At 73.8% G+C, this 49005-nt stretch carries 41 protein-coding genes (1 of these 41 running past the window's edge); 25 read left to right on the plus strand and 16 right to left on the minus strand.

Going from position 1 to position 49005, the window contains the following annotated elements; translation table 11 throughout:
* The 8 genes from AB0C78_RS02035 to AB0C78_RS02070 form a co-directional block, all read left to right on the plus strand.
* Positions 1–618 carry the 3' end of an LCP family protein gene (locus tag AB0C78_RS02035; protein ID WP_360740678.1) on the plus strand. 804 nt of this gene lie to the left of the window's left edge, so 618 of the gene's 1422 nt are visible here — the last part of the coding sequence; its start codon lies beyond the left edge, outside the window; its stop codon occupies positions 616–618.
* 11 nt (positions 619–629) lie between these two features.
* Positions 630–1967, plus strand: a complete 1338-nt coding sequence (locus AB0C78_RS02040) for an acyltransferase family protein (RefSeq protein WP_360740680.1) — start codon at positions 630–632, stop codon at positions 1965–1967.
* 117 nt (positions 1968–2084) lie between these two features.
* On the plus strand, positions 2085–3212 hold the full coding sequence (locus AB0C78_RS02045) for an acyltransferase family protein (protein ID WP_360740682.1): 1128 nt from the start codon (positions 2085–2087) through the stop codon (positions 3210–3212).
* A gap of 59 nt (positions 3213–3271) precedes the next feature.
* The gene (locus AB0C78_RS02050; RefSeq protein WP_360740684.1) at positions 3272–5497 is read left to right on the plus strand and encodes a bifunctional glycosyltransferase family 2 protein/CDP-glycerol:glycerophosphate glycerophosphotransferase; all 2226 of its coding nucleotides are present in this window, start codon (positions 3272–3274) and stop codon (positions 5495–5497) included.
* Between the two features lie 92 nt (positions 5498–5589).
* Positions 5590–8997 carry a bifunctional glycosyltransferase family 2 protein/CDP-glycerol:glycerophosphate glycerophosphotransferase gene (locus AB0C78_RS02055; protein WP_360740686.1) on the plus strand — a complete coding sequence of 1136 codons (3408 nt, stop codon included), beginning with the start codon at positions 5590–5592 and terminating at the stop codon, positions 8995–8997.
* Between the two features lie 24 nt (positions 8998–9021).
* Positions 9022–11013 (plus strand): glycosyltransferase family 2 protein, encoded by a 1992-nt coding sequence (locus tag AB0C78_RS02060; protein WP_360740688.1) that lies wholly within the window; start codon positions 9022–9024, stop codon positions 11011–11013.
* 93 nt (positions 11014–11106) lie between these two features.
* Positions 11107–12006, plus strand: a complete 900-nt coding sequence (locus tag AB0C78_RS02065; protein ID WP_360740690.1) for a hypothetical protein — start codon at positions 11107–11109, stop codon at positions 12004–12006.
* Entirely contained in the window at positions 12003–13160 is a 1158-nt protein-coding gene (locus AB0C78_RS02070) for a glycosyltransferase family 4 protein (protein ID WP_360740692.1), read from the plus strand. Before AB0C78_RS02065 ends, AB0C78_RS02070 begins: the two co-directional genes overlap by 4 nt.
* Here AB0C78_RS02070 and AB0C78_RS02075 read toward each other — a convergent pair.
* Positions 13157–14728 (minus strand): hypothetical protein, encoded by a 1572-nt coding sequence (locus AB0C78_RS02075; protein WP_360740694.1) that lies wholly within the window; start codon positions 14726–14728, stop codon positions 13157–13159. The genes AB0C78_RS02070 and AB0C78_RS02075 overlap by 4 nt on opposite strands.
* A 169-nt stretch (positions 14729–14897) precedes the next feature.
* On the opposite strand from AB0C78_RS02075, the gene AB0C78_RS02080 reads away from it, so the two are divergent.
* Positions 14898–15947: a CDP-alcohol phosphatidyltransferase family protein gene (locus tag AB0C78_RS02080; RefSeq protein ID WP_360740696.1), complete on the plus strand. Its 1050-nt coding sequence runs from the start codon at positions 14898–14900 to the stop codon at positions 15945–15947.
* Between the two features lie 63 nt (positions 15948–16010).
* Here AB0C78_RS02080 and AB0C78_RS02085 read toward each other — a convergent pair whose 3' ends face one another.
* The gene (locus AB0C78_RS02085) at positions 16011–17069 is read right to left on the minus strand and encodes a hypothetical protein (RefSeq protein WP_360740698.1); all 1059 of its coding nucleotides are present in this window, start codon (positions 17067–17069) and stop codon (positions 16011–16013) included.
* A gap of 136 nt (positions 17070–17205) precedes the next feature.
* Here AB0C78_RS02085 and AB0C78_RS02090 point away from each other — a divergent pair, with 136 nt between their 5' ends.
* Entirely contained in the window at positions 17206–18102 is an 897-nt protein-coding gene (locus AB0C78_RS02090) for a hypothetical protein (RefSeq protein WP_360740700.1), read from the plus strand.
* A 41-nt stretch (positions 18103–18143) separates the two neighbouring features.
* Here the strand turns inward: AB0C78_RS02090 and AB0C78_RS02095 are convergent, their stop codons facing one another.
* From AB0C78_RS02095 to wecB, 3 genes are all read right to left on the minus strand, one after another.
* Positions 18144–20303: a glycosyltransferase gene (locus tag AB0C78_RS02095; RefSeq protein WP_360740748.1), complete on the minus strand. Its 2160-nt coding sequence runs from the start codon at positions 20301–20303 to the stop codon at positions 18144–18146.
* Between the two features lie 86 nt (positions 20304–20389).
* Positions 20390–21124 carry a hypothetical protein gene (locus AB0C78_RS02100; RefSeq protein WP_360740702.1) on the minus strand — a complete coding sequence of 245 codons (735 nt, stop codon included), beginning with the start codon at positions 21122–21124 and terminating at the stop codon, positions 20390–20392.
* Positions 21121–22206 (minus strand): UDP-N-acetylglucosamine 2-epimerase (non-hydrolyzing), encoded by a 1086-nt coding sequence (gene wecB, locus AB0C78_RS02105; RefSeq protein WP_360740750.1) that lies wholly within the window; start codon positions 22204–22206, stop codon positions 21121–21123. Before wecB ends, AB0C78_RS02100 begins: the two co-directional genes overlap by 4 nt.
* Positions 22207–22260: 54 nt before the next feature.
* On the opposite strand from wecB, the gene AB0C78_RS02110 reads away from it, so the two are divergent.
* The 3 genes from AB0C78_RS02110 (at position 22261) to AB0C78_RS02120 (ending at position 26418) form a co-directional block, all read left to right on the plus strand.
* Positions 22261–23721, plus strand: a complete 1461-nt coding sequence (locus tag AB0C78_RS02110) for a glycosyltransferase family 4 protein (protein ID WP_360740704.1) — start codon at positions 22261–22263, stop codon at positions 23719–23721.
* A gap of 94 nt (positions 23722–23815) precedes the next feature.
* On the plus strand, positions 23816–25078 hold the full coding sequence (locus AB0C78_RS02115) for a nucleotide sugar dehydrogenase (RefSeq protein ID WP_360740706.1): 1263 nt from the start codon (positions 23816–23818) through the stop codon (positions 25076–25078).
* Between the two features lie 140 nt (positions 25079–25218).
* Positions 25219–26418 carry a glycosyltransferase gene (locus AB0C78_RS02120; protein ID WP_360740708.1) on the plus strand — a complete coding sequence of 400 codons (1200 nt, stop codon included), beginning with the start codon at positions 25219–25221 and terminating at the stop codon, positions 26416–26418.
* A 32-nt stretch (positions 26419–26450) separates the two neighbouring features.
* Here AB0C78_RS02120 and AB0C78_RS02125 read toward each other — a convergent pair whose 3' ends face one another.
* Positions 26451–28430, minus strand: coding sequence for a PQQ-binding-like beta-propeller repeat protein (locus tag AB0C78_RS02125; RefSeq protein WP_360740710.1), 1980 nt, complete (start codon positions 28428–28430; stop codon positions 26451–26453).
* Between the two features lie 213 nt (positions 28431–28643).
* Between AB0C78_RS02125 and AB0C78_RS02130 the strand changes: the two genes are divergently transcribed.
* The 5 genes from AB0C78_RS02130 (at position 28644) to AB0C78_RS02150 (ending at position 33807) form a co-directional block, all read left to right on the plus strand.
* Entirely contained in the window at positions 28644–29246 is a 603-nt protein-coding gene (locus AB0C78_RS02130; protein WP_360740712.1) for an HD domain-containing protein, read from the plus strand.
* 43 nt (positions 29247–29289) lie between these two features.
* Positions 29290–29784 (plus strand): SRPBCC family protein, encoded by a 495-nt coding sequence (locus AB0C78_RS02135; protein WP_360740714.1) that lies wholly within the window; start codon positions 29290–29292, stop codon positions 29782–29784.
* A gap of 100 nt (positions 29785–29884) precedes the next feature.
* A complete protein-coding gene (locus tag AB0C78_RS02140; RefSeq protein ID WP_360740716.1) occupies positions 29885–30631 on the plus strand; it encodes an acetoacetate decarboxylase family protein in 747 nt (248 codons plus the stop codon).
* Positions 30628–31263, plus strand: a complete 636-nt coding sequence (locus AB0C78_RS02145; RefSeq protein ID WP_360740718.1) for an SDR family NAD(P)-dependent oxidoreductase — start codon at positions 30628–30630, stop codon at positions 31261–31263. The genes AB0C78_RS02140 and AB0C78_RS02145 overlap by 4 nt, the downstream gene beginning before the upstream one ends.
* Before the next feature lie 87 nt (positions 31264–31350).
* Positions 31351–33807: an AAA family ATPase gene (locus tag AB0C78_RS02150; RefSeq protein ID WP_360740720.1), complete on the plus strand. Its 2457-nt coding sequence runs from the start codon at positions 31351–31353 to the stop codon at positions 33805–33807.
* 67 nt (positions 33808–33874) lie between these two features.
* Here the strand turns inward: AB0C78_RS02150 and AB0C78_RS02155 are convergent, their stop codons facing one another.
* The gene (locus AB0C78_RS02155) at positions 33875–34360 is read right to left on the minus strand and encodes a carboxymuconolactone decarboxylase family protein (RefSeq protein WP_151546456.1); all 486 of its coding nucleotides are present in this window, start codon (positions 34358–34360) and stop codon (positions 33875–33877) included.
* A gap of 212 nt (positions 34361–34572) precedes the next feature.
* Between AB0C78_RS02155 and AB0C78_RS02160 the strand changes: the two genes are divergently transcribed.
* The gene (locus tag AB0C78_RS02160) at positions 34573–35532 is read left to right on the plus strand and encodes an RNA polymerase sigma-70 factor (RefSeq protein WP_360740722.1); all 960 of its coding nucleotides are present in this window, start codon (positions 34573–34575) and stop codon (positions 35530–35532) included.
* A 146-nt stretch (positions 35533–35678) separates the two neighbouring features.
* Positions 35679–36311, plus strand: a complete 633-nt coding sequence (locus AB0C78_RS02165) for a TetR/AcrR family transcriptional regulator (protein ID WP_151546454.1) — start codon at positions 35679–35681, stop codon at positions 36309–36311.
* Here AB0C78_RS02165 and AB0C78_RS02170 read toward each other — a convergent pair.
* The 6 genes from AB0C78_RS02170 to AB0C78_RS02195 form a co-directional block, all read right to left on the minus strand.
* Entirely contained in the window at positions 36304–37185 is an 882-nt protein-coding gene (locus tag AB0C78_RS02170) for a glycosyltransferase family 2 protein (RefSeq protein ID WP_360740725.1), read from the minus strand. The two genes, AB0C78_RS02165 and AB0C78_RS02170, sit on opposite strands and share 8 nt — an antisense overlap.
* The gene (locus AB0C78_RS02175; RefSeq protein ID WP_225992513.1) at positions 37182–38051 is read right to left on the minus strand and encodes a CDP-alcohol phosphatidyltransferase family protein; all 870 of its coding nucleotides are present in this window, start codon (positions 38049–38051) and stop codon (positions 37182–37184) included. Before AB0C78_RS02175 ends, AB0C78_RS02170 begins: the two co-directional genes overlap by 4 nt.
* A complete protein-coding gene (locus AB0C78_RS02180) occupies positions 38041–39120 on the minus strand; it encodes an iron-containing alcohol dehydrogenase family protein (protein ID WP_360740752.1) in 1080 nt (359 codons plus the stop codon). The genes AB0C78_RS02175 and AB0C78_RS02180 overlap by 11 nt, the downstream gene beginning before the upstream one ends.
* A gap of 62 nt (positions 39121–39182) precedes the next feature.
* On the minus strand, positions 39183–39914 hold the full coding sequence (locus AB0C78_RS02185) for a phosphocholine cytidylyltransferase family protein (RefSeq protein WP_360740727.1): 732 nt from the start codon (positions 39912–39914) through the stop codon (positions 39183–39185).
* The gene (locus AB0C78_RS02190) at positions 39911–40516 is read right to left on the minus strand and encodes a DUF5941 domain-containing protein (protein WP_360740729.1); all 606 of its coding nucleotides are present in this window, start codon (positions 40514–40516) and stop codon (positions 39911–39913) included. Before AB0C78_RS02190 ends, AB0C78_RS02185 begins: the two co-directional genes overlap by 4 nt.
* On the minus strand, positions 40513–41328 hold the full coding sequence (locus tag AB0C78_RS02195; protein ID WP_360740731.1) for a hypothetical protein: 816 nt from the start codon (positions 41326–41328) through the stop codon (positions 40513–40515). Before AB0C78_RS02195 ends, AB0C78_RS02190 begins: the two co-directional genes overlap by 4 nt.
* A 111-nt stretch (positions 41329–41439) precedes the next feature.
* Between AB0C78_RS02195 and ispD the strand changes: the two genes are divergently transcribed.
* Positions 41440–42141, plus strand: coding sequence for a 2-C-methyl-D-erythritol 4-phosphate cytidylyltransferase (gene ispD / locus AB0C78_RS02200; RefSeq protein WP_360740733.1), 702 nt, complete (start codon positions 41440–41442; stop codon positions 42139–42141).
* Entirely contained in the window at positions 42138–42890 is a 753-nt protein-coding gene (locus tag AB0C78_RS02205) for a glycerophosphodiester phosphodiesterase (RefSeq protein WP_360740735.1), read from the plus strand. Before ispD ends, AB0C78_RS02205 begins: the two co-directional genes overlap by 4 nt.
* A gap of 22 nt (positions 42891–42912) precedes the next feature.
* Here AB0C78_RS02205 and AB0C78_RS02210 read toward each other — a convergent pair whose 3' ends face one another.
* The 3 genes from AB0C78_RS02210 to AB0C78_RS02220 form a co-directional block, all read right to left on the minus strand.
* Positions 42913–43479 carry a Uma2 family endonuclease gene (locus AB0C78_RS02210; protein ID WP_151547282.1) on the minus strand — a complete coding sequence of 189 codons (567 nt, stop codon included), beginning with the start codon at positions 43477–43479 and terminating at the stop codon, positions 42913–42915.
* A 68-nt stretch (positions 43480–43547) separates the two neighbouring features.
* Entirely contained in the window at positions 43548–44369 is an 822-nt protein-coding gene (locus AB0C78_RS02215; RefSeq protein WP_360740738.1) for a hypothetical protein, read from the minus strand.
* A gap of 100 nt (positions 44370–44469) precedes the next feature.
* Complete coding sequence (locus tag AB0C78_RS02220; RefSeq protein WP_360740754.1) at positions 44470–45444, minus strand: glycosyltransferase family 2 protein; 975 nt, start codon at positions 45442–45444, stop codon at positions 44470–44472.
* Between the two features lie 345 nt (positions 45445–45789).
* On the opposite strand from AB0C78_RS02220, the gene AB0C78_RS02225 reads away from it, so the two are divergent.
* The 3 genes from AB0C78_RS02225 (at position 45790) to AB0C78_RS02235 (ending at position 48892) form a co-directional block, all read left to right on the plus strand.
* Positions 45790–47460 carry an LCP family protein gene (locus AB0C78_RS02225; protein ID WP_360740740.1) on the plus strand — a complete coding sequence of 557 codons (1671 nt, stop codon included), beginning with the start codon at positions 45790–45792 and terminating at the stop codon, positions 47458–47460.
* A gap of 42 nt (positions 47461–47502) precedes the next feature.
* A complete protein-coding gene (locus AB0C78_RS02230; protein WP_360740742.1) occupies positions 47503–48303 on the plus strand; it encodes a thioesterase family protein in 801 nt (266 codons plus the stop codon).
* A 103-nt stretch (positions 48304–48406) separates the two neighbouring features.
* Positions 48407–48892 carry a hypothetical protein gene (locus AB0C78_RS02235; protein WP_360740744.1) on the plus strand — a complete coding sequence of 162 codons (486 nt, stop codon included), beginning with the start codon at positions 48407–48409 and terminating at the stop codon, positions 48890–48892.
* Positions 48893–49005 lie beyond the last annotated feature (113 nt).

Here is a 49005-nt window from a genome sequence, read left to right on the forward strand (position 1 = left end):
CCGACCAAGCTGATCCCGCTGATGAACGCGGCGACCAAGTCGCTCACCACCGACAAGGAGCTGACCCCGCAGGTCATGCTGAAGATCGCCCAGGGCATGCAGGGCATGACCTCGGGCAAGCTGCGCTTCGTCACCGCGCCCAACGGCCCCGACCCGTCCGACCCGAACCGGGTCGTGCTCACCTCCGCCGCGCAGCCGTTCTTCTCCGCGGTCCGCAACGACAAGACGGTGCCGACCGAGACCAAGTCGGCCACTCCGAAGATCCAGCCGGAGCAGGTGCGGGTGCGGGTCTACAACGGCAGCGGCATCGCCGGCCAGGCCAGCCGCGTCGCCTCCGACCTGGAGGCGCAGGGCTTCCAGGTGTCGGTCGGCGGCAACGCCTCCCAGACGAGCACCACCAAGGTGCTGTACGGTGCCGGGGCGGACCAGCAGGCTCAGACGCTCACCGCGCTGATCCCGAGCAAGCCGACCCCGGCGGCCCGCACCACCGGCGCGAAGCCCGGCGTGGTCGACCTGGTCGTCGGCTCGAACTGGACGGCCCTGAAGAACGCCAAGGGGGGCATCCCCAAGCAGCAGGGCGAGATCCGCGCCAACGACGACATCTGCAAGGGGGCTTGAACCGGCCGGCCATGACGTACAGCAGCAGGCCCTCGGGGCCCGAGACGGGACCGCTTGCCGCCGCGCGGGCGGCCGACCAGCGAGCACCGGACGACCGGGGCGCACCGGCCGTTCCCGATCCCCGTCCCGACCCGGCGGCGCCCGCCGCCGCGGACGCGGGGCTCCCGGGCACCGCGGCGGCCACCGCGACAGCGGCCTCTGCCACCGCGGGCACGGCCACCGCGGGCACGGCCACCGCGGGCACGGCCACGGCCGCAGCGGGCACGGCCACCGTCGCGGCGCCGCCGGACGGCGAGCGCGCGGCCTCCGGGCCGGTGCGGATCTCCTCCCCGCCGAAGCCGCGCAAGGAGCGGGACCCCTTCTTCGACAACGCGAAGTACTTCGCGATCCTGCTGGTGGTGTCGGGCCACTCGATCGCCAACCTGCAGAACGTCCCGATGGCCAAGGGCCTGTACATCTTCATCTACATGTTCCACATGCCGCTGTTCATCGTGATCACCGGCTACTTCTCGCGGAACTGGACGTTCTCCCCGGGCAAGGCCCGCAAGCTCATCACCAACGTCGGCGTCCCGTACGTGGTGTTCGAGGTCGCGTACTCGCTGTACGACTGGCTGGCCGGCCGCCACGACCTGGAGATCAGCCTGCTGAGCCCGTACTACCTGACGTGGTTCCTGTGCGCGCTGTTCCTGTGGCGGCTGTCGACCCCGGTGTGGCAGCAGATCCGGTGGCCGCTGGCCGTCGCGATGGGCTTCGCCCTGCTGTCGTACATGAGCGATCTCGGCAGCACCTTCGACATCCACCGGGTGTTCGGGCTGCTGCCGTTCTACGTCCTCGGCCTGAAGCTCAGGCCCGAGCACTTCGAGCTGCTGAAGCGGCCGATCGCGCGGCCCATCGGCGCGGCCGTCCTCGCGGTCGGGCTGGCGTGCTCCTACCTGGTGATGAAGCACATGTCGGTGCGGTGGATCTTCTGGAAGGACCCGCACTTCATGCTCGGCGTCGGCGACTTCAAGGGCACCCTGATGCGGCTGGCGATGTTCGCGTGCGCCACCGTGCTCGTCGCCGCGTTCCTGACGCTGATCCCCCGCAAGCGGTACTGGTTCACCGCGCTGGGCGCGACGACGCTGTACTGCTACCTGCTGCACGGCTTCGTCACCCGGCTGCTGAACTTCACCGGCTGGTGGGGCGCGGACTGGATGCACACGCCGGGCGGCGTCGTCGCGGTGCTGTGCGGTGCCGTCGTCGTCGGAACGTTCCTGTGCTCGCCTCCGGTCCGCCGGGCGATGAGCTGGGCGCTGGAGCCCAAGATGACCTGGGTGTTCACGCCGCTGCGCCGGCCGAGCCGCGGCTAGCCCGCGGCACGGAACCGGAACAATCTCTCATCCGGCCCCAGGGCCGCCGATCGCGGACTAGAGTCGCCCTGCCCGCACGTGAACGGTTGTCACGGACGAAATGAATCCTTCGGAGACATGACGGAAACCCTCCCTCAGCCGCGTCCCCCGGAGCCGGGCCGGCCCCTCGACGGCGGGCCGGCGCCCGTCCCGCGCCCGGCACCGGAGCCCCCCGCTCCGCCGCGCCGGCGCGACGCCTACTTCGACAACGTCAAGTTCTTCCTCATCCTGCTGGTCGTCGTCGGGCACGTCTGGGAGGTCCTCCGGACGAACAGCCACGCGGTGGACGCCGCCTACACGGTCGTGTACGGCTTCCACATGCCGGTGTTCGTGTTCGTCTCCGGCTACTTCGCGCGCGGATTCATGCGGTCGACCGACAAATTCCGGGTTATTTTCCCCACCTTGGTCGTTCCGTACGTGATCTTCGCCGTGCTTTACCGGCTGCAGCTCGTGTTCATCCGGGGAAATGATTTCCGGCTGCACGAACTTTTCCGTCCCCAGTTCCTGATGTGGTTCCTCGTCGCGCTGGTGCTGTGGCGGCTGAGCGCCCCGCTGTGGGGGCACCTGCGGCACCCCGTCGCGGTGTCGGTCGCGCTGTCGCTGGTCGCCGGGAGCTGGAGCTTCAACACCGACTCGACGCTGTGCCGGGCAGCGGGGCTGCTGCCGTTCTTCGTCCTCGGCCTCACCATCAGGCCCGAGATCGCGCTGGCCCCGCGCGACCGCGGCTGGACGCGCTGGGCGGGGTTCGCGGTGCTGGTGGCCGCGCTGCCGGCGGCGTACGTGTGGGAGCGCGGGACCGTCGTCCCCAAGATCGCGCACGGGGTCCTGCTGTGGAACCGCGGCTACGAGCACATGCACTTCAGCGCCGTCGAGGGCATGGCGTACCGGCTGCTGGCGATGGTGCTCGCCGTCGTCCTCGGCACCGCGTTCCTCGCCGCCGTCCCGCGCGGGCGGGCCTGGTACACCGCGCTCGGGACCCGGACGATGTACGTCTACCTGCTGCACGGCCTGATCGTGAAGACGCTCGACTACGGCGGCGTCTTCGACGCGCACTTCTTCGACACCCCGGCGGGCGTGGTCGCGGCGACGCTGGGCGCGCTCGCCGCCGGCGTGCTGCTCGGCACCGCCCCGGTGCAGCGGCTCACCCATTGGGCGATCGAGCCCAAGGGACGATGGCTACTCAAGCCCTCTCATGGCAGGACATAAGATTTACCTGCCGGATGCGGGTATGATCCAGATTCATCGAGTAGTTGATTGGCGTTCGCGTGAGCAGTGAATACGACATCTCCCTGAGCATCATCGTGCCCGTGCACAAAGTGCAGGGGTACCTCCGGCAGTGCCTGGATTCGCTGCTGGTCCCCGACGTGCCCAACCTGGAGATCATCGCGATCGACGACGCCTCGCCGGACGCCTGCGGGGAGATCCTGGACGAGTACGCCGAGCGCGACTCGCGGCTGAAGGTGCGCCACCTGACCGACAACGTGGGGCTCGGCGAGGCCCGCAACGTCGGGCTGGACATGGCGACCGGCGACTACGTCTGGTTCTTCGACAGCGACGACTACGCGACCGAGGGCGCCGTCAAGGCGATCTGCGACCGGCTCGCCGAGACCAGGCCGGACGTGCTGATGTTCGACTACGCGCGGTCCTACTGGAACGGGCGGGTCAAGCGGAGCATCATCAACCACCTGTTCCGGGAGCCGCCCGCGCCCGAGGTGTTCACGCTCGCCGACCGGCCGAGCCTGCTGGAGATGTTCACCTCGATCTGGAACCGGGCGATCCGCCGCGAGTTCATGATCGAGCACGGGCTGCGCTTCAACAGCGGCTACTACGAGGACGTCAGCATCACCTACCCCGTCCTGATGGCCGCCGAGCGGGTCAGCTTCCTGGACCGGGTCTGCTACATCTACCGGCAGCGCCGCAGCGGCGCGATCACCAAGACGGCCAGCGCCAAGCACTTCGACGCCTTCGACCAGTACGACCGCATCTTCGCGTTCATGGACCACCTGGGCCCGAAGATGGACCGGTACCGGCCGCTGATGTTCGACCGGACGATCTGGCACCTGCTGGTCATCATCGAGCGCGCCGACCGCGTCTACCCCTCGGAGAAGCAGCGGTTCTTCGCCGAGATGACCAAGACCTACAACCGCTACAAGCCGCCGGGCCACGTCCCGCCGGACGACGAGCCGGGGCTGGCCGACAAGCACCGGGCGATCGAGCGGGGCGACTTCCGGGCCTGGGAGCGCCTCAACACCCCGACGCTCACCACGAAGGCGAAGAAGCGCGGCCGCAAGGTCCGCAAGCTGCAGAAGCGCAGCGTCGTCCGCTCCAAGGAGCTCGCCAAGGAGCGGTACTACGCGATGCGGCGGCACATGCCGATCGACGAGAACCTCGCGGTGTTCGCCGCCTACTGGTACCGCGGCTACTCCTGCAACCCGGCCGCGATCTACGAGAAGGTCCGGGAGCTGGCGCCGCACATCCGCTGCGTGTGGGTCGTGAAACCGGGCGCCCGCAAGACGATGCCGGACGGCGTCGAGTACGTGGTGGCCGGGTCGGCGGAGTACTACCGGACGATCGCCGCCGCGAAGTACTTCGTCAACAACGTCAACTTCCCCGACAACGTCGTCAAGCGGCCGGGGCAGGTGCACCTGGAGACCCAGCACGGCACCCCGCTGAAGAAGATGGGCCTCGACCAGATGGAGTACCCGGTCGGGGCCGGCGACATGGACTTCAAGGCGCTGATCGAGCGGTCCGACCGGTGGGACTTCCTGCTGTCGGCCAACCCGCTGATGAGCGAGGCGTGGGAGCGCGGCTTCCCGTGCAAGTACGAGCTGCTGGAGATCGGCTACCCGCGCAACGACCGGCTGGTGCGGGCGACGCCGCAGGAGCAGGCGCGGCTGCGCGACGAGCTCGGCATCCCCGAGGGCAAGACCGCGATCCTTTACGCGCCGACCCACCGCGACTACCAGCGCCGGTACGCGCCGATGTTCGACATCGGCCGGGTCATGGAGCAGCTCGGCGACGACCACGTCCTGCTGCTGCGCGCGCACTACTACTACAAGCTCAAGAACATGGCCGCCGACCTCGGCTGGAACGAGGACCAGGTCATCGACGTCTCCAAGCACCCGTCCGTCGAGGACCTGATGATCGCCTCGGACGCGCTGCTCACCGACTACTCGTCGGTCATGTTCGACTACGCCAACCTCGGCAAGCCGATCGTGATCTACGCCAACGACTGGGAGACCTACAAGCTCACCCGGGGCGTGAACTTCGACCTGACCGAGTTCCCGCCCGGGGTCGTCGCCTACGCCGAGTCCGAGCTGGTCGACGCGTTCGCGTCCAGGGCCGCGTGGGGGGACGCGGCGGCGAAGCACCTGGAGGCGTTCCGGGCGCGGTTCTGCCCGTGGGACGACGGGCACGCGGCCGAGCGGGCCGTGCGCCGGGTGTTCCTCGGCGAGGCGCTCCCGCCGGCGGTCGCCGCCGGCCCGGCCTAGCGGCGGCGCGGCGGGCCGCGCCGGCCACCATCCCCTTGACCGTCCGCGACCGGACGCCGCGTCCGGCTCGCACAGCCCCCGAAGGAGTGGGCATGACCGCCCCCAGGATCAGTGTCATCGTGCTCTCGCACGGCGCCGGGGAGGACCTCGGCGACGCCCTGGACTCGCTCGCGGCCCAGACGTTCCGGGACCTCGAGGTCCTGGTCGTGGACGACGGCACCGGCACGGCCGCGCGGGCGGAGCTGCCCGACGACCGGTTCCGGATCGTCCGCGACGGGGCGCCGAGCCGGGGCGCGGGCCGGAACCTTGGGGTGGCGGAGAGCCGCGGCGAGTTCCTGCTGTTCGCCGACGGCGGCGACCCGATGCCGCCGGAGGCGGTCGCGGCGCTGCTGACCGCGCTGGAGGCGTCCGGGTCGGAGCTCGCGACGGGCCCCGACGCGTCCCGCAAGTGGACGGGGCAGGTGTCGCAGTGGAAGGCGCGCGGCGACAACCCGGCCCCCGCCAAGGCCACCGACCTGCACCGCAGCCCGGACCTGCTGCTCAACCGCAAGATCACCGGGACGCTGCTGCGCCGCTCGTTCTTCGACGCGGCGGGCCTGGAGTTCCCCGACCTCGGCCGCTACGACGACCTGCCGGTCATGGTGCGGGCGCTGCACGCGGCGACGTCCGTCGACGTGGTGCCGGACATCGTGCTGCACCGCCGGTCGCGCCGGTACACCCCGACGACCGAGCCGCAGGAGATCGCCGACGGGTTCGGCGCGGCGAACCTCGCGACGGCCTGGGTCGCCGAGCGCGGCGACGTCAAGGAGCTGCGGCGGCTGCAGCTCGCGCTGGTCACGACGGAGCTGAAGACGTTCCTGGACGCGCTGCCGGACCTGTCCGGCGAGGAGCGGGAGCAGGTCGTCGCGCAGGCCGCGGCGTACGCCAAGGGCGTGTCGCCGAAGGTGTTCGCGGAGGCGCCCGCGCTGACCCGGCTGAAGTGGCACCTCGCCGAGGCGGGCCACACGATGGAGCTGGTGAAGGTCGTCCGGTACGAGCGCGGCAAGTCGTCGCCGTCGATCGTGCGCGACCCGCTGCGCCGCTACGTCGTCTACCCGTACTGGAAGGACGCGAAGGTCGACGTCCCGCGCGAGGTGTACCGGGCGCGCGACGAGGTCAAGATGCGGGGCCGGGTGCACGCGGTGCGCTGGGAGGACGACCGGCTGGTCGTCACCGGCGAGGCCTACATCAACTCGGTCAGCTCGCGCCGCCGCTGGACGTCGATCAAGACGGTGACGCTGCGCGACGGCCGCCGCAAGATCGTGATGAAGGCGCGGCAGACCCCGAAGCCGGGCAAGTCGTCCGGCGGGTGGACCGGGTTCGAGTTCGCGCTCGACGCGGCGAAGCTGAAGGAGCGCGGCGGCTGGCGGGAGGGCACCTGGGAGGTGCACGCGTCGGTGCTGAACGCGGGCGTGTTCCGGCAGGGCCCGGTCCGCGGCGGCGGGTCGGGGACGGGCGCGCACCCGCCCTACCGGTACGTCGCCGACGACGTCCGGATCGTGCCGAAGGTCGTGGACGGGCACTTCGTCGTGCAGGTGGAGCGCGTCCGTGAGCGGGCGACCGCGCTCGAATGGGACGAGGGCGGGCTGCTCGTCGAGGTGGAGTCGGCGGGCGCGCCGCCGGCGGAGCTGGTGCTGACGCTCGGCGACGCGCGCGTCCCGGTGCCGGTGGAGGCGCGGTCCGGCGGCTGGACGGCGCGCGTCGACCCCGACGCCCTCGACGTCGCCATCGACCCCGACTCGATCGACGACACCCGCGACTGGACGCTGTCGGCGGACGGCCGGCCGCTCGTCCTCGCCGAGGGCGTCGCGGAGGCGCGGCGCACGTTCGGCGCGCTGGAGGTGAGCGCGGGCCGCGGCCCCGGCGGGTACGTGCGGGTGCGGCGGGCGACGATCCGGCTGTCGGTGACGGAGGTCGCGTGGCGGCCCGACGGGACGCTGGCGCTGGCGGCGACGCATCCGGCGCACGCGTCCGGGCAGATCGTGGTGCGCAGCCGCGGCCGCCGCAAGGAGCACGCGTTCGACCTGGTCGCGGACGGTTCGGGCACGCTGCGGGCGGAGGTCCCGGCGGCGGCCGTGCCGAGCGTCGCGGGCGTGCTGCCGCTGCGTCCCGGCCGCTGGGACGTGCTGTTCCGGCCGCCCGGCGAGCGGGCGCTGACCGTCCGGCTGACGCCGGAGGCGCAGCGCGCCCTGCCGGGGCCGCTGGAGGTGGCGCGGCGCGGCTACGAGCCGGAGACGAAGGACGGCCGGCTCGTCGTCGCCGTCACCGGCGACGTGTCCGGCGAGGAGAAGAGCGCGGGCGCGAAGTACCGGGAGGAGGCGCGGCGCCGGGTGGCCCGCGACGGGCTGCGCGACGCGGTGCTGTTCTCCTGCTTCAACGGCCGGCAGTACTCCGACAGCCCGAAGGCGATCCACGAGGAGCTGCTGCGCCGCGGGACGGACCTGGAGCAGCTCTGGGTCGTCAACGACGCGCAGGCGGAGCTGCCGGACACGCTGCAGGGCGTGCGGCTGAACGGCAAGGAGTGGCAGGAGGCGGTGACGACGTCCCGCTACATCGTCACCAACCACCGGCTCGGCGACTGGTTCCAGCGGCACCCCGACCAGGTCGTGCTGCAGACCTGGCACGGCACGCCGCTGAAGAAGATCGGCCGGGACGTCAAGGAGGTCCACTTCGCGTACGCGCCGGGGATGAAGTCGGCGCTGCAGAGCAAGGAGAAGAAGCCGGAGGGCCCGGCCGTCCCCGAGTGGAGCCACCTGCTGTCGCCGAACCCGTTCAGCACGGAGATCTTCCGCCGCGCGTTCGCGTTCAAGGGCGAGATGCTGGAGGTCGGGTACCCGCGCAACGACCTGCTGTACAGCCCGGAGGCCGACACCGTCGCGAAGTCGGTGCGGGCGCGGCTCGGCATCCCCGAGGGCAAGCGGGTCGTGCTGTACGCGCCGACGTGGCGTGACGACCAGTACTACAGCCGCGGCCGCTACAAGCACGACATGCGCCTCGACCTGGACCGCGCGCGCGCCGCGCTGGGCGACGACCACGTCCTGCTGGTCCGGCTGCACTCCAACGTGGTGGACGGCATCACCGAGGACCCGCACGGCTTCGTCCGGGACGTGTCGCTGTACCCGGACATCACCGAGCTGTACCTGATCTCCGACATGATGATCAGCGACTACTCGTCGGTGATGTTCGACTACGCCAACACCGGCCGGCCGATGCTGTTCTTCACCTACGACCTCGCCGACTACCGGGACCGGCTGCGCGGCTTCTACTTCGACTTCGAGGCGGAGGCCCCGGGGCCGCTGGTGGAGACCTCCGACGACCTGATCGACGCGATCCGGGACGTCGAGGCCGCCACGGCGGGCCACCAGGACCGCTACAAGGAGTTCGTGGCCCGGTTCTGCCCGCTGGACGACGGGCACGCGGCGGCGCGTACCGTGGATCGCGTGTTCCCCCCGTCCCGTTGACGGTTTTCCCCTGAGGACCCACCAGTGACTACCCCCAAGGTCAGCGTCATCGTCCCGGTCTACAACTGCCGGACGTCGGTGGCGGGCACGCTGCGCTCGGTTTTCGAGCAGACGATCGCGCCGGAGCTTGTGGAGGTCGTGGCGGTGGACGACGGGTCCACCGACGGCAGCGGCGCGGAGCTGGACCGGCTCGCCGCCGCGGAGCCGCGGCTCACGGTCGTCCACCAGCCGAACTCGGGGGGTCCGGGCGGGCCGCGCAACACCGGGATCGAGCGGGCCCGCGGCGAGTACCTGTTCTTCCTGGACGCCGACGACCGGCTCGGCCCGGAGGCGCTGGAGCGGATGTGCGCGCTGGCGGACGAGCAGGGCACCGACATCGTGGTCGGCAACTACGTCGGCGTCGGGCGGGGCGCGGCGCGGTTCAAGGAGAACATCGCCAAGGTCTCGGTGGACGACCCGGAGATCGACGTCTTCACGCGGTCGCTGACGGCGCAGAAGCTGTTCCGCCGGGAGCTGGTCGAGGCCAACGGGATCCGGTTCCCGGAGGGGCTGCTGTCCGGCGAGGACAAGGTGTTCGCCGTGCACGCGTACCTGCACGCGTCGGGCGTCTCGGTCATCGCCGATTACGACTGCTACTACCTGGTGGAGCGCGACGACGGCACCAGCATCATGCAGACGGGCGGCGCGTCGTCGGAGGACTACTACGCGAAGGCGGCGCGGCCGCTGCTGGAGATGGTCGTCGCCCACCGCCGTCCGGGGCCGATCCGCGACCGGATGCTGCTGCGCCTGTTCACCCGGGACGTGCTGCACCGGATCAAGGCGCACCGGTACCTGGAGGACTCGGCGGAGTACCGGCGGCAGACCCGGGACGGGGTGCGCGGCCTGTGCGAGGACTTCCTCACCCCGGCGGTGCTGATGCGGATGCCGCCGCGGCTGCGGCTGATCGCGCACTGCGTGCGGAGCGGGCACGACGAGCTGCTGACCCGGATCGTCGAGGCGATCCTGGCGCCCGACCCGGTCCCGGTCGTGGTCGACAAGGACCGCGCGTACGAGGTGTACCCGGGGTTCCGGGAGCCGTCCGCGGCGATCCCGGACGCCTACTTCGACGCCACGGACCGGCTGCGGACGGAGCGGAGCCTCACCGGGCTGGACTGGGACGGCGGGAGCCTGCGGCTGGCCGGGACCGCCGTGATCGCCCGGGTCGATCCGGGCGCGCAGTCGCTCGCGCTGCTGCTGCGGCACCGGGGGTCCGGCGCCGAGCGGAGGCTGCCGGTCGAGGGGGACGTCGGCGGCTTCGCCGCCGGTATCGCGGCGTCCGGCGGATCGGACGGCGGTGCCTCAGAGGGGCCGCTGGAGGCGGGCATCTGGGACCTGTACGCCGAGATCACCACCGACCGGCTGGTCAAGGAGGGGCGGCTCGGCGCCGACCGCGCCGAGGGCGTCGCGCTGCCGCCGGAGCGGTTCGTCGCGTCCGCGCGGGGCGCCGCCGCGGTCGAGCCGTTCTTCACCCGCGAGTACGGCAACCTGAGCTTCACGGTGCGGCCCGGCGCGGCCGGGCTGGCCCGGCTGGTCGCCCTCGACGGGATCGGCTGGGACGGCGACGGGCGGCTCCTGGTGCGCGGGCGGGTGCCCGCCGCGCCCGGCGCGCACGCGCACGTCCGGGTGGGCGTCGCGCTCGACCGGCGCGGCGGCGGCGAGTCCCGCCGGGGCGAGGCCCGGGTCGGGGAGGACGGCGACGCCGTCGCGTTCACCGCCTCCGTCGACCCGCGCGGGCTGTCGTCCGGGCGGTGGGACGCCTGGCTGGAGCTCGCGGTGGGCGGCGACACGACCCGGATCCGGGTGCCGATGGCGGAGGCGGGGCGGTCCGCCGCGGTCGCCTGCGCGCCGTTCGGGATGCGCCGCGCCCGCTACTACCGGACGGGCGGCGGGAACCTCGCGGTCGAGGTCGTGCCGGGGAAGGTCCCGGCGATGGCGCGGTCGGCGCGGCGCCGGCTCGGCGGCCGGGGACGCCGCTGACGCGCGCGCGGACCGCCGCGGGACCGCTGCCGTTCACGAGCACCTGGTAAGGTCCCGCTTACGCAGTGAAATCGGGGGAAAGGTCGCTTTCACGTGGATGCTGCGGTTCGACGTGACACCGCGGTCCGCCACCGCGGCGGGCCGGACCGGGCCGCGGACACCGTCGCGCACCAGGTCAGGATCGACGCCGCGGACGTGCTGACGATCGGCTGGCTCGAGGCGCCGCCCGCGGGCGCCCGGCTCGTCCTGCGGCATACGGGGTCCGGCGGCGCGTCCGGCGCGCCGTCCCGCACCGAGCACACGGTGCCGCTGAACGGCCGCCCGTCCTGCTCGGTCGCGCTCGGCGCCCTCGGCCTCGCCCGCGGCACCTGGACCGTCCTGCTCGACACCCTCGGCCTCGCCCCCTCCGGCACGGCCGGTTCCGGCGCGGACGACCCGGCCCGCCCGCTGCTGACCGACGACCCCGGCTTCTCGCTCGACGGCCTGCGCGCGTACGCGGACGTCCGCCGCGAACGCGCCATCCGCGTCGTCCGCGCGCCCGGCGGGCAGGTGGCCCTCGACGTCCGGGAGGTCGCGCCGCACGCCGAGGTGACGGCGGTGCGCCCGGCCGGCGGCGAGATCCAGATCTCCGGCCGGCTCGCCTACACCGGCCCCCGCCCGGGCCGGGCCCGGCTCGCCGCGGTCGCCCGCAAGGGCGGCGGCGCCACCGCCCGGGACCTGCGGATCGACGGGACCGAGTTCGAGGCCTGCCTGCCCATCGACGCCCTCGCCGCCGGGCCGCCCGCGCTGTGGGACCTGTGGCTGGAGGCGGCCGGCGTGCGCGCCCGCCTCGCCACCCTGCTCGACGACGCGCCCGGCAAGCGGAACAAGCTGTCGTTCCCCCGGCAGATCGCGTCGGGCGCCGGCGGGACGATGAGCGTCCGGCCGTACTACACCGTCGAGGACGCGCTGTCGGTCGCCTGCCACCTGGTCGACGAGCGGGACGCGGCATGAAGATCACCTTCATGCTGCTGGACGCGTTCACCATCGACGGGACCGTTCGCAGCACCATCACCCTCGCCAACGAGCTGTCCCGCCGGCACCAGGTGGAGATCGTCAGCGTGCTGCGCGACAAGGACGCCCCGGTGTTCCCGCTCGCGGACCGGGTGGCGCTGAGCGCGCTGACCGACACCCGGCCCGGCGCGAAGGTCCGCTGGCCGCACGCCGGCCGCGCCCGGCGGCTGATGGACGAGCCGAGCCGGCTCGTCCACCCGGAGGAGCGCTGCTACGAGTACTTCTCCGCCTGGACGGACGCGCGGCTCACCGAGGTGCTGCGGCGGCCGCGCACCGACGTGCTCGTCACCACCCGCGCCGGGCTGAACATCGCGGCGGCGCGGTTCGCGCCGTCCGGCACCGTCACGATCGGGCAGGAGCACCTGCAGCTCGGCATGCACGAACCGGGCATCCTCGCGGAGATCACCGAGTGGTACCCGCGGCTCAGCGCGCTGACCACGCTGACGGTCGCCGACCGCGAGGACTACGAGCGGCTGCTGCCCCCGGGCACGCCGCCCGTCCACACGATCGGCAACGGGCTGCCCGAGCGGCTGTACCCGCGCTCCCGGCAGGAGAACCGGATCGTCGCCGCCGCGGGCCGGATGGTCTGGCTGAAGGGCTACGACCTGCTGATCGACGCGTGGGCGAAGGTCGTGGACAAGCACCCGGACTGGCGGCTGCGGATCTACGGGGAGGGCCCGCGGCGCGAGGAGTTCCGCCGCCGCGCCACCCGGCTCGGCCTCTACAACCACGTCCTGCTGATGGACGCCACCGACGACGTCGAGGGCGAGCTGGCGAAGGCGTCGATCCTGGCGCTGCCGTCGCGCGCCGAGGCGTTCGGCATGACGATCGTCGAGGCGTTCGCGTGCGGGGTGCCGGTCGTCGGCTTCGACTGCCCGCGCGGCCCCCGCGAGATCATCACCGCGGGGCGCGACGGGCTGCTCGTCCCGCCGGAGGACACCGGCGCGCTGGCGGGCGCGCTGACCCGGCTGATCGACGACGGCGAGCTGCGGCGCAAGCTCGCGGCGGGCGCGCTGGCCTCGTCCGAGCGGCACCGCGTCGGCACCGTCGCCGACCGGTGGGACCGCATGCTCGCCGGCCTGCGCGCCGGCTAGGACGCCTTCACGCGGTCCCGGGCGAGGGTGCCGGCGCGGCGGCTCAGCGCCACGATCCGCCGCCTGGTCCACCCGCCGTCGTCGCCGCCGTCCTCGGCCTCCGCGGGCTCCTCGCGGACGCGGCGCGGCTGCGGGACCAGCGCGAGGCCGAGCGCGATGCAGGCGAACGGCACGGCGGGCAGCACGTAGCGGTAGTCGAAGTCGGCGGTCGCCGCCGGGATGACCAGCAGCGCGAGGCCCATCCCCCACGGCATCAGCGGGCCCGTCCCCCAGTGCCGGACGGGGCCGAGGAACCGCCACCGGGTGCCGCGCCGCCCGACGTGCGGCAGCGCGAGCACCAGCCCGCCGAGCAGGACGAGCCCGAGCACCGTCCCGGGCATCGACATGCGGTGCTGGTAGCTCAGCATCGTCCCGGCCCAGGGCCGGACGACCTTCGTCTCCCCGCCGGACGGGTCGTACTTCACGGCCTCCAGCGCCTGCTCGTCGTCCCACGACTCGCCCTGCGGGAAGACGTACTCCAGCCACGTCCACGGGGTCGGGTACGGCTCGCGCTTCCAGTCGAAGGACCGCCACGTGTCGCGGAACACCACCCGCGCGTAGTCGCCTGGCTGCTTCTCGATCGCCTGCTTGGTGAACTCGCTCGAGAGCCGGTTCGCCTCGTCGCCGGTGATCCAGCCGGGGATCCGGTGGAACGGGGAGTCGTCGGTCCACAGCACCGCGAACGCGGGCGCGATCTGCGGGTTGGAGTCCTTCGGGCACATGATCCGCAGCTCGGGACTCGGCTTGATCTTGGCGCAGTCGGCGAACGCGGCGGTGCGGCCGTAGATCCAGATGGAGCCCGCCTTCGTCACCGCGAACTCGCCGTGGACCTGCTTGAACCAGTACATGTAGCCGCCGAGCGGCAGCACGAACGCGATCACCACGGCGACGAGCGCGCGCCACCCGGCGCGGCGCAGCAGCATCCCGACGAGGATCACCGCGACCAGCGGCAGCCCGGCCGACCGGGTCACCGCGGCGAACGCGGCGAACAGCCCGGCGAGGGCGCCGAGCCACCACGTCGACCGGCGCCGCCACAGCGCCGCGGTCACCGCAGCCACCAGCAGGAACGTGAAGAACGAGTCCGACATGAGCATGTGCTCGAGGGAGATCTGGTAGCTGTCCAGCAGCACCGGCACCGTCACGGCCGCCGCCAGCAGCCCGGGGACGAAGTCGCGCCATGCCCAGCGGCCCGCGCGCCGCTCTTCTCCGCCGAGCGGCCACCCCGCCCGCGCCGCGCGCCACACCAGCAGGTACACCAGGACCCCGGCGAGGACGCCGATGGCGTGCTGCACGGCGACCACCACGGTGAAGCTGTGGAACGGCTTCAGCGCCCACAGCAGGAACGAGTAGCCGCTCGGGCGGGTCTCGCCCGGCTGGAGCTTCAGCGCGGAATCGAGATATCCGGCGGAGTCGCCGCTCCACCTCGGCGCCGGATACCCGCGCACCGCCACGACCCTGATCCAGATCGCCACCGCCAGCACGCCGGCGAAGGGCAATTGGGCGAGAACCGCCGTAGGTCTGACGCGCACCGGCAAAGCCTACCCAGCCCCTCCGATGGAAACGATCGGGACGAGCCGGGCGCCGTCCCCCGGCGTCCCATACGTCCCATTAACGGAGTCACGACTCGGTGACAATGCCGGAGACCGCATCCGGACAGCCGATACCATCGAGCGGTCCCGGCACGAAAGGAATTCCTCCATGGCGAACTTCACGCTCGACGACGTTCGGCAACGGACGTACAAGGCGCGTGACGCGTGGTGGACGGTCCTGCTGGTCGACCCGCTCGCGTCCCGCCTGGTGCGGTTCACCGCGAACCGCACCCGGATCACGCCCAACCAGCTCACCGTGGGCGCGCTGATCCTCGGCCTCGGTGCGGGCGCCTGCTTCGCGGCGGCGTCCTGGCCGTGGCTGCTGGCCGGCGCGCTGCTGTACCACCTGTCGTTCACGCTCGACTGCATGGACGGCAAGATCGCGCGGCTCAAGGGCACCGGGTCGGTGTTCGGCGCGTGGCTGGACTACATCTTCGACCGCGTCCGGGTGCTGGCCTGCGCGGTCGCGCTGATGGCCGGGCAGTACGCGGCGACCGGCAACGTCGCCTATGTGTGGACGGCGCTCGGCGTCGTGTTCCTGGACATGCTCCGCTACATGGACGCCCTGGAGATCTACAAGGTGCGCGCGCAGATGCGCACCACGCTGACGGAGGCGCGCCGGGAGGCCGAGGCGCTGGAGGCGGCGGCGCGGGGCGGCGCGGCGGAGGGCGCGGTGCCGGACGCCGCGGCGGTCGACACGGACCTGCGGTCGGCGGAGGGTGCGCTCGGCGCGGACCCGGAGATCGAGGAGGACCGGGTCGTCGGCGACACCCGGCAGGGCGACGCCGACCGCGCGAACGCCGACCTGCAGGCCGGGTTCTACAAGCGGTTCCCGTGGTACATCCGGATCCGGAACGTGCTGCTGCGGGGCCGGATCCGCCCGCACCTGATCAGCGGCATCGAGTTCCAGATGGGCGTGTTCATCGTCGCCCCGGTGATCGCCGCGGCCGTGCCGGGCGCGATCATCCCGGTGGTGTGCGTGAGCGCGGCGGGCATGCTGGCCTTCGAGCTGTTCATCATCTACAAGTTCTGGCTGTCCAGCCGGGACTACAGCCGCAGCCTCGCCAAGCTGAACGCGAAGATCGACGAGTACCGGGAGCAGCTGCCCGCCGACGTCGTGGAGCGCCACGTCGGGGCGGGCGTCGGCAGCTCCGGCTGACGCCCGGGCTTCGCGGGACGGACCGACCGGGAGCGGGCTCGGCGGGGCGGGAGCTCGCGGCGGTCAGCGGGCCGCGAGCACGCCGTCGCGGCAGGTGTCCTTGCGGAGGCCGTTCCGGGGCACGGCGATCGAGACCGTCCCGTCCATGCCCAGGGTGCCGTACGTCGCGTCGGTGATCGTCTCGCAGGGGACGGTGAACGCGCGCCTCGGCCCGGCGCCGTCGACGAGCCCCGTGCCCTTCAACTCGACGGTGCCGCGCTCCCGGTCGACGATCTCCAGCCCGCTCCCCTCCGCGAGGACCGCGACCGCCGGGTACTTCAGCACCCGCCAGGTGAGCCTCCGGAACCCGGACACATCCCGGTCGCGGGTCTTGATCGCGACCGGATCGGACCCGAACGGGCAGCCCGGAGCCGGCAGGCCGCGGGCCTTCGCGCACCGGTCGATGAACGCGTTGTAGGCCTGCGACACGGCGCGTTCCCCGGCGGGCGTGACGGTGAACTCCGGCGAGACCGGCACCTGGCCGGACACGGTGCCGCCGTCCCCGGGGAACACCGGCGTCTGCCCCGCGGCGACCCGCACCACGCCCTGGCGGCCCTGGTAGAAGCGGTACAGGCCGGGAAGCAGCCGGTACTCCACGCTGCGGTCCTTGTTCGCGGGATCCACCCGCAAGGGGGCGCGGATCCCGCCGACCTCGACGTACCGCATCGCGGTCACCGCGAACCGCACGGTCGCCAGCGGCTCGGCGATCCGCAGCCCGGCGCGGCTCTTCAGCAGCCGCACGGTGGTCCTGTACCGCCTGTGGTGCTCCCCGACGAGTACGACGGTGACCTCCGCGTCGTCGGTGTAGCCGGAGTCGCTCGTCTCCGTGACGGCGCCGACCTTCCAGTCGCCGAGGGCGCCGGCCGCGAGGAACCGCGCCTCCTCCCCGTCCGGCCGGTCGATCTTCGCCGTCCTCAGCGCCCGGGCGACGTCGTGCTTCCCGATCGCCTCGAAGTAGCCGCGGACCAGCCTGACCGTGCCGGGCTCCCGGCCGGTGCCGTGGACGAGGGAGGCCAGGAGGACCCCGGCCAGGACGACGCCGCCGCCGAGCATCCACCGCCGCCGGTACCGGAACTCCCGCACGGCCGCCTCCCTGATCGTTTTCGCGAGTCAATGAGATGGCATCGGCGCTTTCCAGGGTCCCCGGCGACCGGTTCCGGCCAGGCCGGAACCGCGGCTTCCCGTCCTCCGCCAGAGTCGGCGGCGGAGGTGATCGGCGGTGGACGACGACGAGCGGCGGTACGCGACGGCGCGCCTGTACGGGCGGGCCTCGCTGGCGGCGGCCGCGGCGGCGGTGGCGGCGGCGGTGGCGCTCCTGCTCGCCTTCGCCCGCCCCTGGGGCTCCGGCGAACCGGCCGCGCAGGGCGCGACCCCGCCGGCGACCCCGTTCCCCCAGCCGTCCGCGGTCGCCTCACCCGCCGCGAAGCCGGCGGACGGCGGGACGGTGCGGATCGTCGAGCAGGGCTTCACCGCGCTGCGCGACGCGTCCGGCGAGCACCGGGTGAGCTGGGGGCTCGTGCTGGAGAACACCAGCAGGACGACGGCGGTCTCGGTGCCGGTGACCGTCGGGATCCTCGACCGGCGCGGCGCGCAGCTGATCGGGAGGACGAGCGACTACGCCCGGCACCGCAGCACGCCCTACATCATGCCGGGCGCCCGTTTCGGCATCGGCGACGACACCTACGTCACGCGTGCGGGCGCGGCCCAGATGACGTTCCGGCTCGGCGCCGCGCAGTGGCTCCCGCCCACCGACCCGCGCGCGCCGCGCCTCACCGCGAGCCTCGTCAAGGGCGACCTCTACAGGGTCGACAAGCTGCAGCCCTTCCTCCTCGGCAGCCCGCCGCGCGCCGAGGTGCACCGGGAGCGCCGGCACGACCTGTCGATCACGTTCCGGGTGGAGTCCGGCGCGCGCGAGGTCCTGCCCGACGGGCACGCGTCGGCCGTCCTCCGCGACTCGCGCGGCCGGATCGTCGGCGGCACCGGCCCGGTGGACACCGTGACCTGGACGCGCTTCCCGCCGGGCTGGTCGATCCAGCGGATCCGGTCGGCGGGCGTTCCGCCGACCGTCGATGTGAAGCGCATCGAGGTCTACCCCGAGCCGTACTACCGCCTCTGAACCCGCCGCCCTGCGGGTCATGCCGCGGGTCAGGCCGCGGGTCATGCGGCGGCGAGGAGGTCGGTCCACTGGCGGCACACCTCGTCCAGGCCGTAGGCGGCGCGGACCTGGTCGCGGGCCAGCGCAGCGTCGGCCTCCCACCGGTCCAGCGCGACGGTGCCGGAGATCGAGGCGGCCATCGCGGACGGGTCGGCGTGGATCCAGCGGGTGTCGTAGATCGTCTCCGCGCCGGGCCAGCCGAGCAGCGCCGGGACGGCCCCGGACGCCATGCCCTCGGCGGGCGCGAGGTGGAAGCTCTCGTCGTCGCTGGTGGACAGCACGAACCCGATCCGGCGCAGCCAGGACGCCACGTCGCGGCCGTAGGAGTCGAACACCACCCCGCCGGACAGCACCGGGGACCGGCGGATGCGGCGGAACACCTGCTCGTAGTGGGCGCGCTCCTCGTCCTTCTGCCAGATCCACCAGTACTCCCAGGGGAGCTTGGACTTGACGAAGAGGGTGAACCGCGGGTCGTCGCGGCGCAGTTCCTCCAGCGCGTCCAGGGCGAGGTCGAGGCGCTTGCGGGACGGCGCGATGCCGATCATGCCGAGGTGGTGCTCGGCGCCGGCGAGCTTCGGCCGGTCGAGCTGCCGGTCGTCCACCCAGTTCGGCACCGTGGTGATCTTCGACATGGGCCAGCCGAGGATCTCGTGGGTCAGCCGCGCGTAGTGCGGGCTGACGCAGATGACCTGGTCGACGGCGTCGATGTCGAGGTGCCGGGGCCAGCGCGCGTACAGCTCGAAGCGGTGCAGCCGCACGACGAGCCGCTGCCCGGGCCGCTTGCGCTGCGCGAACCAGATCGCGTTCGGCCCGCACCACTCGCAGACGATCACGTCGGCCCAGTCGACGAGCTCCTGGCTGCGCTCCTCGTCGTGGACGCGCAGCGCCGCCCACGGGTCGACGCGGACCTCCATGTCGGGCCGCGACTTCAGGTAGTCGAGCAGGCGGGTGAAGAACTTCAGGTCGTGGCCGGCGACGCCGACGCGCAGGCGCCGGCCCCCGGCGGCGGGCGGCCGCAGGGCCGGGGCGTCCGGTTGCGCGGAGCGGCGCTCGTGCTCCTCGGCGGCGGCGAGGACGGCGGCGGACGGCTCCGGGAACGTCTGCGCCAGGCAGTCCCGCAGCCGCGCGGCGGCGGCGTCGAGGGTGAAGCCGGCGGCGGCCGTCCGGCAGCGGTCGGCGGCGAGCGTGTACACCTCGGGGTTCTTGCCGATGATCGTCAGCGCGTCGAGGACGTCGTCCTCGGTGGCGGAGAACAGCGGGTAGTCGGCGCCGAACAGCCGCTCGTGCATCGGCGTCCGGTTCAGCACGACCGGGACGCCGAGCGTCCCGCACTCCAGCACCTTCGTGGACAGCTCCAGGCTCGCGTCCATCTCCGGGTGCCGCCACGACAGCCCGACGTCGGACGCCGCCGTCAGCCGCATCGCCTCCGCGCGCGGGTGCCCGCCGTGCCAGACGACGCCGTCGCCGGTCTCCAGCGCGGTCCGCATCCGGGTCGCGAACCCGGGGTCCTTCGGGTCGTCGTGGATCTTGTCGCCGACCATGTGCAGCTCGGCGTCCACGCCGCGCATCGCGAGCAGGCGCGGCAGCGACGTCATCTCGTAGGTGTTCCAGCGCGGCGCGAACTTGCCGGTGTAGACGAGCCTGAGCGCGCGGCCGTCCGGGGCGCCGTCCGGGCGCGGTTCCAGGCCGTCGGGCAGCACGACGACGGGCGGGAACAGCACGCTCTTGCCGGCGGTCGCGGGGACGGCGCTCTCCAGGAAGCCGCGCAGCTCCTCGGTCTGGCAGAGCAGCACCCGGGACGCGTCGGCGATGCGGCGCAGCTCGCCCTTCGCGGAGCCGGTGAACTCGGCGGCGGACTGCGGGACGTCGGTGAGGTACGTCCACAGGCGCCCGGCGAGCGGCCCGCCGGACAGCTTGCCCGCGAGGCGGCGGCCCCGCACGACGACGAGGTCGAACGGCTCGGGCTCGTCGACGCGGGCGAGGATCACGGCGGCCTGCTTGGCCGGCATGCCCGCCTCCCCCTCGACCAGCCCTTCGGCGTGCGGGCTGCGGACGGTGACGCCGGGCAGGGCGCGCAGCGGGTCGACCAGCCGGCCGGTCCGGACCGGGGCCTTGAGCACCAGGGTCACCGCGCAGCCCGCGCGGGCCAGCGCCTGGACCATGCCCTGGGCCCAGATCGCCGATCCGTCGATGAGGTTGAGGTCGACGTCTCCGTAGACGAGGGCGCGTGGTGGCACAGCAGTTCCTTTCAACGAGGCGGCGTCATGTCCGCGGGCGTGCGCCCGGACCCCGCGGGCTGCGCCCGGTGCGAGGGTTCCAGCAGGTCGTGCAGCCGGTTCGGGCTGGTGACGGCGGCGTCCCAGTCGAGGAGCGCGAGGGTGGCGGGCGGCGCCTCGCCCCACAGGACGAGCGGCAGCGAGCGGGCGCGGGCGAGCTCGCGGACGTCGTGCAGCGCGCGGTCCCGGTCGTACATGCCGGGGACGCCCAGGTAGGCCCATGGCCCGCCGGGCTCGCCGGCCGCCGCGTCGACGACGACGAGGTCCACGTCCGCGGTGTCGAGGACGATCGTCGCGTCGTGCGGGTAGAGCGGGATCACCTTGGCGTGCTCGCGCAGCGCCGCCGCCGTCGCCGGGGCGAAGATCCCGGCGATGACGGTCCCGTCGTAGGGCGCGGCGGCGAGCAGCCGGTCCTCGGGGCGGTCGATCCGGTCGAGCTGGAGCCGGTCGCTCCCGGAGGCCGCCGGGCCCTGCTCGGGGCCGTTCCGCTTGCGCCAGAGCCGGTACAGCTCCTTCGGCAGCCGGACGCCGCGGCGGCGCGGGTTGCGGGCGGCGCCGGCGACGAGCCGGCCGAACTGCAGGGCGACCGAGGTCTCCAGCGCGCCGAGGCGCCGCTCCAGCTCCTGGACGCGCGCCTCGCGCTCCCGCAGGGCGGCGCGCAGCCGCGCCGCCTGCCGGTTCGCCTTCGCGCCGTCGGCTCCGCTCATCCGAGGGCTCCGTTCTCGCCGAGGTAGGTCATGACGACTTCCGCGATGCGGGGGCCGGCGTGGCCGTCCCACAGCGGGGGCTTGCGGTCGCCGGCCTGCGCGCCGGACTCCAGGACCTTGCGGACCCCCGGCACCAGTTCCGCGAAGGTGACGAGCCGGTTCGTCCCGTGGGTGATCGTGATGGGCCGCTCGGTGTTCGGCCGGACGGTCAGGCACGGCACCCCGAGGATCGTCGTCTCCTCCTGCAGGCCGCCGGAGTCGGTGACGACCGCCGCCGCGCCGCGCACGGCCGCGATGAAGTCGATGTAGCCGAGCGGTTCGAGGACGTGCACGCGGTCGTGCTCGTCGAGCCCGGCGGCCAGCAGGTTCGCGCGGCCGCGCGGGTGCACCGGGATGACGAGGTCGGCCAGGTCGGCGACGCCGTGCAGGTGCCGGACGAGCGCGGCGGCGGTCTCCGGCGCGTCGACGTTCGCGGGCCGGTGCATGGTCGCGAGGACGTACCGGTCCGGCAGCCCGTGCGCCTCCCGGACGCGTCCGGTGTCGAAGGAGTCCAGGTTGGCCAGCAGCGTGTCGATCATCGGGTTGCCGACCAGGTGCGCCCGCTCCACCGGGACGCCCTCGTTCGCCAGGTGCCCGATCCCCTCCGGGCTCGTCACCAGGCAGAGGTCGGAGAGCTGGTCGGTGAGCCGCCGGTTCACCTCCTCCGGCATGGTCATGTCGAAGGAGCGCAGCCCGGCCTCCACATGGGCGACCGGGATGTGCAGCTTGGCCGCGACCAGCGCGGCGGCGATCGTCGAGTTCACGTCGCCGTACACGATGACGAGCACCGGTGAACGGCTCGTGAACTCCCGTTCAAGGCCGACCATGAGGGCCGCGGTCTGCTCGGCGTGCCCGCCGGAGCCGACGCCGAGGTTCACGTCGGGCTCGGGCAGTCCCAGCTCGTCAAAGAAGATCTCCGACATCCGGGCGTCGTAGTGCTGCCCGGTGTGGATCACCGCCTGGTCGGCGCCGGCGGCCCGCAGGGCGCCGATGACCGGGGCCGCCTTGACGAAGTTGGGGCGCGCCCCGAGGACGTGCACGATGGGTGACACCACAATTTCCCTTCTGTTCATCAGGGTTGCCTACGCTCCGTCGCCGTGCGGAACCTTGCCCTGAAAAAGCCGGTTTACCTGCTGGGACTCACCTGGCGTCAGATCCGCGACGACCCCGGCCGGTCGCCCCGGCTGGCGGTGCGGCTGCTGGCCCGGGCGGCGCCCGGCCCGCTCGGCGGGCGCCTGCGCCGGTCCCGGCTGGCGGTGCCGCGGCCGCGCGGCGCGCGGCGCGAGAACGCGGAGCTGCGCGAGCTGCTGGCGCACACGCCGCCGGCCCCCGGCCGCGCCGCCCGTCCCCGGAGCGGTTCCGGGACGGGAGTGCTGCAGTTCGTGACGAACGCGCTGCCGGCCACGAACGCCGGCTACACCGTCCGGACGCACCGGATCGCGCTCGCGCAGCGCGAGATGGGGTTCGACACGCACGTGGCGACGCGGCTCGGGTACCCGCTCAGCCAGGGGCGCGGGGACGCGCGGGCCCGGGTGGACGTCGACGGCGTCCCGTACCACCGGCTGCTGCCGTGGCTGCCGCCCGCCGGGCCCGTCCGGGCCGTGGAGAAGGGCGCCGGCCTGGCCGGGCGGCTCGTCGAGGAGCTGCGCCCGGACGTCCTGCACGCGGTCAGCAACCATCTGAACGCGGCGGTCGCGCTGGAGCTGGGGCGCCGGCACGGGCTGCCCGTCGTGTACGAGGTGCGCGGCTTCCTGGAGGACTCGTGGCTGTCGCGCGACCCGGCGCACAGCGAGTCCGACGAGTTCTACCGGCTGACCCGGGAGCTGGAGACCCGCCGGATGGCCGAGGCCGACGCGGTCGTCACGCTCGGCGAGGCGATGCGGGCGGAGATCGCGTCCCGCGGCGTCCCCGAGGAGAAGATCTTCGTGGTGCCGAACGGGGTGGACGAGGCGTTCCTCGAACCGCTGCCGGACGCCGCCGGCCTGCGCGCGGAGCTCGGCATCGCCGCGGACGCCACCGTCGTGGGCCTGACGTCGTCGTTCTACGGCTACGAGGGCATCGACACGCTGATCGACGCGGCGGCGCTGCTGCGCGACCGCGGCGCGCCCGTCACGCTGCTGCTGGTCGGGGACGGTCCCGAGCGCGGCGCCCTGGAGCGGCGTGCCGCCGGGCACGGCGTTCACGCCGTGTTCACCGGGCGGGTGCCGATGGGTTCCGTTCGCCGCTACCACGCGCTCCTCGATGTGTTCGCGGTCCCGCGCCGGGCGGACCGGGTGTGCCAATTGGTGACGCCCCTCAAGCCGCTGGAGGCGATGGCCGGGGGAATCCCCGTCATAGCCAGTGATGTCAGGGCACTTCGCGAAATCGTGGAACCCGGCGTGACCGGGGCGTTAACAGTTCCGGAAAACGCGGAAGCATGGGCGAATTGTCTGGAAGACCTGGCTTACAGTCCCGAAAGAAGGCGAAAAACAGGTCAGCGGGCCCGGGAATGGGTTCGGGCGGAACGCACCTGGCGGGCCGTCGCGACGGGGTACCGGGCCGCCTACGGCCTCCGCTGAGGCCGTCCCGACGGACCTCGCCTCGATCGAAATCGCCATACCTGACATCCGGGAGCGCGCCGGGCGCGCGCACCGATCTCGAAGGGAGCCGGGCATGGATCTGGTGGTCATCGGACTCGGCTATGTGGGCCTTCCGCTGGTGCGGGAGGCCTGCCGGGCCGGCCTGCAGGTCGGCGGCCTGGACCGCGACGCACGGGTGGTGGAGGGGCTGAGGGCCGGCCGCTCGCACATCGACGACGTCGCGCCCGCCGAAGTGGCCGACATGCTCCAGGCCGGGTTCGCGCCCAGCCTGGACGCGGAGGTGCTGGACGGCGCCCGGACCGTGGTGATCTGCGTGCCGACCCCGCTGTCGCCCGACGGCGGCCCGGACCTGACCGCGGTGCGCGGCGCCGCCGAGACCGTCGCGGCCCACCTGGCGCCGGGCACCCTGGTGGTGCTGGAGTCCACCACCTACCCCGGCACCACCGACGAGGTCGTGCGGCCCATCCTGGAGACGTCCGGCCTGGTCGCGGGCGAGGACTTCCACCTGGCGTTCTCGCCCGAGCGCATCGACCCGGGCAACACCGTCTACGGGGTCCGCAACACGCCCAAGATCGTCGGCGGTCTCACGCCCGCGTGCGCGTCGGCCGCCGCCGCGTTCTACGGCAAGTTCGTCGAGCGCGTCGTCGAGGCCAAGGGGACGCGCGAGGCCGAGATGGCCAAGCTGCTGGAGAACACCTACCGGCACGTCAACATCGCGCTGGTCAACGAGATGGCGGTGTTCTGCAACGAGCTCGGCATCGACCTGTGGGACGCCATCGACTGCGCCGCCACCAAGCCGTTCGGGTTCCAGGCGTTCCGGCCCGGCCCCGGGGTGGGCGGGCACTGCATCCCGATCGACCCCAACTACCTGTCCTACAAGGTCCGCTCCCTGGGCTACCCGTTCCGGTTCGTCGAGCTGGCCCAGGAGATCAACGACCGGATGCCCCGGTACGTCGCCGAACGCGCCCAGCAGCTCCTCAACCGCGAGGGCCGCGCGCTCAAGGGCGCCAAGGTGCTGCTGCTGGGCGTCACCTACAAGGCCGACATCGCCGACCAGCGCGAGTCGCCCGCCCGGCCCGTCGCCCGCCGGCTGGCCCGCCTCGGCGCCGACCTGGTGTTCCACGACCCGTTCGTCACCGACTGGCAGGTGGACGGCACCCCGGTGCCCGCCGCCGGCGCCGACCTGCCCGCCGCGCTCGCGGACGCGGACCTGGCGATCGTGCTGGCCGACCACGCCGCCTACGACCCCGAGACCCTGACCCGGCACGCCCGGCTGCTGTTCGACACGCGCGGCCGCACCCGGGACGTGCAACTCGAAACCGTCGAACTGCTTTAGCGGGACGGCGCACCGACGGACCGGAACGAGTCGCCCGCGACCGTCCACATCGCGGACAAGGGGAATTCATCGACGATTTCCATGGGCGACGAAGACTCGAGCAGCAGGCGATTTTACCGGCACCTTGCGGAGTGAGTGGAATGCGGATCTGTGTTTGCACGGTGGTGCACCATCCCGAGGATGCGCGCATTCTGCACCGGCAGATACGCGCGCTCCTCGACGCCGGCCACGAGGTCACCTACATCGCGCCCTTCCGGGCGTGCAACGTGACCCCCTGGCGCGAGGTCAGCCCCGTGGACGTCCCGCGGGCCACCGGGAGGCACCGCCTCCGGGCCCTGCGGGCCGCCCGCCGGGCCCTCGCCGAGCACGCCGGCTACGCCGACGTGATCCTCCTGCACGACCCCGAGCTGGTGGTCTCGCTGCCCCGCGAGACGCGCGGCCGGACCGTCGTGTGGGACGTGCACGAGGACACGGCGGCGGCGCTCACCGCGAAGGACTGGGTGCCCGGGCCGGTCCGCCCGGTGCTGCGGCCCGCCGTCAGGCGGCTGGAGCGGCGCGGCGAGCGGCGGCTGAAACTGCTGCTCGCCGAGGAGGGGTACCGGGCCCGGTTCCGCGGCGACCACCCGGTCGTGCCCAACACCACCTACGTCTCCGACCTGCCGCCCGGCCCGCCGGACGACCGCCGCGCCGTCTACGTCGGCAACCTGTCGGTGGCCCGCGGCGCGCTCGACATGATCGAGATGGCGCGGCTGCTGGCGCACGAGGGCATCACCGTCGAGCTGATCGGCTCCGCCGACCCCGACGTGCGGCCCGCGCTGCGCGAGGCGCAGCGGACCGGGGTCCTGCGCTGGTACGGGTTCGTCCCGAACGACCGGGCGCTGCGGATCGCCGAGGGCGCGATGGCGGGGCTGGCGCTGCTGCACGACGAGCCCAACTACCGGCACTCGATGCCCACGAAGGTCGTGGAGTACATGGCCCGCGGCGTCCCGGTGATCACGACGCCGAACCCGCCCGCGGTGGACATCGTCGACCCGGCCGGGTGCGGGCTGGTCGTCCCGTTCGGCGACCCGGCCGCCGCCGCGGCGGCGGTGCTGAAGCTGCGCGACGACCCGGACCTGCGCGTCGGGATGGGCGAGCGCGGCTACGCGGCGGCCCGCGCGCGCTTCCACTGGCCGGTCCACGCGGAGCGCTTCGTGGCGCAGCTGGAGGCCTGGGCGGGCCGCAGCACCACCGTCGTGCCCGACCCCGTCCTCACCCCGCAGTCCCGGCCCGAGCCGCTCCGCGAATCGCTGCCGGAGCCGATGGCCGAGCCGCTTCCCGAGGCCGTCCCGGACTACTGACAGGCGCGCCCGGGCGGCCGGCGAGAGGCCGGTCAGGTGCCCGGCGACCAGGTCCGCAGGCGGTCGACCACGGACCGGGCGAGGCGGGCCGCGGCGCCCGGCGGGCGGTCCACGTCCACGACCACCACAGCCCGGTCGACGCGCAGCGCGATCATCCCGGCGGTCGGCCCGAGCTCGTAGGCCCGGCCGGCGGGGATGTCGGGGCGCTCCCGCGCCTGCGACTGGATCGCCTGCAGCGCGTCGAGCATCTTCTCGGCCGCCTCGGGCGTCTCCGCCACCCAGCGGACGCTCACGCTCAGGCCGCGCACGGTCGTCTCGGGCACGGCGTCGTCGTCGGGTGGCTCCGCGCCGCCCGAGGCGCGCGGCGCCGGCGACGTCCCCGCCTTACCGGTGGCCTTACCGGTGGCGCTCGCCTTGACGGACGGCGTCCCCGACGGCTCCGGACCGCCCGACGGCCCGCCGTCCCCGGGCTTCTTCCCCGCCGTCTCGTTCCAGGTCGTCTCGTACGTGCAGGACACCGGGTGCGGCAGCGTCACGCCCCCGACGCTCGTCCGGGCGGGCCGGACGTCGTGGTCGTCGGCGTGCACGGCCGCCAGGTCGGCCTTCTTGAGCAGCGCGCACGCGTCCGGCCAGTCGTCCACCGGCACGCCGCCCAGCTCGGCGGGGCCCGTCCCGTCCGGGCCGCCGCGCAGCGCGACCAGCCGGGCCGCGCCCGACGGGCGCGGCGCCGCCTCCGCGACCGCCGCGTACAGCAGGCCGCCCGCGGCCGCCAGCCACGGGCGCGCGCCGGTCAGGTCCGGGTCGATCGCGAACGGCGCCGGGGTCGTGGACGCGCGGCCGTCCGCCGGGTCCACGACGTCGACGCCCGCCGGGAGGAGCTGGTCCGCCAGCCGCGGCCGCAGCGCGTAGACCGTGCCGCCCGCCTCCGCCAGCGCCGCGTAGCCGGGGACGTCTCGCGACCACGCCACCGCCCCGGACGGGACGTCGACCGCCTCCATCCGGTCGGTGCCGGCGCCCTTCCCCTCCTGGTGGCGGACGACGATGAGCCGCCCGCCCGCGAGCACGGCCGGGCACATCCGGTCGCCGCACACCCCGTCGCCGTCCCAGCCGGCGATCTGGTCGCCGCCGGCGGTGAACGCGCGCAGCGCCGCCCCGTCCGCGACGAGGACCGCGCCGTCCAGCACCCGGACCTCGGGCGACTCCCCCGCCAGCGTCCGGCTCCACAGCACCCGCCCGTGCCCCGGGTCGACGGCGAGCAGCCGGCCGTCCTGCTCCCGGCAGCCCACCGCGACCGCGGCGAGGGCGTCGCCAGGGGTCTTGCGGGCGTTCCCGCCGTCCGCCGGGTCGCGGGCGCCGGGCGGGTCCAGGGAATCGGAGGGCTGCGCCGCGCCCTCGAACAGCCGGCACCCCTTCGGCAGCGGCGTCCGCCACAGCCGCTTCCCGGTCAGCGCGGACACCCCGTACAGGGTGCGGCGGCCGTCGTCGGTGGTCAGCACCACACCGGCGCCGGCGGGCCAGCGCAGCGTGGCGCGCGACACCGCCGCCGGGCGCTCGCCGTCGCGCCGCCACAGCTGCGCGCCCGACAGCTCGTCGAACCCGACGAGCAGCCGGTCGCCGCGCCGGCCGTCCCGCTCGAAGTAGGCGACGAGCCGGGACCGCGTGGACGTCCAGCCGAGCAGCGTCCACCCGGTGCGGCGGTAGCTCCAGCGCTCGGCGCCGTCGCGCGCGTCCCGGACGGCGAGGCCGCCGCCGGACGCCGTCACCACCTGCCCGCGCGACACGTCGTAGGCGACGCCGTCGTACCCGGCGGCGGACCCGCGGTGGATCCGCGTGGTCTGCTCCCAGCTCACGGCGAGCGGCCCGGGCGGCGGGCCGACGTCGGTCTGCGGCGCGACGGGCCGTCCGGTGACGGTGTGGCGCACCTGCCACCACTCGGCGTGCAGGACGAACCGCTCGACGAGGACCGCGCACAACGCGACGGCGAGGGCGCCGGCCACGAGGCCGAGCGCCATGCGGACGCCGCCTCCCGGACCCGGCCGGCTCCCGCCCACGCCCGCGCCGCCTCCCTGTTCCGCCGACCGCATACCCGTTCCACTGGCCGTATGGTGTGGACCTCCACCTTGCCGTGTCGCGCCCGCCCGCGCGACACGGCCCGGACAGAATCGCCCGCGGGACGCGGCTCGCCTTCCCCGGGCGCGCTGGGCCGGAACGAGCAGGGAGGGAACGTGGAGGTCTTCACCCGGTGGCGCACCTGGGACGCCGCCCGCGCGGACCTGGAGTCGTCCGGCGACGGCGCGCGCCTGGACCTCGGCGCGCTCTCGGCGGCGGCGGACGCGGCGCTGCGCTGGCACGGCGACCAGCGGCGCCCGACCGGCGCCCCGTACGTCGAGCACCTGCTGGAGGCCCTCGAAGTGCTGGTGCGCGGCGCGGGCGTGACCGACACGGCGGTGCTGTCCGCCGCACTGCTGCACGACGTGGTCGAGGACACCCCGGCCACGCTCACCGACGTGGAGGACGCGTTCGGGCCGGAGGTGACCGAGCTGGTCGACTGGGTCACCAAGCCGCCGGCGGGCGGCGCCGGGCGGCAGGCGAAGCGCGCCGCCAAGGCCGCGTACCTGCGGCGGCTGCGCGACGCCCCGCCGAAGGCGATCCTGGTGAAGCTCGCCGACCGGGTCAGCAACGTCCAGCGGCTCGACCGGATGCCGCCGGACTTCCAGCGCCGCTACTACGCCGAGACGGTCACCTACATCGTCCCGCTGGCGGAGCCGCACCCGTGGTTCGCGGCGTGGTACGGCGAGTGGCGCGAGGCGTTCGCGCACCTGCGCTAGCCCGCCTAGTGACCGGGCGGTCATGGGATGGGATGATCGGCCCATGGAACGCGAGTGGGTGGTCGAGGAGAGCGTCGCGATCGGCGCCGGGACGCGGGCGGTCTACGCCGCGGTCGCCGACCTGCGGCGGATGCGCGAGTGGAGCCCCGAGGTCTTCGCGACGTGGATCCGCGGCCGGGCCGTCAGGGCCGGCACGAAGTTCGTCGGGTTCAACCGGCTCGGCTGGCGGGTGTGGTTCACCACCTGCGAGGTGACGGTCGCCGTCCCGGGCGAGGCGTTCGCCTTCCGGGTGTCGAGCTTCGGCCTCCCGGTGGCGCTGTGGGGCTACCGGATCGAGGCCGTCGGCGGCGAGGACGACCACCGGACGCGGCTCACCGAGTACTGGGAGGACCTGCGGCGCGGCAATCGCGGCGCGGGCCTGGTCTCGCTGCTCGGGAAGGTGTTCACGGGCGTCCCGGCCGAGGAGCGCGCCGCGCTCAACCGCGCGGGCATGCGGGCGACGCTCGGCCGGATCAAGGCGGGCGTCGAGCGCGGCTGACCCGGACGGGGCGCGCGGGCACGCGGGCGGCGGGCGCGGCGGAGGCGGCGGGCGCGGCCCGCTCTTGGCAGCAAAACGAGAACCTGTTCTACTTACCGGTGTGACAAGTGCCGCGCAAGTCCATCCGATCCAGGGGCACGAGGTCGCGCTTCCGGTGCAGATCCGGGACGCCGCCGTCGCCTCGGCCATGTTCGCCGTCCCGGCCGCCGCAGCGCAGGCCGTCATCGCCTACTCCGGCCTCGAGATCGCCGAGCCCATGGCGGGCCGCGCGATCTGCTCGCTGGCGTTCGTCCGCTACGCCGACGGCGACCTCGGGCCCTACCACGAGTTCGCGGTCGCGTTCCTGGTGCGCCCGCCCGGGACGCCCCCGCCGTCCGGCGGCCTCGGGCGGCTGCGCGGCATGCGGGACGTGGGGGCGTTCATCCACTGGCTCCCCGTCAACCAGGAGTTCACGCTGGAGTGCGGGCGCAGCATCTGGGGCTTCCCGAAGGAGCTCGCCGACATCCCGATGGACCTCGCCGGACGCGTCAAGCGGTGCGCCGTGCAGTTCGGCGGCCGCACCGCCATCGAGGTGGCCGTACGGCCGGGCGCGCCGATGCCGGGCGGCGCCGGAGCGCCCAAGGTGGACGCGTACTCGTGCCTGGACGGCGTCACCCGCCGGACACCGTGGACGCTCACACCGTCCGACGTCCGGATGCGTCCGGGCGGCGCGAAGGTGGTCCTGGGCGACCACCCTGTAGCCGAGGAACTGCGTGCCCTGGGCCTGGACCGGGCGCGCGCGCTGAGCAGCACTACGGTCGGGCACCTGTCGATGACGTTCGACCCGGCCGAGGAGGTTCACTCGTGAGGCGGACGGCACTGGTCGCCGGCGCGGCCCGCGGCATCGGCGCGCTCGCGGCACGGCGGCTCGCCGCGGCGGCGTGGGACGTCGTCGCCGTCGACACCGACGAGGACGGGCTCGCGGCCACCGCGCTCCGCTCGCCGAACACCCACGTCCGCGCCTGCGACATCACCGACCCCAAGGACGTCGCGGGCGTCCTGGGCGTGACCGGGGCCGTGCACCGGCTCGTCATCGCCCCACCGCCCGCCGCCCCGGAACCGTCCCTCGACGAGGTGATGCGGCACGCGTTCCTCGGCCCCGCCGGCCTCGTGCGCGCGGCACTGCCCGGGATGTTGGAGCGCGGCGCGGGCGAGGTCATCGTCATCGCGCCGTCCGGCGCGTCGCCGGCGACGGCCGCCGCTTCCGCCGCGGCCCGCGCCTTCGTCGAGGCCCTCGCCGCCGAGCAGCGCGGGCGCGGCGTCGCGTTCCGCTGCGCGAGCCCGCCCGCCGGGGTCCCCGACCGGCTCGTCCTCGACGAGATCGACCGGTCCCTGGCGCGCCCCGGCGAGGTGCACGTGGCGCCCGGCGGAGCGGCCGGGCCGCTGCGCCTCGCGCTCCGCCGTCCGCGCCGGGCCCGGGCGTCCGCGCCGCCGCGCTGAACGTCGGAGGGACCGCATAGGCTTGTCTCTTTCGCCCCTTAGGGCGCCGGGGTCGTCCCGGCGAGCCGAGCGCGAGGAGCAGCCTGCATGTCGTCCCAGGTCAACGGGCGGCCGACCGGAGACGGCGGCACGGTCAAGGACCGTGAGATCGCCGCCGAGCAGCGGTACGTCGACATCGCCTACGCGCGGCTGGAGGAGATGCGCGCCGACGCCCAGGCGATGATCCGCGAGGGCTACCGGCAGTCGCTCGCCGGAACGAAGGGCTCCCTGGTGGACCGGGACGCGATGGTCCACCAGGCCGCGCTGCGCGCCCAGGCCCTCGACGTCGCCGACGACGGCCTCGTGTTCGGCCGGCTCGACCTCGCCCCCGGCGAGAAGCCGTCCGGCGAGGTCCGCTACGTCGGCCGGATCGGCGTGCGCACCAGCGAGCACGACTCCCTGGTCATCGACTGGCGCGCGCCCGCCGCCGAGGACTTCTACCGCGCCACCCCGGAGGACCCGCGCGGCGTCGTCCGCCGCCGCGTCCTGCACTCGCGCGGCCACACCGTCGTCGACCTGGAGGACGACCTCCTCGACCCCGACGCCGCCGACGGCATGACGATCGTCGGCGACGGCGCGTTCCTCGCCTCCCTCGCCCGCGCCCGCGAGGGCGCGATGCGCGACATCGTCGCGACGATCCAGCGCGAGCAGGACGAGGTGATCCGCGCGCCCGCCGACGGGACCGTCCTGGTCCGCGGCGCCCCCGGCACCGGCAAGACGGCGGTCGCCCTGCACCGGGTCGCCTACCTGCTGTTCCGGCACCGCCGCCGGTTCGGCTCGCGCGGCGTGCTGGTCGTCGGCCCGAACCGCCGCTTCACCGCCTACATCGAGCGGGTGCTGCCGTCCCTCGGCGAGGGCTCGGCGACGCTGCGCTCCCTCGGCGACCTCGTCGACGGCGCCACCGCGACCGTCCACGACACGCCCGCGCTCGCCGCGCTGAAGGGGGCGGAGACGATGGCGGCCGTGCTGCGCCGCGCCGTCGCCGACCACGCCCCCGGCGCGCCCGACGAGCTGCGCGTGGTGTTCAAGGGCGTCGTCGTCTCCCTCGACCGGCGGGTCCTCGACCGCGTCCGCAACGACGTGCACCGGCGCAGCCGCGGCAGCGTGAACGCGGCCCGCCGGCAGGTCGCCGAGATGCTGCTGGACGCGCTGTGGCAGCGGTTCACCGACCTCGGCGGGCCGGAGGCCGCACGGGAGGCGGAGGGCGCCGAGGCCGGCCTGTGGAACGCGATCCTCGCCGCCGACGGCCTGGCCTCCCTCGACGACGAGCCCGGCGGCCGCCCGGCGGGCAACGGCACGCCCCGCGAGCAGTTCGACGCCCGGGTCCGCGAGCAGCGCGAGTTCGCCGACTTCCTGGTGGCGTTCTGGCCGATCCGCCGCCCCGCCGACGTGCTCCGCTCGCTCGGCGACCCGGCCCGGCTGCGCCGCGCCGCCGGCCGCGACCTCGACCGCGACGACGTCGCCCGGCTCGCCTCCTCGTGGGCCGGCGACGCGCCGTTCAGCTACCAGGACGTCGCGCTGATCGACGAGATCGACGCGCTGCTCGGCTCGCCGCCCCGCCCGTCGCGCCGCCGCGCGTCCGCCGCCGCGGACGACCCGTTCGTCGTCGACGGCGTCAACATCCTCACCGGCGAGGAGGTCGCGGAGGACGACTGGGAGCCGGACATGCAGGAGCTCACCACGTCGATGGAGCGGCTCGAACGGTCCCGCCGCGTCGACGACGGCGTGGTGGAGGAGCGCCCCGAGTACGCGCACATCGTCGTGGACGAGGCGCAGGACCTGTCGCCGATGCAGTGGCGGATGCTCGGCCGCCGCGGCCGCCAGGCCAGCTGGACGGTCGTCGAGGACCCGGCGCAGAGCGCCTGGGAGGACCTCCCCGCCGCCCGCGCCGCCATGGAGGCGGCGCTCAGCGGGGAGCGCCCGTCGTCGCGGAACCGCCGCCGCAAGCCCGCGCCGCGCCGCACCCGGCACGAGTACGAGCTGACGACGAATTACCGCAACTCCACCGAGATCGCCGCCGTGTCCGCGCGGGTGCTGGCGCGCGCGCTGCCGGAGGCGCGCCCGGCCCGCGCCGTCCGCTCGTCGGGGATCGCGCCGGTCGTCCGCGTCCTGCCCGAGTCGGGGCTCGCCGCCGCGGCCCGGGAGGCCGCCGAGGAGCTGCTCGCGCAGGTCGAGGGGACGATCGGCGTCATCGTCCCGTTCCACCCGGCCGAGGTGCACGACGAGGGCACGATCCCGCTCCCGCACGAGATCGCGTCGGCGCGGTGGGACGCCGCCGCCCGCGAGCGCCTCGCCGCCGGGCTGCCCGACCGCGTCCAGGTCCTCGACGTCCTGGAGGCGAAGGGCCTGGAGTTCGACGCCGCCGTGATCGCCGCGCCGGAGACGGTCGCCGCGCAGTCCCCCAACGGGCTCCGCGTGCTCTACGTCGCGGTCTCCCGGGCCACGCAGCACCTGGTCGTCCTGACGTCGGAGCCGGAGTGGGAGGGCATCCTCCTGTCCGGCTGACGCGGCACGGCACGGCCCCGGCCCCGGGCCAGCCCAGGTCGCGCAGGCCCGGGCCGGGGTCCGCCGGTCAGTTCTCCAGGGCGGCGAACGCGCCGGGCTCGTACGAACCGCCCTTGGTGTGGAGCGTCACGCCGAGCCGGTTCGCCGCGTTGATCATCGCGACGAGGTAGACGAGCGCGGCGATCTGGTCGTCGTCGTAGTGCTCGCGCACCCGCGCCCACGTCGCGTCGGACACGCCCGGGTGGGCGTCGGCGAGCCGGGTGCCCTCCTCGGTGAACGCCAGCGCGGCGCGCTCGGCCTCGGTGAACACCGTGGACTCGTGCCAGGCCGCGACCAGGGCGAGCCGGACGGCGGTCTCGCCCGCGGCCGCGGCGTCCTTGCTGTGGACGTCCACGCAGTAGCCGCAGCCGTTGATCTGGCTGGCGCGCAGCATCGCCAGGTTCTGTACGGTCCGGGGCAGCGACGACTGCTGGATCGCCAGGCTGACGTTGAAGAACCGCTTGCCGATCTTGGCGCCGAGCTCGTTGGCCATCAGGTCGAATCGGGCTTCCATGTCTTCTCCTCCGTAGCGGGGCCCCTTGGCGGGAGCCGCGGGCCGCGCGGTCCGTCCGTGCGGCGTCCTGATGCCATGGAGATGCCGGTGCCCCGAGCCCTGTGACGGCACGGCCTTGTGACGTACGCCACCGGCCGCGGGTGTCACAGGGCGGCGGCGGCCGGCATCTCATGCGCGTGGCAGCCTTGAGGACGAGCGGACAGGAGCCGGCGATGAACGAGCCAGGGGACCCGACGAGCACACCGGCGGAACCGGCGAGCCCGCCTGCGGACGCACCGGCGGACGCGCCCGGCCGCGCCGACGCCGCCACCGAGGCGTTCGTGACCCACCGCAACCTGCTGTTCACCGTCGCCTACGAGATGCTCGGCTCCGCCGCCGACGCGGAGGACGTCCTGCAGGAAACCTGGCTGCGCTGGACCGGCGTCGACCTCGACACCGTCCGGGACAGGCGCGCCTACCTCGTCCGGATCACCACCCGCCAGGCGCTCGGCCGGCTCCGCACGCTCCGCCGCCGCAAGGAGTCCTACGTCGGCCCCTGGCTGCCCGAGCCGCTGCTGACCGCCCCCGACGTCGCCGACGACGTCGAGCTGGCCGACAGCCTCTCGATGGCGATGCTGCTGGTGCTGGAGACGCTCGCGCCGACCGAACGCGCCGTGTTCGTGCTGCGCGAGGTGTTCGACCTGCCCTACGACGAGATCGCCGAAGCGGTCGGCAAGAACCCCGCCACCGTCCGCCAGATCGTCCACCGGGCGCGGGCGCACGTCGCCGCGCGCCGGCCCCGCGGCGCCGTCTCCCCGGACGAGACCCGCAGCGCGCTGGAGGCGTTCAAGCAGGCGATCGAGACCGGCGATCTCCAGGGGCTCTTCGACGTCCTCTCCCCCGACGTCGTGTTCCTCGGCGACGGCGGCGGGCTCGCGCAGGCCGCACTGGAGCCCATCACGGGAGCCGACCGTGTCGCGCCCCTCGCCGCGGGCCTGAACCGGTTCGGCGCGGCGGCGTCGCTGCACCCCGCCCACGTCAACGGCTACCCGGCGCTGGTGTTCCGGCTCGACGGCGAGATCGACACCGTCATCGCGGTCCGCGTCGACGACGGCCTCATCACCGGCCTCTACGCCGTCCGCAACCCCGAGAAGCTCTCGCGCATGACGCGGGAGACCCCCGTCCTCCGCTGAGTTGTGGCGTGTCGCCGTCATCCCGGCCGCCATGAGGGCGACATGCCACAACCCGGCGCCGGCGGCGGGCGGTGAGCGGGGCGCGCGGGGGTGCGGGCGCGGTTAGGCTGGCGCTGCCAGCCCGACCCCCGCCGGAATGGAGTTTGATGAGCGGCCGGAACCCCGCCCCCCGCCGCAGCTACGGCGGCCGCTCCGCCGAGGAGCGCCGCGCCGACCGTCGGGAACGGCTGCTCGGCGCCGGCCTCGAACTGTTCGGGACCCGCGGCTACGCGGCGACCTCCATCGAGCGGCTCTGCGCCACCGCCAGCGTGTCCACCCGCAACTTCTACGAGGAGTTCTCCGGACGCGAGGAACTACTCACCGCCCTGCACCGCGGCATCAACGAGCGCGCCCGCGCCGCCCTCGACACCGCCTACGCCGGCGCCGCCGGCGAGCCGCTGCCCGCCCGCGTCGAGCGCGCCGTCCGCGCCTTCGTCACCGTCACCGCCAGCGACCCGCGCTGGGCGCGCATCGCGTTCGTCGAGGTCATCGGGGTCAGCGCCGGCCTCGAACGGCACCGGCTCCAGTGGCGCGCGCACTGGGAGGAGACGATGCTCGCGATGATCAGGGAGGCGGTGGAGCGCGGCGAGGCCGCCGACCGCGACTACCGCCTCACCGTCATCGCGATCATCGGGGCGGTGAACAACCTCGTCCACCACTGGTCCGCCCGCGACCAGACCATCCCCCTGGACGACATCACCCGGGAGCTGACCCACCTGATCCTGTCGGCGGTCAGATGATCGGCGGGCGGCCCGTCCGCGTCATGCGCCACGCGGTGCGGTAGGAGATCGGGCGGCGGGGGCCCGCCGGCTTCCGCCAGCCCTCCACGAAGCCCTTGAACCAGGGCTTCAGCGCGCTCGGCTTGCGCTCGCGCAGCAGGGTCATGCCGACCCACACCGCGAGGTAGGTGAACGCCAGCGGCCACGGCAGGTTCCGGCGGGCCAGCCAGACCCGGTTGCGGGCGTTGTACCGGTAGAACATGTCGTGTCGCGTCGGCAGGACGGCCGGGTGGAACATCACCGCGGACGCGTCGTACACGATGTGGTAGCCCGCGTTGAGGATCTGCCACGCGAGGTCGGTCTCCTCGTGGGCGTAGAAGAAGTCCTCCGGCAGGCCGCCGCCCGCGTCGAACGCGGCGCGGCGGATCGCGCAGGCGCCGCCGAGGAACGTCGTGACCTCCGACGAGCGCTCCGGGTCGCCGGCGCGCAGCCGCGGGACGTGCCGCCGCTCGCCGCGCCCGCCCTCCGGGTCGCGGACCCGGAACGACACGACGCCGAGCCCCGGGTCGGCGGCGAACCGGTCCCGCAGGTAGGTGCCGAGGCGGGTGGAGCGGTACCAGCCGTCGTCGTCGAGGAACAGCACCACGTCGCCGCAGGACGCCTCGACGCCGCGGTTGCGGCCCGCCGGGATGCCGACGTTCTTCGGCAGGCTGATCGTCTTGACCCGCTCGTCGTCGAACGGCGGGACGCCCGCGCGGTCGCCCACCGGGTCGACGCCGTTGCCGACGAGGACGACCTCGACGTCCGCGTGCTCCTGCTCCAGCGCGCTGCGCACGGCGCGGGCCAGCTCGTCCGGGCGGTTGCCCATGGTGAGGACGACGACGCTGAGTTTCACTTCAGTCTCCGGGAGGCCAGGATGCTGACCAGGTGCAGCAGGGTCTGCACGACCGCGACGAGCGCGACGGCGACCATCAGCACGCGGATCGCGACGGGGGCGTCCGCACCGGTCAGGGTGTCGATCAGGGCGGCGGCCAGGATCAGCAGCGACAGCTCGACGGCGCCGATGATGCGGTGGAAGCGCAGCATCGACGCGGCCTGCCGGGCCAGCGCGATCCCGGTGGAGCGGGGCCGCAGCGCCCGGTCGCCGCCGGACGGGTCGGCGGGCAGCCCGGACTTGGCGCGGGCCACCACGACGTTGTCGGTCTCGGCCTTGATCAGCGCGGCGCCGAGCGCGGCGACGAGCCCGAGCTCGGCCCAGCCGCCGTTCCTCCAGCCGCCCTGGGCGGCGAAGCCGAGCCCGATGAGCAGCGAGATCTCCGACAGGTAGTGGCCGATGCGGTCGAGGAAGACCCCCGCCACCGACGTCTGCCGCAGGTAGCGGGCGACCTCGCCGTCCACGCAGTCGAGCAGCAGGTACACCTGGATGAGCAGGGCGCCGCCGAGGGCCGTCCACAGCGCGCCCGTGCCGGACGCGGGCAGCGACACCACGACCCCGGCGACGATGCCGCTCAGCATCATCAGGTAGGTGAGCTGGTTCGGGCTGAACCCGAGGCGCAGCGCGATCCACCCGAAGTACGGGGACAGGTCGCGCATGTAGAGCCGGCCCGCCCAGTGCTCCTCGTTGCGCCGGTCCTTCAGGCCGGGCGGCTGCCCGTACCGGCGGATGTCGGCGACCCGCGCCGCGTTGCGCGGCGGGCGGTGGTCGCCCGGGTCCGGGGAACCGGGGCCGGCCGCGGGGGGTCCGGGGAGCTCAGCCTCCATGGGCCTGGACATACTCTTCCACCGCCTTGAGCGTCTCGCCCTTGTCGAGGCCGAGGTGTTCCAAGATCGTATAGCGGCCGGGCCGGGTGCGCGGGGCGTACAGCACGGCCTCCGCGAACTGCTCCTCGGTCAGGCCGACGTCGGCCGGGAACCGGGGCAGCCCGTGCCGGCCGAGGCAGGCGAGGATCTCCGCGAGCCGCTCCCCGGCGGTGTCGCCGGCGCCCGCGCCGCCGCCGTCGAGCCGGGTGGCGCGCAGGTGGTAGCAGAACGCCGCGCCGATCCCCGCCAGCTCCCCGTGGTTCGCGGTGCCCGGGTAGAGCTGGTCGATGGCGTGCAGGATCTCGTGGTCGCCGCCGCTCGCCGGGCGGGAGTCGCCCGCGAACGACATCGCCATCCCGGACAGCACCAGGCCCTCCGCGAGGACGGTGAGGAACCGGTCGGACTCGATGGAGCCCGGCTGGTGCAGCAGCGCCTCGGCGGCGGTGCGGGCGACGGTCAGCGCCATCCGGTCGACGCGCTCGCCGCACTCGTCGGCGGCGAGGAGCCAGTCGTCCACCGCGGAGAAGTTGCTGACCACGTCGCCGACCCCGGCGCGGACGAGCCGGTCGGGCGCGGTGTGCACGTAGTCGAGGTCGACGACCATCGCCAGCGGCATCACGACGCCGAACGAGCCCTTGCCCTTGTCGTGCTCCAGGGACGCGACCGGGGAGCAGATCCCGTCGTGGGAGAGGTTCGTGGCGACCGACACCATCGGGATGCCCGACAGCGTCGCCGCGTACTTCGTCGCGTCGATCGTCCGGCCGCCGCCGATCCCGACGACGGCCTCGAACGTCCCGCCGCGCAGCCGGCCGGCGAGGCCGACGGCCGCGTCGACGGTGCCGCCCTCGACCTGGAACACCTCGCAGGCCGACAGGGACGGGCGGACGTGCTCGGCGATGTGGTCGCCCTGGCCTTGGCCGACGGCGATGGCCACCCGTCCCTCGGTGGCGATCCGCTTGTCGGCGAGCAGCTCGCCGAGGGCGGCGACGGCGCCGCGCCGCACGTCGATGGAGAGCGGCGCGTTCAGCATCCGCGTCAGCAGGGGCATGGGCCTCCTCGCTCGGGGTCGTCCCGCGTGTGGCGCCGGCGGCCTCAGTAGGTCTTGGCGATCCGGCGGGCCTTCTCCAGGTCGTCGTGGTTGTCCACCTCGACCCAGTCGACCGCGCCGATCGGCGCGACCGCGATGCGGCCGCCCCGGTTCACCAGCTCCTGGTAGCCGTCCTCGTAGTACTGGTCGGGATTGCTCTCCCAGGTCGCCTTGAGGGCGTCGGCGAGGGGCTCCGCGGCGGCGGGCTCGATCAGGGTCGCGCCGATGTACTCGCCGTAGGCGGTGGACGGGTCCATCAGCTTGGTGATCGTCTTCAGGTGCTCGCCCTCGTCGAGGATGACCTTCATCTCCTCGTCGGCGAGAGTTTTCACGTTGTCCACGGCGAGGAGGATGTCCGGTCCGCGGTGGGCCAGTAGCGTCTTCTCGACGCTCACCGGATGGACCGTGTCGCCGTTGACCATGAGGACGCCCTTGGAGAAGTGCTCCCGAGCCAGCCACATGGAGTAGGCGTTGTTCCACTCCTCGGCCTTGTCGTTGTGGACCAGCGTGATCGACACGCCGTACCTCTCCTCGAGGGCGGCCTTGCGCTCCTCGACGGCGCCCGCGCAGTAGCCGACGACGATCACCACGTCGGTCAGGCCGACCTCGGCGAGGTTGCCGAGCGCGATGTCCAGGATGGTGGTGTCGCCGTCCACCGGGACCAGGGCCTTGGGGAGGGTATCGGTGTACGGCCGCAGCCTCCGGCCCGCGCCCGCTGCCAGCACCATGCCGATCATGCCTTCTCTTCCTCCCAGTCGACCATCACACCGCCGCCGCGACCGGACCGCGCCCACATGGCGACGCCCTCGCTGCCGAACAGCACACCAAGGTAGGCGGCCAGCGCAGCGTACGCGATCGGAAGGAGCCCGCAGAGGCCCGCGAAGGCCACACAGAGCATCCGGCCCTCCCAGCCGAGACCGGCGCGGAGGGCGAGCCCCCACGGCCGGACTCCCTGGCGGGAGCGGTACGCGGCGTCGCAGTGGTGGAGCGCGAGGACGGCCGCCAGCACGTAGACGAGCGGTGCCGACACTCCCTGCGCAAACCCCAGTACGGCGAGGTAACCATACTCGATCGCGCGGATTATGGGCGGTACGAGCCAGTCCAGCCGTCCGGCATGCGGGTGACCTGCGGAGGGACCCGCCAGCAGGATCACCACGATCGGGGCGAGGAGCGCGGGCGCCGGCGGGCCGTGCGCGCCGGCCGCGAGCAGCAGCGCGGTGACGCCCGCCGCGGCGGTGACGGCGGGCAGCGGCGGGAGCCTGCCGCGCGCCGTCCGGCCCAGCACCAGGCACACCGGCCCGTCGTCGCGGTGGTCCCCGACCTGGACGGCGGCGTTCACCGGTCCGCCGATCCCGGCGCGGGCGCCGCGTGCGCGAACGAGCCGCGGGCGTGCCCGGCGAGGACGAACGCGGCCGCCGCCGAGCCCCACACGAGCAGGACGGCGAAGGTGACGCGGGCGCCCGCGAGCGCGGCGGTGACGGCGATCAGCGCGAACCGCTCGCCGGCCGGGAGCGCCAGCGCCCGCACCGCGCGGCGCGCGACCTCGTTGCGGATGCGGCCCTGCCGCGGGCGCCGGCCGTACCGGGACGCCGCGTAGGACACGTCCAGCGTCTGGCGGACCGTCAGCAGCACCAGCGCGGCCACGGCCGCCGCCCACGCGTTCCCGGCGAACCCGGGCCCGCCCGGCGGCTCGGCGCCCGCGCCGACCGCGAGGCCCGCGTAGACGGCGGCCTCCTTCGCCCGTCCGAGGACGCCCGCCGGCCACGCGGCCCCGGGGGTGCCCGCCGCGCGCGCGAGGCCGCCGTCCACGCAGTCCAGGACGAACGAGACGTACAGCAGCCCCGCCCCGGCGATCATCCCGTCGCGGGTACCGGCGGAGAACCAGACCGCCGCCAGCGCCCCGAAGCAGAACGAGATGCCCGACACCGTCTCGGCCGTGAGGCCGCGCGACGCCGCCCAGCGCACCAGGTGCGGCGCGTACCCGCCGACCGCGTACGCCGCGACGAGCCCGTCGCCGCGGTGCGCGGCGGCCCGGCGGCGCTCCGCGCGTCCGGCGGCCCGCTCCGGGCGGGCACGGTTCTCCTCCACGGCGTCGGCCGCCTCCGGTACGTTGAGCGTGGCGGGCCGGCGGCGGGGGCGCACCCTGACCATCGGCTCCTCCAGGCGAGATCGAAGCGTACGGGTGACAGCTCAGCGTAGCGACTCGGTGACCCACTGTCGCAGGAACGGGCGTGCATGTGGTGCGCGCGGCGAGAGGGAGAGATGGCGGCGCGGACGGTTGCGGTGGTGCTCGCCGGCGGCATCGGCGAGCGCATGGGCGCGGGGCGCCCCAAGCAGCTCATCGAGGTGGGCGGCCGGCCGATCCTGGCGCACGCGATCGCCGCGTTCGACGCCCATCCCGAGGTCGGCGAGGTGCTGGTGGTGATGGCCGCCGGGCACCTGCGCGAGGCGGGCGTGATCGCCGCGCCGTTCCGCACCGTGACGGGCGTCGTCGAGGGCGGCGCGACCCGCACCGCCTCGACCGTCGCGGCGCTGCGCGCCCTGGAGGGCCACGCCGACGACACGCGCGTGCTGTTCCACGACGCGGCCCGCCCGTTCGTCGACGCCCCGGTCATCGACCGGGTGCTCGACGCGCTCGACGGCCACGACGCCGTCGCGGTCGGCGTGCCGTCGCCGGACACGATCGTCGTCGTCGAGGGCGGGGTGGTCGCGTCCATGCCGCCGCGCGAGACGATGAGCCGGTTCCAGACCCCGCAGGGGTTCCGGCTCGGCACCATCCGCAAGGCCTACGAACTGGCGCTCGCCGATCCGGCGCTGCGCGCCACCGACGACTGCGGGATCGTGCACCGCTACCTGCCGGACGTGCCGATCCGCGTGGTCGCGGGCAGCGAGCGCAACCTCAAGGTCACCCAGCCGCTCGACGCGGTGGTGGCCGAGCACCTCGCCCGGGAGGACCTGCCGTGATCTTCGAGAAGTCCCCGGCCGTCATCGGGCACCGCGGCTACGGCGCGGGCGTCCTCACCCCGCCCGGCGCCGCGTCGCCGGTCGCGGAGAACACCCTGGAGTCGCTGCTCGCCGCCGCGTCCGCGGGGCTGGGCTGGGTCGAGATCGACGTGACCCGCACCGCCGACGACCACCTCGTGCTGCGGCACGACCCGACCGTCGAGGGCGGCGACCACATCGTCGACATGCCCGCCGACGCCAGCGGCCTGCCGCTGCTCACCGAGATCTTCGACGCGCTGCCCACCGGCATCGCGGTCGACGTCGACGTCAAGACCGTGCTGGAGGACGCGGTGGACGCCCCGTCCCGCCGGACGGGCGCGCTGCTGCTGCCGGTGCTGAAGCGCGAGGCGCGGCGCCGCCGGCTGCTCGTCACCTCGTTCGACCCGGCGCTGCTGGTGTTCCTGCGCGGCGAGCTGCCGGACGTCCCGCTCGGCCTGCTGACCTGGCTGCGGTTCCCGATGTGGCACGCGGTCCCGGCCGCGGCCGGGCTGGACCTGCAGGCCATCGCGGTGCACACCGGCTCGTGCGGGTTCGAGCACCCCGACAGCCGGCTGCGGCCGCTGGAGCACTGCGTGGACGTCGCGCACCAGGCGGGCCTCGACGTGATCGCCTGGTGCCCGGCCGCCGACCGCGCCCCGGACTACGCGTCCGCCGGGGTCGACGCGATGGTCGTCAACGACGTCCCCGGCGTCCTCACCGCCCTCTCCTAGGCGAAGCCCCGGCGGGTCGCCCTCAAGCGGAGCCGAGATCGACCTCCATGGCGAACGGAGCCGACACCTTGACCTTGCCGGTGAAGACCTCGCCCTCCCGGTACGCCGCCGTCGCCGGGTCCAGAACGTAGGTGTACAGCAGCGGCACGCCGGTGGCGGCCTGCTCGATCCTCCAGTAGAAGGCGATGCCCGCCCGGGCGTACTGGTCCACCTTCACGACCCGGTCGGTGGTCTCCGAGCCCGGTGAGACGACCTCGGCCACCAGGAGCACGTGTTCCGGGCGGGTCGGGGTCACGTCGATCGTGTCCGCCCGGTACACGACGACGTCCGGCCGGCGATTGGTGAGCGGAACGTCCTGCAGCCGGACGTCGAAGTCCGTGTCGGCGTTCCACTCCGGGCCACCGGCGTCGTCCAGGGCGTTCGCCAGAACGCGGGCCAGGCGGTTGTGGCGCTTGGACGCGCTGGGGCTCACGACGACCATCCCGTCCACGACTTCGATACCCGCGCACTGCTCGTCGGACCAGGAGTCGTACTGCTCGGCCGTGATCTGCTCATGCATCCACGCGGGGGCGACCATCCCGGCGGTCATGACGCACCTCCCCGGGCTGTGTCGGCCGGACCGGGCCCTGACAGACTCAGCGTACTGTCCTTGACACGCTAGCGGTTGCCGCGGAGGTCGTCGCCGCCGTACATCTGCGTCCACTCGCCGACGCCCTCGCCGGAGCCGCCGCCCTGGGCGGGCGGGGAGGCGTCGTCGTCCTCGAACGGGACGGCGCCGGACGCGGGGCGCGCCGGAGGCTGGGCCGGCGGCGCGGACGGCGGCTGGGCCGGGGACGCCGCCTGCGGGAGGCCCGGCTGCGCCGAGCGGCCGTACTGCGGCTGCGCGAGAGGCTGCTGGCCGTACTGCGGGGGCCGTCCCCATGGCGTGTCCTGTGCGGGCGCCTGAGGCGCGCCCAGCGGCCCCGGGGCGCCCGGCGCGGCGGGCGGCGGACCCATCGGCGCGGGCGGCGGGCCGGCGTAGCGCGGCGCGGCGGCCCCGGCCGTCCGGGCGCGCCACCGCGACGGCGGCACCGACGCGACGACGAGCAGGGCGCCGAGCAGCAGGAACATGCCCATCGGCGCGAACGTCAGGTAGCCCTCGACGAGGTTGTCGGGCATGGGCTTCTTCGAGGTGTGCTGCGTCGCCCAGATGGGATCGGCGATCCAGAGCACGCCCAGCGCCGCGTAGACGACGCCGGGGACGAGCGACGCGAGCGGTGAGACGCGGGACCCGACCACCAGGCCGATCAGGACCGCCGCGACGAGCAGCACGAGCGTGCCGATCCACAGGTCGCTGCCGTGGTAGCTGCGCAGCTGGACGAGCCCGAACCGCGTGGCGCGGAACATCTTGTTCGTGCCGAACAGCAGGCACCATCCGACCACGGCGGTCGCGACGAGTCCCCCCACCGCGCCTATGCCGTGCCGTGCGCCGTTGGACATGGCGACCTCCTCGCGTCCGGCGGGCGTGATCCCGTCGAACCTAACCCTGAGACGTGCGGAAACGCACGGGGGTTCAGGGGAGGTTGGCCGGATTCCGCCGCTACACCACCGGTTCGCCGGGTTTGGCGGGTGCGGGCTGGCCGAGCCGCGGCGGGCTGGTCAGGAACCCGACGCCCCAGGTGACGTGCATGGTCGCGAAGACCAGCGGCAGCCGCATCCAGGCCGACACCGGCAGCCCGCGGCCCTCGACGGCGGCGCCGACGATCATCGCGGCCGCGTACCCGCCGGGCAGGATCCAGCCGGGCCAGAACCCGAACGCCCCGGCGACCACGCCCGCGGTCATCGCGACCACGGCGATGGGCGGCGCGAGGTAGCGCAGGTTGAGGGTGCCCTGGTGCTCGCGGCCGACGACGCGGCGCCAGCGCCCGGTGTGGAAGTACTGCTTGGCGAGCGCGCGCAGGTTGGGCCGGGGACGGTAGGTGACGCGCATCCGCGGGGTGAAGAAGATCCGCCCGCCGGTCTGCCGGATGCGGTGGTTCATCTCCCAGTCCTGGGCGCGGGTGAAGGTCTCGTCGTAGCCGCCGACCCGCTCCAGCGCGCTGCGCCGGAACGTGCCGAGGTAGACGGTCTCGACCTCGCCGGCCTCGCCGCCGGTGTGGAAGCGGGCGTTGCCGACGCCGATCCGGGACGTCATGGCGCGGGCGACGGCCTGCTCGAAGGGGGTGACGCCCTCGGCGGCCATGATGCCGCCGACGTTGTCGGCGCCGGTCTCCTCCATCGTCTCGACCGCGGCGCGGACGTAGTCGGGCGGCAGCAGCGAGTGCCCGTCCACCCGGACGATGATCGAGTACTGGGACGCCTTGATGGCGATGTTGAGGCCCTGCGGGGTGCGCCCGGTGGGGTTGGCGACCACGACGATGCGGGAGTCCTCGCCGGCGAGCCGGCGGGCGATCTCCTCGGTGCGGTCGCGGGACGGCCCGACGGCGAGCACGAGCTCCATCTCGCCGGGGTAGTCCTGGGTCATGATCCGCCGGACGGAGTCCGTCAGGTGGCGCTGCTCGTTGAGGACCGGCATGACCACCGACACCGCGGGCCAGGTGCGTTCGCCGGTGCTTCGCTGCGGTGCGTGCCGTGTCGTGCGCTGGGCGTGGGGAGATGGATTCATGTGGGCTCGCGGGCCGTCCTCGACCGTGGCGACGGGGTGCCGCGGCCAGAGGGAGGCCCCCCTTCCTCTCTCTCGCTTGCTTGTCTGACGCAGCCCACGCCACCCAGGTTTGCGTGCGGGCCGCCGGGGTGTGGTCAAGACGGCGCCACGTTACTGCAAGGACACGAGGTCCAGGTAGCGAACGGACGGGTGTTCCCCACTTTAGAGTGGTGGGGACCCACGCGAGAACGAGGTCTTCGGGAGGCGGGCGTCGGCATGGCAGACGGGCACGACTCGGGACGCGGCGACGCCGACCCGCTGGAGCGCTACTTCCGGCCCAGACCCGCAGGCGGGGCGGCCGACGGCCCCGCCGACGACGGCGACATCGAAGGCGTCACGATCGACGGGATGCCGGCGCCGAGGGTGAAGGTGGACGGGCCGCGGGGGCCGCGCCGCCCGGGCCGCCGGATCAGCCCGCGGGCGGCGATGAGCGCCCGGCGGCAGAAGCGGTTCCTGACGCTGACCGGGACGATGTCGGCGTTCGTGCTGCTGACCTCGGGCGGGGCGTGGGCGTTCCAGAACTACGTGACGGGCGCGATCGACAAGGTGCACGTCGGCGGGCTCGGCAAGGGCAAGGACGGCCCGAAGGGCGCGATGACGATCCTGGTCGCGGGGGTCGACCGGCGCGAGGGGCTGACGAAGGCGCAGCAGAAGGCGGCGAAGCTGGGACACGACCCGGGCGAGCGGTCCGACACGATGGAGCTGGTGCACGTGTCCCGCGACCACGACCGGGTGTCGATCGTGAGCCTGCCGCGCGACTCGTACGTGACGATCCCGGCGCACGAGTCGAACGGCTCGGAGGGGGCGAAGGGGCAGCGGATCCCGGCCCGTCCGGGCAAGCTGACCTGGGCGTACCAGTTCGGCGGGCCCGACCTCACGGTGGCGACGATCAAGCGGGCGACCGGCGTGTCGATCGACCACTACATCGAGGTGAACTTCTACGGGTTCGTCAACATGGTGGACGCGCTCGGCGGCGTGGACGTGTGCACCGAGCAGGCGATCGACGACCCGAAGAGCGGGCTGCGGCTGCCGGCGGGCAAGTCGCACGTGGACGGGCTGAAGGCGCTGGGGTTCGCGCGGGCCCGCTACACCCTGACCGGCGGCACCGACCTCGGCCGGATCGACCGGCAGCAGCAGTTCATGGCGTCGATGATGAAGCAGGCGCTGTCATCGAAGACGCTGAGCGACCCGGTGAAGTCGACGAGGTTCCTGAACGCGGCGCTGAAGTCGCTGCGGGTGGACCCCGAGCTCGCCAAGAGCCTGCCGAAGCTCGCCGACCAGATGAAGGACCTGTCGACCGACAGCCTGACGTTCGCGAACGTGCCGCTGGCGAACCCGGGGTACAACGCGCAGCTGTGGAACTCGCCGACGCCGCAGTCGACCGTCCAGTGGGACCAGGCGAAGGCGAACGACCTGTTCGGGCGGATCCGGCATGACGAGCCGCTGAGCGAGACGAAGAAGGCGCCGAAGCCGAGCGCGTCGCCGTCGAAGACGCCGTCGGACGGGCCGACGGTGCCGCCGGACGACATCAGCGTCCGGGTGCTGAACGCGATCGGGACGCCGGGGCTCGCGACGCGCGCGGGCTCGCAGCTGACGAAGGACGGCTTCCACGTCACGGTGGTGCCGGGGGTGGCGCGGCGCGGCCAGCAGCGCACGCAGATCCAGTACGGCCCGGGCCGTGAGGACTCGGCGAAGACCCTGGCGGCGGCGATCCCGAACGCGAAGCTGAAGGAGGTCTCGTCGCTGGGGTCGCGGGTGCAGGTGATGGTGGGCGCCGACTGGGACGGCGTGAAGAAGGTGAAGGTGGCCTCGCCGGCGCCGACGGCGTCGCCCGCGTCGGGGTCGTCGCTGGACTCCGGGACCGCCACGGAGAAGCTCTGCCACTGACGATCTAGAATAACGTTCTAGATCGTGGAGAGGAGCAGGGCGTTGGACGGTGACCTTCCCGAGGCGTTCTACGAGCCGCTCGGCGGCGGGCGGTTCGCGAGCACCCCGGCGACAGCGGGCCCCTGGTCGCCGTCGCTGCAGCACGCCGGCCCGGTCGCGGGCCTGATGGGCCGGGCGTTCGAGCGCACCGACCCGGTGCCCGGGACCCGCGTCGCGCGGGTGACGATCGAGATCCTCTCCCCCGTCCCGGTCGCGGAGCTGGAGGTGTCCGCGCGGGTCGTCCGCCCGGGGCGGCGGGTCGCGCTCCTGGAGGGCGAGCTCACGCACGAGGGGCGGCCGGTCGTGCGGGCCACCGCCTGGCGGATCCTGACGGCGCCCGCCGAGGTGCCCGAGACCGTCCACGCGCCCGCGCCGCCGCCGCTTCCGGACGAAGGCCGGACGTTCACGACGCCGGGGCTGCACACGCACGGCTACCTGTCGGCGATGGAGTGGCGGCTCGTCGAGGGCTCGTTCTTCGAGCCGGGCCCCGGGACGACGTGGGCCCGGTCCCGGATCCCGCTGGTCGCGGGCGAGACCGACTCGCCGCTGGTGCGCGCGCTCACCCTGGCCGACAGCGCGTCCGGCGTCGGCAGCCAGCTCGACCTGGCCAAGTGGATGATCATCAACACCGACCTCACGGTCGCGCTGCACCGCGATCCGGCCGGGGAGTGGCTGTGCATGGCCGCGTCGCTGAGCGTCAGCCCGCGCGGCGGGGCGCTGTGCGAGGCGACCCTCGCCGACGGTCACGGAGAGTTCGGGCGGGTGCTGCAGACCATGATCGTGGACGCGCAGCCAACGCCCTGACCTGGCACGACGACGAGCCCCGCGGAGCGGCGTCCGATTCTTGATCGACTACTCTGGGTAGTGACATGGGTGCACAGAGACGTCACCGTCAGGAGTCCAGAGGATGTCGACAAGGTTTCTCGGCCTGATCAGCACGACCGCCGTCGCCGCGCTCGCGGTGACCGGCTGCGCGGCGCAGACCCGCGCCCGGCTCTCCGCCGCGGAGGAGCCCGTACCGTCGGTGAGCGACGCCGCCGCGCCGGCCGCCGCGCCCTCGCCGTCCGGCGGCCCGGCCGCCGCCCCGAAGGGCAAGAAGGGCGCGGCGAAGGACGGCACGGACCTCAACGCCTGCCTCGACGCCGACTGCGAGGTGGAGGTCGCGAGCGGGCAGCGGATCCCGCTCGACCCGAAGTACGGGGTGGACGGCATCGACGTCCGCACCGACGGCCCGCGGGTGATCTTCACCGCGCAGGGCCGGGACAGCAAGATGGTCACCTCGATGGACGCCTCGTGGGCCGGCGCGGGCTCGTCCTCGACCGTCAACGGCCTGACGTTCCGCCCGCGGATGACCAAGGACGGAAAGATCATCGTCAAGATCAGCCACGACTGACCGGACGCCGGGGCGGGCGGTCACCGGGAGGGACCGGGAGATAGGAAGATCACACTACAGAAATCAAAAAACATTAATTAGAATATATTTTTGAGTTGTTATTTTTTAATATT

Origin of the sequence: Actinomadura sp. NPDC048394 (assembly GCF_040651755.1) — a bacterium.
Taxonomy (GTDB): Bacteria; Actinomycetota; Actinomycetes; order Streptosporangiales; family Streptosporangiaceae; genus Spirillospora; species Spirillospora montaniterrae.

What these genes read in the sequence shown, in the direction of transcription:
- AB0C78_RS02040 (WP_360740680.1), top strand. Translation starts at nt 630, where the DNA reads ATGACGTACAGCAGCAGGCCCTCGGGGCCCGAGACGGGACCGCTTGCC.
- AB0C78_RS02045 (WP_360740682.1), top strand. Translation starts at nt 2,085, where the DNA reads ATGACGGAAACCCTCCCTCAGCCGCGTCCCCCGGAGCCGGGCCGGCCC.
- AB0C78_RS02055 (WP_360740686.1), top strand. Translation starts at nt 5,590, where the DNA reads ATGACCGCCCCCAGGATCAGTGTCATCGTGCTCTCGCACGGCGCCGGG.
- AB0C78_RS02070 (WP_360740692.1), top strand. Translation starts at nt 12,003, where the DNA reads ATGAAGATCACCTTCATGCTGCTGGACGCGTTCACCATCGACGGGACC.
- AB0C78_RS02080 (WP_360740696.1), top strand. Translation starts at nt 14,898, where the DNA reads ATGGCGAACTTCACGCTCGACGACGTTCGGCAACGGACGTACAAGGCG.
- AB0C78_RS02095 (WP_360740748.1), bottom strand. Translation starts at nt 20,303, where the DNA reads ATGGTCCAGGCGCTGGCCCGCGCGGGCTGCGCGGTGACCCTGGTGCTC.
- AB0C78_RS02100 (WP_360740702.1), bottom strand. Translation starts at nt 21,124, where the DNA reads ATGAGCGGAGCCGACGGCGCGAAGGCGAACCGGCAGGCGGCGCGGCTG.
- AB0C78_RS02115 (WP_360740706.1), top strand. Translation starts at nt 23,816, where the DNA reads ATGGATCTGGTGGTCATCGGACTCGGCTATGTGGGCCTTCCGCTGGTG.
- AB0C78_RS02120 (WP_360740708.1), top strand. Translation starts at nt 25,219, where the DNA reads ATGCGGATCTGTGTTTGCACGGTGGTGCACCATCCCGAGGATGCGCGC.
- AB0C78_RS02125 (WP_360740710.1), bottom strand. Translation starts at nt 28,430, where the DNA reads ATGGCGCTCGGCCTCGTGGCCGGCGCCCTCGCCGTCGCGTTGTGCGCG.
- AB0C78_RS02135 (WP_360740714.1), top strand. Translation starts at nt 29,290, where the DNA reads ATGGAACGCGAGTGGGTGGTCGAGGAGAGCGTCGCGATCGGCGCCGGG.
- AB0C78_RS02150 (WP_360740720.1), top strand. Translation starts at nt 31,351, where the DNA reads ATGTCGTCCCAGGTCAACGGGCGGCCGACCGGAGACGGCGGCACGGTC.
- AB0C78_RS02155 (WP_151546456.1), bottom strand. Translation starts at nt 34,360, where the DNA reads ATGGAAGCCCGATTCGACCTGATGGCCAACGAGCTCGGCGCCAAGATC.
- AB0C78_RS02160 (WP_360740722.1), top strand. Translation starts at nt 34,573, where the DNA reads ATGAACGAGCCAGGGGACCCGACGAGCACACCGGCGGAACCGGCGAGC.
- AB0C78_RS02165 (WP_151546454.1), top strand. Translation starts at nt 35,679, where the DNA reads ATGAGCGGCCGGAACCCCGCCCCCCGCCGCAGCTACGGCGGCCGCTCC.
- AB0C78_RS02175 (WP_225992513.1), bottom strand. Translation starts at nt 38,051, where the DNA reads ATGGAGGCTGAGCTCCCCGGACCCCCCGCGGCCGGCCCCGGTTCCCCG.
- AB0C78_RS02180 (WP_360740752.1), bottom strand. Translation starts at nt 39,120, where the DNA reads ATGCTGAACGCGCCGCTCTCCATCGACGTGCGGCGCGGCGCCGTCGCC.
- AB0C78_RS02185 (WP_360740727.1), bottom strand. Translation starts at nt 39,914, where the DNA reads ATGATCGGCATGGTGCTGGCAGCGGGCGCGGGCCGGAGGCTGCGGCCG.
- AB0C78_RS02195 (WP_360740731.1), bottom strand. Translation starts at nt 41,328, where the DNA reads ATGGTCAGGGTGCGCCCCCGCCGCCGGCCCGCCACGCTCAACGTACCG.
- ispD (WP_360740733.1), top strand. Translation starts at nt 41,440, where the DNA reads ATGGCGGCGCGGACGGTTGCGGTGGTGCTCGCCGGCGGCATCGGCGAG.
- AB0C78_RS02210 (WP_151547282.1), bottom strand. Translation starts at nt 43,479, where the DNA reads ATGACCGCCGGGATGGTCGCCCCCGCGTGGATGCATGAGCAGATCACG.
- AB0C78_RS02215 (WP_360740738.1), bottom strand. Translation starts at nt 44,369, where the DNA reads ATGTCCAACGGCGCACGGCACGGCATAGGCGCGGTGGGGGGACTCGTC.
- AB0C78_RS02220 (WP_360740754.1), bottom strand. Translation starts at nt 45,444, where the DNA reads ATGCCGGTCCTCAACGAGCAGCGCCACCTGACGGACTCCGTCCGGCGG.
- AB0C78_RS02225 (WP_360740740.1), top strand. Translation starts at nt 45,790, where the DNA reads ATGGCAGACGGGCACGACTCGGGACGCGGCGACGCCGACCCGCTGGAG.
- AB0C78_RS02235 (WP_360740744.1), top strand. Translation starts at nt 48,407, where the DNA reads ATGTCGACAAGGTTTCTCGGCCTGATCAGCACGACCGCCGTCGCCGCG.